Consider the following 46,734-nt stretch of genomic DNA (forward strand, 5'->3'; position numbering starts at 1 on the left):
AGAGTTTAACAATATTTTGTTTGACCAGAGCAAATAACATTAATAAATGGTTAATTGGAGGCATAAAATTATATGAAATCGGTTGTAACAAATTAAATATATTGATATGTTTACGTTTATTAGAAAATGAAAAATCTCATTCCATTAAATATATGAATAAAATTAAACAGCCCATTGTTCTATTCCTATTTATTTCGTTTCCAATTATGGGCATGGCTCAAAAAATCGCCACTCTGGAAATAGAACTGCCTGCTGTGTCTACTTTTGCTTATCCGGTGTCCATTCCCCTGGATCCTATTACACACCTGTCTGATTCTATGTTGACGCTGATGGAGGTAGCAGGTGAAGACCGTCGGGAGGTCCCCTTTCAGATTGATCACATGCAGGGTAGGACCCTTTACTGGTTGGTGAAGCCCATGAAGAGTGGAGAGAGGAAAAGGTCTTTTGAGATCCATAAGAAACAAAATACCCTGGATAGTGGCAGCTTGAGCATAGACCAAACCGATAAAGCCTTGATCATTAAAAAGAGAGGAAAGGATTTGTGGCAATACAACCATGCCATCGCCTACCCTCCCGAAGGCGCTGATCCGGCTTATGCCCGCAGTGGTTTTGTTCATCCCATGTGGTCCCCCAGCGGAAAGTCACTGACCAGGATCCAACCACCGGACCATTACCACCATTATGGCCTTTGGAATCCCTGGACAAGAGCTGAATTTAAGGGGGAGACCATTGATTTCTGGAACCTAAAGGAAAAACAAGGAACGGTGCGGTTTGCCAATTTCGTGAGCAGGACAGAGGGAGCGGTTTTTGCCGGCTACAAGGTCTTGCATGAACACCTGGTGTTACAAAACAGGAATGAACCGGAGATAGCCATGAGAGAGGTTCAGGGAACCAGAATTTTCGCCCTGGATGAAGAGGAGGATTACTACCTGGCAGATATTAGTATCATGCTTAATCCTGCCACTGATCACCCCGTTATTTTGAAGGAATACCGGTATGGAAGCCTTGGATGGAGGGCTACGGAAAAATGGGACAGAACCAATAGTGAAGTGATTACTTCCGAAGGTTTGGATAGAAAATCTGCCGATGGCAGCCTGGCAAGGTGGTGCATCGTACAGGGAGAAATCGATGAGGATTATGCTGCAGTGGTGATGATGTCTTACCCGGCCAATTATAACCATCCCGAACCCTTACGGATATGGCCGGAAGATATTTATGATCGGGGAGACATGTATGCTAATTTTGCACCAACGAAAAATATGGATTGGGATCTTCATCCCGGAAAAACGTATTTGCTGACTTACAGGTTTTTGGTTTCTTCCAAAAAAATAAGCCCGGAAGAAGCAGAAGCTGCCTGGCAGCAATTTGCACATGAGCCCAAAATCACCATTCATAAAGAGTAGAAAAGTCTGGGGTTTCCAGGATATGATTTGGTCAAAAAGTCTGGTCAAATTTAAATCAAAAGTTAAAAAAAGCAATCAATAAACAGGATAACCAAAACGTGTGTTTCCATGAAAAAAGAAAAACAATCCAATCTTTCCAGAAGAAATTTTATGAAGTCCAGTACCAAAGGAGCATTGGCAGCTTCCCTGGCCGTTACAGGATTTCCAACTATTGTACCGGCATCCGTTTTCGGAAAAAATGCGCCCAGTAATAAGATCAATATAGGTCAGGTAGGTTTTGGCCGGATAGCGATGACTCATGATTTGCCTGAGACCATGAAAAATGACATTGCCAGGGTAATCGCTGTGGCTGACGTTGACCGGGATCGTGCGGCACAGGGCAAAAACTGGATAGAAAAATATTATGCAGACAAAACCGGAAACAACAATTACGTTGATGTAAAAGTCTTTGAAGATTACAAAGAAATGATCAACCACAAAGATGTGGATGCGGTCATTATAAGTACTCCTGATCACTGGCATGCGCAGCCTGCCATGGAGGCTGCCCTGGCGGGAAAAGACATTTACCTCCAAAAGCCCACTTCGCTAACCATTGAGGAAGGCAGAATGATGAGCGATACCATCCACAGAACCGGTGCCATTTTCCAGATAGGTAGCCAGCAGCGCTCCATGAATCCATGGCCACAATTTAAAAGAGCTTGTGAACTGGTAAGAAACGGCAGGATAGGTAAAATAGAGCGAATTTTAGTTGGATTACCCGGAGACCCGGCAGGCGGAAACCCGGTTGAAATGCCGGTTCCGGCTAACTTGAATTATGACATGTGGCTGGGATCTACACCATGGGTACCTTATACTTTAGACAGGGTGCATTCACAGTCTGATATCCGATCCAGGCCAGGATGGCTCAGGTGCGAACAGTTTGGTGCCGGAATGATCACCGGATGGGGAGCCCATCATCTGGACATCGCCCATTGGGGTATGGGTAAGGAGTATTCAGGTCCTGTAGAGCTTGAGGCTACAGCTTCTTTCCCTAGCGAAGGGCTTTGGACTGTACACGGAGATTTTAAAGTGACGGCCAAATACGACAATGATGTGATCATGGAAGTCAGTGGGGACTATCCCAATGGGGTAAGGTTTGAAGGTACCGAGGGCTGGATCTTCGTCGCCCGGGGCAACGTCGGGGTAACGGATAGTGATCCGGTACCCGGAGGGAAAGCCAGCGAGGCATTTAAAGCCAGCGATCAGAAAATACTTACTTCAGAAATTGGACCGGAAGAGATACACCTTTATGCAAGTGAAGAACAGCACAAAAACTGGTTGGATTGTATTGTTTCCAGAGAACAAACCATTGCACCTGTGGAGGTGGCCCATCGTTCTTGTAGTGCCTGTCTGCTGTCCCATATCGCCATGAAGCTGCCCAGGAAATTGTATTGGGACCCTGTCCGGGAAAAATTCAAAAATGACGATGAGGCAAACGCCATGCTTTCCCGTCCCAACAGGCATCCTTATGGTACCCAATACGTACTTTAAACATTAAATTCTAACAAAGATAAAAAACAAGTATGTCTTTGATTCAAAGCTGGCGCTGGTTTGGGCCGAATGATCCTGTTTCATTGCAGGATATTCGCCAGGCCGGCGCCTCTGATGTGGTATCTGCCCTGCATCATATTCCACACGGGGAAGTCTGGCCTCTGGATGAAATTCTGGAAAGAAAAAAAATAATTGAAGCAGCCGGACTGGTTTGGTCCGTAGTAGAATCCGTTCCGGTGCATGAATCCATAAAAACCAGGGCAAAGGATTGTGAGCAATACCTGGAAAATTACCGGAAAACATTAAATCACCTGGCACAGGCAGGATTACGACTGGTTTGTTACAATTTTATGCCGGTTTTGGATTGGACAAGAACCGACCTTGCCAGAGAACTGCCTTCAGGAGCCAAAGCCTTGTCTTTCGAATGGGCAGAACTGGCTGCTTTTGACCTGTTTGTCTTAAAAAGAAATGGATCCGAGGCAGAATATCCCACTTCCATTCTGGAAAAAGCGCAGCAAAGTTGGATCGCCATGTCCCCTGAAAGAAAGCAGGAACTGTCCGACATTATCCTTATGGGAGTGCCTACAGAGAAAAGCATGACCTTAGAAGGGCTTACCGCCAGTATTTCCTTATACCAGTCCATTGGAAAAGCGGGCTTGCGTGAAAACCTACTTTACTTTTTACGAAGTATACATAGTACCTGTGAAAATGGCGGTATTACGATGACCCTTCACCCCGATGACCCACCCTATTCCATTTTAGGCTTGCCCCGTATTGCTTCCGGATTGGAAGATCTGAAATTTATTACCGAATCCATCAAGGATTCGTTCAATGGAATTTGTCTTTGCACAGGATCACTCGGCGCGGGAAAAGAAAATGATTTGCCCGCAATTACTGCAGCCATGGCCGACCGCATTCATTTCGTTCATTTGAGGAATGTGAAAAAGGATCCCCTGGGCAATTTCCATGAATCAGACCACCTGGATGGAGATGTGGACATGTATCGGGTCATGAAAATTTTGGTAAGCACAAACCGAAAGAGAGATAAACCTATTCCATTTCGACCCGATCATGGACATCAAATGCTGGATGATTTGCAAAAACAAACAATTCCGGGTTATTCGGGTATTGGCAGGCTGAAAGGTTTGGCCGAATTGAGGGGGCTGGAATTGGCTTTGGAAAAGTACCTTTAAATAAGCTACATTGCCGACGGTGCCATCTGAAATGATTTACAAATTAATATTTTACACTTTTCTTCTTGTGCTAAGTACTGGCGCATTGTTGGCACAAAGTATCAAAATGCCAGATAAAGGATTTTGCGCCCATAGGGGAGCGATGGTCACCCATCCTGAAAATACCATTCCTGCTTTTCTGGAAGCCCTACGAGTGGGTGCCCATATGATTGAACTGGACGTTCAGTTTAGCAGGGATTCTGCAATGGTGCTCATGCACGATGTCACTGTAGACCGAACCACCAATGGAACCGGAGCAGTAGCTGAGTTGACCTTTTCCGAACTTAGAAATCTGGATGCTGGGAGTTGGAAAGATAGTCGATTTGCCGGTACCCAAATCCCAATACTAGAGGAAGTGCTGGATGTCATGCCCAGGAATATCTGGCTGAACATTCACCTAAGAGGGGGAAAATCCCTGGGAAGTAGGGTTGCCCGCCTGCTTGAAGAAAAGGGCAGGACTCATCAGGCATTCCTTGCCGTGCAGGAACAATCCCGCCTTGGTGCCCGAAAGGCATCAGGGTCGGTATTGATCTGTAATATGGAAAGGTTAAGCGGAGGTGAGGATTATGTAGCGGCCACGATAAATATGGGAGCAAATTTCATTCAGCTCAGGGGAGATGTTCGGAATGAGTTCAAAGATTATACAAGGGATTTACATGAAAAGGGAATCAAAGTGAATTATTTTGGTTCCGATGATGTGGAAGTATTCAAGACACTTTTTGATTGGGGTATAGATTTTCCCCTGGTAAATGACATTGCTGCGGCAATGGAGCAAGCTGAAAAGTTTGGAATAAAGAGAGTTAAACCTATCTATTGATTGAAAACGATATTAGTATGTCTTAAAAATCTGAATTTTTCCCATAAAGATCAGAGAGTTTAGTAAATGAATGGACAAATCTACTAGATGCTATTACGGCAATAGGAGATTTTCCCGGACTCCAGAAATGAAAAAGTCGGATGAGTTTTCCTCAGATAATCTGCTGTTTTGATCCAATTTTAATACCAGCAATCCCGTTAATGGGTTTAATTCTTATTTTTGCGGTCAACCATTTTCATCAACCATGATCCGATCCCTTTTGTCTTTACAGCTGTTTGTCGTTTGTTTTATTTTTTCATGGACCTGGCAGCCCCTCAAAGCGCAGGATACCTTATCGTCAGACAGTATCCAGGCAATGATCGATGCACCTACACAGTTTACCCAGGTGCCTTATTTCACATTTGGGAAAGGACTCGGGCTTATTTCACCAGACAGTGTTTTTTCCTTAAATATTCGGTTTAGGATTCAAAACAGGGCGGTTTTTAATTTTAATGAAGGGGACCCAACGAATATTGAAGGAAAAGTGCGGCGACTCAGGCTTCGTTTTGATGGCTTTGTTTACCACCCCAGGGTAACCTATGTCATTCAGCTATCCTTCACGCCGGAAGACATGGACTGGGAAAGAACCCAATTTCCAAATATCCTCAGGGATGCCATGATTTTTTACAAAGTAAATAGAAACCTCACTCTGGGACTAGGACAGACCAAGCTACCGGGAAACCGGCAGCGTGTAAATAGCTCTGGAGATTTACAATTTGTGGACCGTAGCATCGTCAACGCTACGCTCAATGTGGACAGGGATTTCGGAATCCAGGCAAAATATGCCCGGCAATTGAAAAATAATTTTCATTATGTGCTCTTGGGTGCGATCAGTACCGGGAAGGGAAGGAATTTTTTCCAGGAAGTTTCGGAGTTATCTTATACGGGAAGAATTGAACTATTGCCCTTTGGCCTTTTCGAAGCCTTTGGGGATTACTTTGAGGGTGATTTGATGCGTGAGAAAACGCCTAAATTATCCATTGGAATGACCTTGAATCAAAATTACAATACCCTAAGAACAGGCGGTCAAATCGGCGTTTTATTGTATCAGCCTACTGATATGGCTACCTACATGAGCGATTGGTTGTTTAAATACAGGGGTTTTGCATTTGCCAGTGAATTTTTGTACCGAACTTCTGAAAACCCGCTGACCTTCAATGAAGAAAATGATGTAAGGTATGTTTACAATGGACTTGGTCAAAATTTTCAGGCCAGTTATCTCTTACCCAATGACCTGGAGTTTGCCGGAAGGTATACCCGTCTGAATCCCGGAGAGAAAATCAGAGTTTATGAGCCCGATTTACAGCACATTACAGTTGGACTTACAAGGTACCTTCGGGGTCACAGATTAAAGCTACAAAGCGACCTTACTTATGAATTATTAGGGGCTTATGGCGAAAGGCCAAACCTTTCAAGGAATAATTTTATTTGGCGGTTTCAGGTGGAATTGGGGATTTGATTTTCTGGTCTGCCCCTGGTTTGCACCAAATATCAGGGTTTTGTATTTGGGTTGGCAATTGGGATCTGGTACCAAAAAGCTGATCCTTGTGGTAGCCATGTTTTTTTGGTTTAGCCTAAATTGGTTGAGAGGGTAATTTATGGTCTGTGTCATTTTATGATTCGAAAAATACTTCTTGGTGGAAGAACTTTAATTCAGGCTAGAAGTAGATTATTGTTGAAATACAATAAGGTGAATACAAAATCAAAAAGGCTCTTTTACCCTCAACCCGAAAAACGCAATGAAGAATTACAGGTCAGGCAAATAGGCTGATTTGTCTAAGAGGGAATCCACTGTTTCGGTGAATACTCCGGTAAGATCAGTGGAAAGTCAATGATTTAAAATCTTTTAAAAGAAATCTCAGCCGATTTATAAATAGCCGATTTCACTTATTTGCGATGTGATTATATTATTATTTTGATTATAATATCAAAAACCCTATTTTAGTCAGGTTTATCACGTGATTTCTTCCTCTTAAATTGGTTATTTTTTTAGTTTAGGTGCATGCCGGATTCAGAAGCCTATCTTCTAGAAGCTAGCTACATGGTAAATAAAAAAATCGAATTTCTGAGGCCACACGAGACAAGGAGCAATGGTTAGCTGATCAAAACAGAAGGAGCAAAACTGCCTATAATTTTGGATTGGCGGAAATACGGTGGGTTGGAATGTGAAATTTACCATTATCAATCTATAGAAGACAATTTACCAGAGTATATACTATTAAAATTAACTGCCTATGTGATAAGCTCAAATGTTAACCTAATTCATAAACAACCGAAACTGGCACAACAGTCTATGACCAGAATCGGTGGAAAAACCACCTCGTTTTACAATTAAACATTTAAAATTATGGAAAATAATTTACTGAGGCTAATTGTGCTTTACTCCAGACAAACCCTTAAGTGCATTTTTGTACAAATGCTTTTCATTCAAGTGATTGTAGCGAATCCTGGATCCAGCCAGAGCATGGAAGATTACCAGGTAAATGTGGAGACGAAGGACCCGAAATTAGTAATGGTCCTGGCAGAACCGGAGCGGCAGAGGGATATACCCTTGGCCTTTAACCAGGAAGTGACCAATGACAACATCCGCATCATGTTTGCGATGAGGCCCGAATTAAACACGGATCTGAAGCGAAACGCAAAGCAGGGGGATTATGGTGTTAAGCAAGAAAATGATCAGCGTTTTGTAGCGAAAAGTGGAGTTGGGATGGTTTCAGTTGAGACAGTCCCGCCAGGTCTGGATACCTCAGAATCGCTATATGTAGAAATATCCGGGACAGTAACCGATCAAAACGGTGATCCCATTCCGGGTGCAACGATCTCCATATTGGGCACTTCTGTGGGAACCGTTACTGACCTGGATGGAAATTACAGGTTAAATGTCCCTGATGGAGCTACCGTAGTGTTTTCTTTCATTGGTTACGAATCGCAGCGCATTGAAATTGGTGATCAAAGTATACTAAATGTAATTTTGATGCCCGATGTTACTTCGCTTGAGGAAATTGTGGTGGTTGGTTACGGCACCCAGGAGAAAAAGGACATCACCGGGTCGGTTGCCTCCGTGAAAAGTGATGATTTCAACAAAGGCATTATGAACTCCCCAGGTCAGCTGTTGCAGGGCAAAGTGGCCGGTGTCAACGTCACTTCCTCCAGCGGTGCTCCTGGTAGTGGACAGCGGATCGTCATCCGCGGACAGGGTAGTATCCGGCAGGGTACCGGTCCCTTGTTTGTGGTTGACGGTTTTCCTCTGGGACTTGCGGGTACGGGCGGTGCAGACAGTCCTTTGAATTTTTTAAATCCTGAAGATATCGAGTCGATTGACGTATTGAAAGACGCTTCCGCAACTGCCATATACGGTGCCCGTGGCGCCAATGGTGTCGTCATTATCACCACCAAGAAAGGCTCGGCAGGTGTCTCTAAAGTTTCCGTGAATAGCAATTTCGGTGTATCCAACATGGCAAGAGAGATACCCGTATTTTCTGCAGACGAGTTTCGTCAACAGGTCAATGCAGTGGAAGGTATATTGGAAGATCGGGGTGGCGATACCTACTGGCAGGATGAACTAACGCGGACTGCGTTTACCAATGACCATAACATGGTTTTTCAGGGAGGAAGCCAGAATTTCAATTATCGGGCATCGCTGGGGTATCTTGACCAGCAGGGTATTGTTCTCAATACGGGGTTCAAAAGATACAGTGGAAGGATCGGCGCCACACAAAAATTATGGGACGGTCGGTTAAGTATCGATTTCAACCTTGGATCAAGCATTGAAAAAGGTGAAAATGCGCCCCAAGGTCGCCTGGTTTCCGAAATGCTGGAATTCAATCCCACCTATCCGGCTCGCGACGCCAACGGCGATCCGGTTAGATATCCCGACCTGATGAATCCGCTGTATACCGCTGAATTGTATACGAGCTTCAGAGAAACGAGGCGCACGCTTTTAAGTATTTCACCTTCCCTCGAAATAATGGAAGGCCTGGTATACAAAGTAAATTTGGGATATGATACCAGATCAAGCGCTTCTGATAACCAAAACATGCCCAACATGGACCCGTTCGAAGAAGGGCGTTTGGAGCAGGGTTTCTCAGACGGTGAAAACACACTGATCGAAAATTATTTGACGTACAATTTCGGCATTGGAACCGACCATGGGTTTACCGTACTGGCCGGACATTCCTACCAGAGGATCTACAGCAGGTCGAGATTCTGGAGCGTAGATCTTTTCAGTGACAATGGTATAGAACCCCGCTATAATCCCGGTCTCGGACAGCGGTTGAACCTGGTGGACAATCCGCCTGGTGGATCGGCCAATATCAATGAGCTGCAGTCGTTTTTCGGAAGAGCCAATTACGATTTCCGGGAGAAATACATGGTAACGGGAACAATTCGTGCAGATGGATCCTCTAAATTCGGAGCGAACAATAAGTACGGTATATTTCCTTCATTTGCAGCCGGTTGGCGATTGTCCGAGGAGGCGTTTTTGCAGTCGTCACCGTTCAGCGAGTTGAAACTCCGTGTAGGTTGGGGTCAGACTGGTAATCAGGAAATTCCCAATAAGATCACGAAGGCATCGTACACTACACGGATATCCAACCAGGACAGCTACCCTCTGGGTGGGCAGGAGCCGCCCTACACAGCCGGAACGGCCTTTGTTCGACTGGCAAATCCCGACCTGCAGTGGGAGGTTTCAACGCAAACGAATGTGGGCGTTGATTTTGAGTTGTTCGAAGGTGCACTCTCGGGAACAGTAGATTATTTCAACAAAGTTTCCAATAACATCCTCCTGGAAGTGAAGCCACCAGACCCAATTCAACCCGCCACTGACTACTGGACCAATGTCGAGGATATGCGGATAATCAACAAGGGCCTGGAGATTGCATTGAATTATCAAAAACGCACTGAGGGTGGATTAACTTACAGCATTGGGGGTAATGCTACGTTCATCAATAATGAGGTGCAGGACTCGCCCTTCACGATTGTCACAACAGGAAGTGCGGAAGGATCGGGACTTACCGGTGCCACAATTAACGGTTTGATCAATGGTCATCCGATCGGTACGTTTTACATGCAAAGGTTCATTGGTATAGGCTCGGATGGCTTATCGATATTTGAAGATTCTGAAGACGGCGGACGAATGGTTGTAGGCAGCGCCTTGCCGGATATGACGTACAATTTCTTCTTGAATTTCAATTACAAAAATTTTGACCTCGGCATGAATTTCAACGGCGTATCGGGCAATATGATCTACAACAACACGGCGATGAACAAATTCTACAAGGCAAAATTGGCTAACTCTCTGAATACGACCGATAAAGCCGTGGAGTTTCCCGAAGAGAGCACCATCAATTCTTCCTCTGTTTCTACACGGTATCTGGAAAATGGTTCCTTCTTTCGCCTGAACAATATGACCTTGGGTTACAACTTCAATACGGATGCCCTCGGTATTGCAAATTGGGTTAAAGATTTGCGCTTGTCTTTGACTGGACAGAATCTATTCCTCATCACAGAATATACTGGTTTTGATCCGGAAGTGAACCAGGATCGCTCGGTGGACGGGATTCAGTCGGCCGGGATCGACCTGAACGGTTATCCACGAGCCAGGACCTTTGTGATGTCGCTCAACGTATCTTTTTAATTAACCAAAAGTGAATAGTACCATGAAAAATACTATAAAACTAATCGGATTTACAATTGCGGTGTTAATTGGCAGTTGTACGGACCTTCAGGAGCAGATCCTGGATGAATCTCTAAGTGGTGGCGGGCAGGAAAGTGATCTCGTACGCGGAGTTGTAGCACCGGCATACGGTATGTTGCCGGAGTTCTACAGGCATACAAGGTATTTTGCCGTGCAGGAAATAACCACCGATGAGGCGATTTTGCCCTATCGTGGTGGTAGGGACTGGGGCGATAACGGAATCTACCTCGAATTGCACCAGCATACCTGGGGTCCTGTACATAGCAATATCCAGCAATGCTGGGATTACCTCACCGTGATGATCTCCAGGACGGTCACGGCAATCAACATACTGACACCTCTGGCCGAGTCAGACTCGGAAGCCCGGGTTTTCCTGGCCGAGGTTAGAGGCCTCAGGGCTTTTTACAACATGATCGTTCTCGATCTTTGGGGTATCACCTTCAGGAAAGACGATGCAGGTGCATTGTCTGAAATTCTCCGTGGAAATGATGCGGTGGAATATATCCGGACTGAATTTGAAGCGGTTGTACCAGACCTGAGAACAGATGTTGGCCCCGGAAGGCTCACCAAGGGTGGTGTGTATGGCTTATTGGCTCGTCTGCACCTGAATGCTGCGGTTTGGCGCGATCCGTATGCAGACAGCTTTAACTTCACCGAAGCTGATATGATTAAGGTTATTGATTACACTAACATGGTCATTAACGATGGTCAATACAGCCTGTCCCCGGAGTTCTTCGCCAATTTTAATAATGACAATCATAACAATCCGGAGCTGGTATTTGCAGTCGATCAGCGACCCGACCTGAACGGGCACAACCGGATGTCCTATTTCTCCATGTCGGACAATTTTTACGGTAATCCGCTGTTCCCGAGAGGCAATGGTACAGACGGGCCAGGCATCACGCCAGATTGGTACCAGTCCTGGGAGCAGGCCTACGGCGACACGGATCCTGCCGAGGCTGATGCCCGGTTCTATTGGGAAAGAATGGTCATCCCGGCAGATTCTGCCATCGCCGCGGAGGATTTTGAAGTGAATCGCGGTATTTATCGTGGATTACAATATGGATTGCAAAATACGGGAAGAAGATTGCCATTCATCCAGACAACTGATGGCCGGTACAAGATAGGACCTTTGCGCGACTGGCGACGCGCGGAAGAAAATGCTTTTGTGGATTTTACCGAGGAGATCAACTTCACAGCGGAGGGCAGTGACTACAACACCGGTTTCAGGGTTGAAAAATATCAGTGGAGCAAGTCCTCAGATGACGGCAGGAACAAAGGAGAAGCTGACCTGGTGATCCTGCGCCTGGCCGATTGCTACCTGATGCGCGCCGAAGCCAAACTGCGTATGGGCGATACGGGTGGAGCCCTGTCAGATGTCAACCTGGTGCGGGCTTCCAGAACCGCGAGGCCTGCAGTTACGCCGCCACCTCTCGGGTCGATGGACCTGGATCTCCTCTTCCGGGAGCGTGGCTTTGAATTTTATTGGGAGCATCAGCGGCGTACGGATATGATCCGTTTCGGTAAGTATGAAGATTCCTGGACCGAGAAAACGGACAGCGACGTACAGAAGCGGATATTCCCGATTCCGCAGTCTGCAATCGACGGTGCTTCAGCAGCTGAAGGATACCTGGTGCAGAACCCAGGCTACTGACAAGAGGACAGCACCCCTTGGGACTGGCTAGAAACGAGAAGGCAGACGGTAATCCGTCTGCCTTGTTGTTTGCATCGGATGCCCTCTTGCTGACCAGCATCTGTCCTGACAGGTTTGATCAATACATGAAAAGCCTGGGGATTAGGATAATTCGGTAAGCCGAAGTTATTCTGGGGTTTGCTTTTTGAAACAGCGATGAGTGGCATGGCAATAACCACAGCCTATCTCGAAGAAGTGCTAAAACTAAAGGTGAACCGGCAGAAAACTCATCAGACAAGTCCGGACGAAAGGGTCCCCTATTTGAGATTAAAGATTAGCAATATAGAAGTAATGGTCGAAGAGAAGTGCACCCTCAAGTTCAATTATCCAGACAGTAGCCTTGCCTCTCGTAATCAGGCAAAGGAGTTGATCCCCTTTTTGACGAAGCTAAACCTAATGCTGAGAGGCTACGCCATCTTTTCAATACTTAAAGCTTATGTTTAAGGAAGATTTTAACTCAGTTTTTTTCAAACCGGAAAAACGCCTAAATTAGGAAACTTAACTTGTAAATGACCAAGCCCAAAATAAACGATAATGAACTTTGTGCTGCCTTGTTCCGAAGGGACTTGAAAGCTTTCGATACCATTTATGAAATGTATTGGAAAAGGCTTTATTGCTATGCGTTTAAAATTTTTGAAGATCAGCTGGTTTGCGAGGATTTAGTTCAGGAAGTTTTTGTAGATCTGTGGGAAAGGGCGACCCATAAAAGGATTCAAAATTTGGAGTCTTATCTGTTCCGAGCGGTGAAATTTCAGGTTTTGAAGACAATTCGGGATTTGAAAAAGACTACAGATCTGGATGTTGTTTTCGCACATTTGCCGGAAAAGTTAATGGCCGATCATATGCTGGAATTTGATGACCTGGATAAAATTTTAAAAGAAAGTGTACATGGTCTTCCTGAAAAATGTAAAGAAGTTTTTCAGTTAAGCCGTGATTCGGAGTTATCTAACCCGGAAATTGCCCGTCAATTGAACATTTCCGTAAGGACCGTAGAAGCTCATTTGTACAAAGCATTAAAAACTATTAAAAAAAATCTTGCCGAAATTTATTTTTGTTTCCTGGGTATTATTGAGGTATGTATTTAGTTTTTGTTTTTTTATTTATATAAAAAACAAATAAAAAGATTGTGTTAATGTTTTCTGCAGATTGATTGATCAATTATTTTATAGAATATAGAATTTTTTTTGTGACCTGACTAAGTGGAAAAGGTATACATCGGTACTATCTTAAAGATAAACCTATCATGACTAAAGAAGAATTTCTCAAGCTTTTGCGAAAAAAGGAATCCGGCGGTATTTCTGAGTACGAAAATGTGTTATTACTGCAGGTACTGGACAAACTTCAGGAAAGGAAATTGTCTTGGGAATTGGCTGGTCGGGAGGAAGAGGAAGTCCGGAAACGTATTAGAAGCCGCATTGGACAGAGAATTGATGTAAAGAATACCAAAAAAACCTTTTATCCTTCACTTCGAATCGCAGCATCGCTCATTTTGAGTATATCCTTTGGCTTTTTGTTATACACGATTTATCAGCCAGACAGGCAGGTCCTCTGGGAGGAAAGAACTACCAATGAACGGCAAAAAGCCTCCATAACACTACCGGATGGCAGCAGGGCATATTTAAATACCAATACCACCCTGAGATTCCCCAAAAGATTTATCAATGGAAAAAGGGAAGTCGAGCTTCTGGGTGAGGCTTTTTTTCAGGTGGTAAAACAAAATGGAGCATCCTTTGAAGTGAATAGCGAGGGTATAAAAACGGTGGTGTTGGGAACGGCATTTAATGTCAGGGCACACCAAGATTCAGCGGTAAAGGTGGCGGTGCAAAGTGGAAAGGTAGCTGTTTTTCATCAGGATTCGAACATGATGGAGCCTGGGGTGGAGCTACTCCCCAGGCAAATGGCCACAGCCAATCCTGATGTTGGAAACTTTATTGTGGAAGAAATGGATTCAGATTCCTTTCTGGATTGGAAAGCAAAATCCATATCCTTTGATATGGAACCCTTTGATGAAGTGATACAGCGGCTTGCTTCTATATACAATTACAAGGTCGAGTTGGTAGGAAAGGGAATGGATCAATGCCAGATTAAGGCCACCTATGCCAATGGGAACTTGTTTGCCGTATTGTACGGACTGAAAAATCTGGCGGAATTTGAAGTGGAAAATACCGGTGAAAGGGCACTGAAAATAACCTATAAAAAATGTAAAATTTAAAAATTAAAATAGCTTATGTAAAAATTCAAATTACAACCTTTAACCAAAATAAATCCGGAACTGCTGCAACAGTCCCGGACCAGAATTGGTGGTGAAACCACCTTGTTTAACAATAAACGTTTAAAATTATGAAAAATAATTTACTAAGGCTAATTGTGCTTTACTCCAAACAAACCTTAAAGTACTTTTTGCTACAATTACTTGTGATTCAGGTAATTATGGCGGCGCCAGGTTCCAGCCAGAGCATGGAGGACTACCATGTCCAATTACAAAGCAAAAACCAGAAATTAGTCAACGTGTTGGCAGATCTGGAGCGGCAGACCGATTTTGTGTTTGCCTACAACCAGGAAGTAGCTAAAGACAAAACCCGGATCTCGCTGAATTTATCCACGGATCTCAAATCCATGCTCAAGAAGATTACCGAGCAGGTGAATTATGATTTCAAACGGGTAAACGAACAGATTTATGTGGTAAAGAGTGAGTTGGCTAATCCTTCAAAAGCGGAGAATTCTACAATTGAAAATGAGAATAACTGGCTATTTATTGAAATCACCGGCACCGTTACCGATGAAAATGGGGAGCCCATTCCCGGGGCAACTGTTTCAATTCCTGGCACCTCCGTAGGCACTGTTACAGATATAGATGGGAATTTTAAGATTCAGGCAGAAGAAGGTGTTAGTCTAGTATTTTCGTTTATAGGATACCTTAGCCAAAGGATAGTTGTCGGTAATCAAGCAGTAATCAATATTACCCTGGAAGAAGACATTTCCAATTTGGAGGAAGTAATTGTGGTTGGTTATGGTGTTCAGAAAAAGTCCGATCTAACCGGATCGGTGGTAAGGGCAGATATAGAAGCTTTTCGTGAATCCCCAAACGTGTCCATCATGCAATCCCTTCAGGGGTCGGTGGCAGGCTTGAATGTTGGACAGGTAAACCAGGCAGGAGAGGAGCCGAATATTCAAATACGGGGCCGTACCTCTCTATCAGGGGAACAAAATCCTTTGATAGTTATTGATGGTGTCATTTATAGAGGAAACATCAATGATTTGAATCCCAATGACATCAAATCGATTGATGTTTTAAAGGATGCCAGTGCCTCAGCCATTTATGGTTCTCAAGCCTCCAATGGGGTGATCATTCTGACCACTAAGAAGGGGACAGACCTGGGAAAACCAATGATTACCTATTCAAATAGCTTTACCCTTCAAAAACCTATCAAGGAATTTCGGACTGGAACAGCAGCCGATTTTTTGACTAAAACGGAAAAATCTGACTTGTACAATAGTAGGTTGGAGGCTTCCGGATACCTTGAGTCCAATCCAAATTGGGAACCCTCCACCAATTTTAAAACCAGCGATGAAATCCTAGCCTATAACCAGGGAAGGTCGGACAATTGGTACGAAATGATGACCAATGACAATCCATTTATCCAAAACCATAATTTATCACTGGCCAATTCAACAGAACGGTCTAATTTTTTTGTTTCTTTAGGCCATACTGATCAGTCTGGTCATCTGGTGAATGAAGGATTCAAAAGAATTAATGCCCGGGTTAATTTGGAAACAAATGTCACCAATTGGTTAACCTTTGGCCTGCAATCCTCCTTTTCGAAAAGTGACTATATGGGCTTAACCCCCAGTTTGGGTCACCGTTATTTGTCTCCATTTGCCACTGCCAGGGATGAAAATGGGGAATACATTCAAATTACTGGAGGAAATACCATCAACCCATTGGTCCAATTGGAATCCGATTTTGTAGATAAAAGATTAAGTTTTTTTGGTAATTTTTATACTCAGATCGATTTTCCATTCTTGGAAGGATTGAGTTATAAGGCCAACTACCTGAATAATTACATGACAGATCACAACTATTATTTCAGAGATTATGCCAGTAATTTTCAGGGAGGGGGTGAAAAAATGCATCAATTTAATTACAATTGGTCAAGTGATCATATCCTATCATATAAACAAAATTTCAATGACTTCCACGAGGTATTCCTTACATTGCTTTACGGGGTAGAGAGCAGGGAATCAGAGTATACTGCTGCCAGTTCTTTTATCTTTGCCAATCCCGCACTGGGATACAATAATCTTCAATCGGGTAGTGCTGATCAGCAAAGAGCCAGGTCAGGCGGTTGGGACGAAACCAGCCTCTATCAAATGGCCAGGTTATTCTATGGGTTTGACCATCGTTATTTATTTACAGGAACAATCAGAAGGGATGGATTTTCAGGGTTTGGAACCACCAATAAGTTTGGTTTATTTCCTTCACTTTCTTTCGCCTGGGCAGCTAGTGAAGAAACGTTTATTGCCAATAATTTTGACTGGCTAAACAATTTGAAAATAAGGGTCTCTTATGGTTCCAATGGAAACCGAACTGTGGGCAGGTACCAAACATTGGCAACAGTATCTGGGGGTTTTAATTATATAACTGCTGACGGAACACCAGTTTATACGCAAGCCATAAACAAACTGGCTAGCCCAAATCTAAAATGGGAAACCACTACAGGGATTAACCTCGGATTGGATTTCGCCATTCTGGGAAACATAATATCAGGGTCCATTGATTATTACAACAATGAAACAACAGACTTGCTTTACCAAGTGGACATTCCAGGCATAAGTCGATTTGAAACCTTTCCTGACAATCTTGGAAGGATTCATAATCAAGGTATAGATGTCCAAATCACCACATCCAATATAAGGAAAAAAGAGCTATCATGGGAAAGTACTTTTGTGTTTTCCAGTAACAGAAACGAACTGCGGGAATTATTGGGTTTTGATCTGGATGGAGATGGTATAGAGGATGATTTGGTTTCAGAAGGATTATTTATAGGTTATCCATTGGATGCTATTTTTGATTATTCCATTGGTGGTATATGGCAGGTCAATGATGATGTCCCTGTTTTCTCTGATTTGGGAGCTTACAGGGTAGTTGATATTAATGGAGATGGAAGCATTGATCCCAACGACAGAAGTATCATCGGTTATACAGAACCTTCTTTCAGGTTTAGCATCAATAATAATATCAGTTATAAGAATTGGACTTTCAGGTTTTTTATCAATTCCATTCAGGGTGGAAGTGACAGGTATTTAGGACAAGACAACATCAATAGTTGGCAAATTACCAATCAGGAAAATCATTTTAATAACGATTTTCCACTGGGTCTGGATTATTGGTCACCTGAAAACCCAAATGCAACATACGAACGGCCTAATATCAATGTTTCCAGTGGTATTGCGGGTACACGGTATATCCCCAGGAGTTTTGTTAGACTTCAGGATGTTTCATTGGCATACAACTTTCCGCGGGAATTAATAGACAAGGCCAATATACAGAATTTGAAGGTTTTTGTTAGTGGTAAAAATCTGATTACCTGGACCAATTGGCCGGGTTGGGATCCTGAGACCGGTCAAAATATCAGTCGCACCGGAAGACCCGTCCTCAAAGGGTATTCTCTGGGCCTAAATTTAGTATTTTAAGGAGCTTAGGACTTTAAACTGACGTAAAATGAAAACGAATATAAATTATTACCTGATTATTTTACTATTAACAGTTGGCGTTAGCTGTGATGAAGATAGTTTTCTGGAAGAAATTCCGAAGGATTTTCTCTCACCGGAAATAGCTTATGTTACTCAAAATGATTTTGATGCAGCAGTTTTGAACTTGTATGCACAAACGAGAAATGAGTTTTTCACAAGTGATAGTGAAAATAATTTCCCTTCGCTTGCTTGGGATGGAACTGATATGGTATATGCCCATAAAAATTTTGGTGTCAGGCCGGATTGGGGAGGGTCTTTACTTCTTCCAACTAATACCGATTTGGTGTATGGTTCAATGTGGAAACCGGCATACCAGATTATTTATGATGTTAATGTAATTATTGGCCGGTCAGAAGCACCGCAAAGTCAACTGACCGAAGAGCAGAAGTCAAAAGTTCAGGCGGAAGCTGCTTTTTTTAGGGGTTATATGTACAAAATGCTGGCCAATTTATATGGTGATGTGCCTATTGTGCTGGAGGAAGTTACTTCTCCCAGAAGAGATTTTGTACGGTCAAGCAGGGAAGAAGTTTATCAGCAAAGTGCTGCCGATTTATTGCTGGCTGCAGAGGAACTACCCAATATTGATGAAGCAGAAGATTCGAGAATTAATAAATTGGCAGCCTATCATCTACTTTCCGAGGTTTATATTTCATTAGGCAGGTGGCAGGAGGCAGTAGATGCAGCTTCAAGGGTAATTGATCATCCAGGTACTGCATTGATGACCGAAAGATTTGGTTCCATGGTCGATCATCCCCAGTTTGGCGGAGATGTATACTGGGATTTGTTCAGACAGGGTAATCAGAACCGATCTTCCGGAAACACAGAGGCCATTTGGGTTTTACAATTTGAGTTTAATGTTCCAGGCGGAAATGATGGATTCCAATTGGAAAGGACAGTGGTTCCGCGTCTATGGCAAGCCAAAATTTACAATGACGACGGTTCGGTGCACCCACTGATTCCATATCCCAATACTAATTATTATGGCCGGGGATCAGGATTTATGAGTCCCTCAAGGTATCTATACGATAATGTCTGGCGTAAAAGCGGATATGATCAGGATATCAGGAATTCCGAATTTAACATTGTCCGCGATTTTATAGTCAATAATCCCAGTTCAGACCATAACGGAAAGTGGGTGTTCAAAGACAATGTTCCCATAGCCCTGGAAACTGTCAATGATACAACCAGAAACTTTTTTCCTGTATTTGCCAAAGCATCTGTTGTTGGTCAGCACCCCACGGAGCTTTATCATAACGACCAAACCGTTCCTGGATCCCTTACCAATGCTGCCCAGAGAACATTCAGAGATAGGTATGTGATACGTTTGGCAGAAACCTATTTGTTAAGAGCAGAGGCTTATTTGGGAATGAATAATCAGCAGTTAGCGGCACAGGATATCAATACAGTCAGAAGAAGGGCTTCGGCCCCTGAAGTGAATCCAGCAGATTTGGACTTGGACTATTTATTAGATGAGCGGCTAAGGGAATTGCATTTTGAATCGCTGAGATTACTCACACTTACCAGGCTGGGTAAATTGGTAGAAAGAGCCAAAAACTATAATCCTTGGGTGGGTGAACTCTATCAGGATCACAACAATTTATGGCCAATACCATTCAATGAAATAGAAAAAAATATTGAATCAGACTTGGGGCAAAACCCAGGTTATTAGGGTAAATTAAAAACCTTTCCAATTACTTTAGGGATAAAAATTCCTTGGTATTGAGATAAATTAGAAGGTATTACATTACTATTTGAATAAAAAATGAATGCCGGGATAATTTCCCGGCTTCATTTTTAATATTTGAAACTTGTATCTTTTGAAGGATTATTTGCGCCACAAAATATTGAAAGTTAACAAATGAAAAAAAACAACAGAAGATCCTTTTTTGGAAAGGTAGTAGCCATGTTTTTTACCTTTTTCATGGGGAAAACTAAACCATTGGAGGCTAAGGAATTTCATTCCTATCAGTCAAAAGGAACTTCATCCTTTATCCCTAAAATTTATTTCACCAATGGGTTAAAGGTCACAGAAGTTTCCCAAAATGAAGCCATCATTTGGACCCGATTATGCGCCCAGGCAAAGCCCAATCCAATCATCCATCCGAAAGAAAAGCACAAAAGTCAGAATAACGAATACCCCATTGATTTTAATGAACAAATGCCAGTCAAGGAAATGGATGGTGGTGTGACCGGTTCACCCGGATGGGTACGGGCAATTGTGGAAAACCAGAGAGACAAGCAGGTGTCGGAATGGCAACAGGCAAGTGGCGAAAGGGATTTTACAGTCAGTTTTCCCTTTACAGGTTTGGAACCCGATACCGAATATAAGGTGCGATTGGAAGGTAAAGCAGAAAAAGGTAAAGTCACGGCCCACCAATCCGGAACCTTTAAGACTGCAGGTGATGTTGTACGGCCTTCGGAACTTTTGCTCACCACCTCCACCTGCCAGTACTTCTGGAACTATGATGACAAAGACCGGGGCTTTAAAACCTATGATGCCATGCGTCAATTAAAACCTGATTTTTTTATTCATACCGGCGATTATGTGTACTACGACCGTATCGGTCCCATGGTGGATAACCTGGAAAAGGCCCGGCACAAATGGCATGCCATGGATGGTTGGCCTTCTTTAAAGGAATTTTATCAGCATGTACCCATTTATCTGCTAAAGGATGATCATGACTTATTAAAAGATGATGTGTTTCCGGATTCCACTCCTTTAGGGGAGTTTACTTTGGAGCAGGGGCTTCAAGTATGGGGGGAAAATGTACCATTAAAGGATAAACCGTACCGAACCTTCAGGTGGGGTAAGGATTTACAGGTTTGGTTGGTGGAAGGCAGAGAGTTCCGTACCCCTAAGAATAACCCATCCGGAAGCCCCAGGACCATTTGGGGTGAAGCCCAGAAACAATGGTTTATGGATACCATGAAAACTTCTGATGCGACCTTTAAAATCTTGTTTTCCCCTACGCCGGTTGTAGGGCCCGATAGAGAGAAAAAAATGGACAATCATGCCAATGCGCTATTCCAGGAAGAAGGAAATTGGTTGAGACAATTTTTATCTGATTTTAGTGGCGTTTTTGTGGTCAACGGAGACAGGCATTGGCAGTATTTTTCAATAGATCCGGAGACCGGATTAAGGGAATTTGGTGCTGGGCCGGTATCTGATGCACAGTCAGGGGGATGGTCCCAGGAGGACAAACGACCCGAACACCAATTTTTGAGAGTAAAGGGAGGATTTTTAAGCATTAAAGTTTTTCGTCAAAATGATATTCTAAAAATTGAATTCAGACATTATGATGTAAATGGTAATGAAATGCATCAGGAAGAATTTGAAGCATAGGGATTAAAACATTTGAACCTGATCAGGATCCTGGTTAAAAGAAACCAGAAAAAACAGCATCAGAAATTTCTTTGAATCAGGGAAAAAACCCCAAGCCAGGAGAATGGCCAGATTCGAATTTACGTCATTTGTTACATTTTAACTTTACCAAGCGTAATGAATACCAGACATTTAAAAATCCAAAAGACCTTGATCAGAAAAACCATTTTAACAATAGATCTGTGCTTCACTTGGTTCCTGTTATTGCTCTTGTCCTTTCCATCTCAGGCACAGAATTTTGGAGAACAAGGACATCCCATGAATAAAAGTACGGATAGCAGGGAAATATTGAAATATTGGGAAACTACTCCCGATGCAGATCAAGCACTGTATGAATCGGCCTATCAAATTTTGTCGTCCAACAAATATGGTTCCTATGCCGATTTACTGGCATCCAATTCATTTAAAAACCTGGTGCAACAGCAGGGGCGCAAAATCCTGGCAGGCCCCATGCTGGGCCAGATTAAAGCCGATAAGGCAGCTGTATGGGTTAGAACTTTAGAACCTTCGAAGGTTGAAGTAGAAATAAAGCATGGAGAGGAAAGATTCATCTTTGGCCCCGTATATGCCACTTTTGAAACGGATTTATCTGCCGTAATAAAAGTTGATGGTTTGAAGCCTTCTTCCAGGTACCCCTACAAAATTATTGTCAATGGTGAAGTTATTCCTTCGGATGTTGAACAGGTGATCACAACCCTTCCAGAATTGGACAATAGTGAAGAAGTAAAAATTGCTTTTGGCTCCTGTCCCCATCGTTGGGGTTTGGGCAATCACAAGCTATTGGAACAAATCAGAGATAGGGGAAACCATGCCATGTTATTGTTGGGAGATATTGCGGTACAGGACCGAAATGATCACCTGGGCTTGCATCGGGCCGATTACATGCTGCGGGATTTTTTGCCTGCCTGGAAAGATTTTGCCTCAAAAATGCCGGTTTATGCTTCCTGGGATGACCATGATTATTTCGACAATGATAAGGCCGGAATACCTGAAGGATATTCCGAAAAAGACCGCGATGGCGTTAGAAAAGTATTCCAAGAATCCTGGGTGAATCCATCTTATGGTGATAAATCTTTAAATCAAGGAATTTTCACCCGGGATAGGATAGGACCATTTGATATTATCATGACGGACAACCGATTTTTCAGGACCGGAGAAAAGGGGTCCTTTTTGGGAAAAAGCCAGATGGATTGGTTAAAGGAACAGTTATTGGACTGTAAAGGACCTTTTATCATCCTATCCTGTGGTACCATGTGGAGCGATTATGTGTCCAATGGCAAAGATTCCTGGGGAGTTAATGATCCCAATGGAAGAGAGGAGATTTTTAAGTTTATTGAAGATAAGGGTATCAGTGGGGTCCTGCTTATTTCGGGAGATAGGCACGGAGCCCGCGGGTTTACTATTCCCAGAAAATCCGATTTCGGATTTTTTGAATTTGAGGCGGCAAGTTTGGGAGCAAGAGTTGGTCCGCCAGCTAAAGATCCCAGCTGGAATACCCAGCTGTATGGAATTGATGGAGAGTTTGCCTTTGGGGAATTTACTTTTCTTCCTTCCAGTGAAGATCCTGCTGTTGTTTTTCGCCTGGTAGGGGAAGATGGTGACCATATATTTGAAAGAACCATCAAAAAAAGTGAATTGACACCATGATCAGTTTATTGATATTTAAATGAAAATGCTTAAATAATTTGCTTTTTAAGTTAAAATAGAGAACTTCAAGCGAATAAACCCAAACATCATAGCATGCAAATTGTTCCTAAGTTAAATACACTACCTCAGGAAACCAGTCCTGAAGAGCTTTGGCTCGGGCTGAAATCCGGAGATAAGCATGCTTTTGAACAACTATATAGAAAGTATGTCAAGGTGCTTTTTCAACTAGGCACCTCTATAACAGGGGATGCAGAATTCGTGGAGGATTGCATTCAAGAGCTTTTTATTGACCTGTGGAAGTATAAGAATAGTATCAAACCTACAGACAATGTAAGGTTGTATTTGTTCAGGTCGCTCTCTAATCGAATAAACAAAGAGAAAAAGAAGGCGTTTAAGGGGAACGAAAAGCAGAGACAAGCTGCAGCAAACTTTCCCAGTCGGCTTGAGAGCGTAGAAGTAAAAATTGTAAATGCGCAACGGGAAGAAGCCGTACAAAAGAAGTTAGCTAGCATCTTGAAAAAACTTCCCATTCGGCAAAATGAAGTTATTCAGTATTTGTTTTTTGAGAATCTTTCTTATGAGGAGACTTCCAAATTGATGGGTATCAACCTTCGGTCGGTTTACACATTAGCTTGGAAAGCACTCTCCACACTTAGAAAGTCCATTATATCAGTAGGGGCTTACCTGATCACCTTACCTCTTTGGTGAATTAGACGTTGGAATTATTTTTTCCTCATAGGTTAATCCCTGATGGCCATAAAAAATTTAATGAATCTAATATTCAACAGCTTTAATCTGTTTCTGGTTTGTTCTGTTTAGATCGGTTTACATCCCGATAACCCCTAGTTCAGGAAATATCAAAAATAGATGGTGTTAGAAGTTTCCTTTCAGATGAATTGTTGTTTATCTCATCGTTAAAAAATAAATTTTTATTCTTTTCGGAGGATAACTTCCGGTGTTTCCGGGCTTAAGATAAGTGAAAGGTTTCTTTTATGAGTAAGACCGAATACACAGTTGAAGATTTTATGCTGGACCCAGAGTTTAAAAAATGGGTCCTGGCACCCGACGAGGAAACCAGAGCCTACTGGGAAGTTTTTTTGGAAAAACACCCGGAAAAATATGAAAACATGAAGTTGGCCCGGAGGGCGCTGATAAATTTATCGAGAAACCTTGGTGAAATTAGTGAATCACGCATAGAGGGCATATGGGCCGAAATAGATACGTTCATTAATGAACCAGAAGAAGAGCAGGCGGAAAGAAGGACCGTCTCTATAAGTTCGGAAAGTACCCTTAGGCGATTTGCAGACAGACAAACACGAACAGGTTATAAGGCCAGCCATCAGTTTTATCGGGTGGCCGGTATACTTGTTTTCGCATTTTCACTTGGGATTTTATGCAATTTCCTACTTGAATATCCTGAAGAAGAATTTGTGGAAGTCCCACTGGTTTATGAAGAGCATTCAGTCCCTCCCGGTGTAAAGTCAACGCTTAGGCTACAGGATGGCTCCAGGGTGATTCTCAATTCGGGAAGTACGTTGCGGTACGTTAAGAATTTTGAAGCGGACAAGCGGGAGCTGTTTTTAATTGGCGAGGCTTTTTTTGAGGTGGCCAAAGATAGCTTGAGACCCTTTGTCGTAAAGACAGGACCGGTTTCTACCAAAGCCTTAGGCACTTCCTTTAATATCACTGCGTATAACGATGAGCCACTTGATGTGGCCTTGCTCACTGGAAAGGTGAACGTGGCGTTGGGTTTTGAGAAATCTCAGGAAATTATCCTAAAGCCGGGCGAGGGATTGAATGTTAGCATAGGTGAGCAGGCCCATAGTAAGCACCAGATAGAGGAGGAGAAGGTATTGGCATGGACCAGAAAGACCATTCTTTTTGAACAGACGCCCATATGGGAAGCCATTAGGGTGTTGGAAAACTGGTACGGAGTTCAAATAGAGGTACTTAATCGTCCCGAAAGAGGCGTACTCCTATCAGGGAAATTTGTAGATCAGACGCTTGAAGGCGTACTGGAAGGGTTGAGTTATTCCGCCCGGTTTAGATTTAAGTTGGATGAGGACCGGGTCACTTTAAAATTTGATATGTCATCTTAAAGTTCAAACTGCCTATGTAAAAAGTCTTTTCCAAATAAAAAGAGCCACGGATGTTGCTGCATCCGTGGCATGTTACCCGATTACAGAGACGGCAATCCCTGAGTCGGCAAATGTTTGCTTAACCAATTGGCATCGCCTAAACAAACCAATCAAAGATATGAAAAAATCCATACTTAAGCATGTAACACACATGACCAAGTTATTCTCCATTGCGTTTCTCTTCCAGTGCCTTACCATGAGTTTTCTCATGGCATGGAATGGAAATGCCCAAGTCAAAAATATTGAAGAAGTAACAGTGTCCCTCTTCCTGGAAGATGCGAAAATTGAGCATATTTTTCTGGAACTTGAAAATAACACTGGATACAATTTTGTGTTTACCAACAAAGAGCTTAGAGATATTCCTAACGTAGGGGTTAGGTCGAACAACAGCTCGCTTTATGATGTGTTGTTGAGCCTTGCAAATCAAACCAACCTTACTTTTAAGCAGGTAGACTATAATATTCATGTAAAGAAAACAAAAAAAATTGCCGTTGTGTCAAAAGAAGTGTACGCAGCTGACATTACTGTTTCAGGTACAGTTACAGATAATAATGGTGAGCCACTTCCGGGGGCTAGTATTACTGTCAGGGGAACCAGCACAGGGACCGTAACAGACCTTGACGGTAATTTTTCAATTGATGTTGCGGAAGGGTCCATATTGGTATTTTCGTACATCGGATATACCTCCCAATCCGTCGAGATTACCACACAAAGCACGATTAATATTTCTCTGGCAGAGGACCAGTCCTCCCTGGATGAAGTTGTGGTATTGGGATATGGCTCTGTTCAGAAAACTGATTTAACAGGTTCTGTTTCGAAAGTAGAGGCCAAGGACCTTGCTAATTTACCAGCTCCAAGAGTAGATCAATTGCTCCAGGGAAGAGCTGCTGGGGTAAATGTAACTTCTGTGAGTGGAAGTCCGGGTGCCCAGGCCTCGATACGCATCCGTGGAGGAAATTCGGTGCAAGGTGACAACGAACCCCTTTATGTAATAGATGGCTTTATAGCGGGTACCAATTTCAATTTGAATAACATTAATGTCAACGACATCGAATCCATAGATATATTAAAAGACGGGTCGGCTATTTCGTTATACGGAACACGAGGTGCCAACGGCGTCATTTTGATAACTACCAAAACTGGTAAAGGCGTTGCTGGTGGTAAACCGACAGTATCATTGAACGCCTATACCGGATTCCAGAACCTAGCACGAAAAATTGACTTCTTAGATGGCCCTGAGCGTGCCGCATACGGATTTGAGTATGCTGAATTCAGTGGAGAAGCCAACCCATTTGTAGACGAAAGCTTGATTGGTAACACCGATTGGCAAGAACAGATCACCAGAACAGCTCCGATTAACAATTTGGATTTATCGGTACGGGGCAATTCAGAAAGGGTAAATTATTTTGTTTCTGGAAATTACATGAATCAGCGGGGGATAATTAGAGAGTCTGGAATTGAAAGATACAGTTTTAGAGCAAATCTGGATTTCAAGCTGACAGATAACCTGACATTGGGAACAAGGATCAATACATCTTTCGTAAAAAATGACAACGATTTGGTGAGTCTCTGGGAGGCCAGGCGAGCATTGACTACTTTTCCGGTTTTCAAAGAAGACGGAACACTGTGGGATGAAGATTACGTACAAGGGGGGCCCTTCGATAATCCGGAAGCTTTGCTTAGGATGCAAAGCAACCAAACCATGGTCAATAATTTACTCGGAAATTTTTACATCGAATACAAGCCTATTGAATCAATTACCATTCGGTCTACCATCGGTCCGCAATTAAACTGGCGAAAACAAAATGTCTTTGAATCTGGCAGTGTACCATCAAGGGCTGCTGCTCAGAGGGGCGGTTTCGGTAGGATCACGAATAGTTTCAATAATCAGATCCTACAGGAGAATACAATTACTTTCGACAAGCAGTTGTCTGCAAACCATAGGATTAATGTTTTGGGTGGATTTACCTGGCAAACTTCTGCAACAGAGGGATTTACTGCCCAAACGGATGGTTTGCCCAATGACGGTGTTTCCTTTGATGTATTACAATTAGGAAATCCTGAAACCTTCAGGATCACTTCAAATTACAACGATCCCTTCCAGATTGTGTCCTGGATCGGACGAACAAATTATACAATTTCTGACAAATATCTTTTTACCTTGGCGGGGAGAGTGGATGGTTCATCCAGATTTTCGGGAGCAAATAATCAATATGCTTTTTTCCCATCTGGGGCCTTTGCATGGAGATTAGGAGATGAAGAATTTATCCGGAATCTCAATGTCTTTGACGAATTAAAATTGCGGACAAGCTTTGGAAGATCTGGAAGTCAAGCTATTGACTCCTACAGCACATTAGCTGTGTTAAACCCTGGAACAGTAATATTTAATGGAAACCAGGGTATTGGCGTAAGACGAGACAGGCCCGCCAACCCGGATCTGAGGTGGGAGACAACCTCCCAATTCGATATTGGCCTCGAAGCAGGTTTCTTTGATAATCGATTGAGTCTGGAAATTGATTATTATTACAAAAAAACCGTTGACCTACTTTTAAATAGAGAGATTCCCCGTCAAACCGGTTTTAGCCAACGGCTTGAAAATATTGGTTCCTTACAAAACCAGGGAATTGAATTGATGATCAGGTCTGTAAATATTGATAGGAATGACTTCAGGTGGTCTACAGATTTCACAATTTCCGGAAACAGAAGCCGTGTTCTTGATCTGGGGGGAGTAAATGAGATCAACATTCATTTCCTTGATCAAGGCGGTCAGGCCGCAAAATTAATTGTCGGTGAGCCTGTCGGTGTTTTTACCGGCCTGGAATATCTGGGAACATGGCAAAGTCAGGAGGAACTAGACCAGTTTAGGTATAGTGGGTTAAGAGCTGTGGTTGGCGGCCCCAGATTTAAGGATACCAACGGAGACGGCTTTATCAGTTTCAATGATGACTTTGAAATTATTGGAAATCCGGAGCCGTTGTTCTTTGGTGGAATCAATAATAGTATACAGTGGAAGAATTTCTCCCTGGATATTTTTCTTCAAGGTACATTCGGAAATGATGTCTACAATGAGTTTGCGCAAAGAGGCTTTTTTGGAAGAAGTGACCAAAATATCTACGGAATGGCAAGAGACCGATGGACTGTAGATGATCCCCACCCCTACATTCCAAGGGCAGGTGGAACAGTCAGTATTTCTGATATCCCTTCAAACAGTGAGTTGGTGGAAAGTGGGTCTCATTTGAGGCTGAGGAATGTTATGCTTAACTATACTGTGCCATTGAAAAATAATAAATTCATAAAAAATCTAAATGTTTATGCGAGTGGTGCAAATATCTTTCTGATTTCTAATTTCAGAGGTTACGATCCGGAAGCAAGCAGAATTGGTCCGCAATCTGGCAATACCTATGGAAGCGTGGTAAGGGGTATTATTCGGGCCGAATATCCAAATGCCAGAACCCTAACTTTCGGATTGAATGCAAACTTCTAAAACCTTATTGATCATGAAAATATTAAATTATAAAAATTTTTGCTTGTTAATTTTGTCAGTTCTTTCTCTCGGCTGTGAAAGTTTCCTGGAGGAGGAAGTTCGTGGTATTATCGACCCAAGCACGTTTTACCAATCAGATGAAGAGGCAGTATTAGCAGTCAACGGAATCTATCTGAATTTGAGGCAAAATGGATTTTATGGCAATTGGCAAGGTATCCATACCTTCACTCAATTGGGAGCAGATGTATTGGAGTCCAGCCGTCAATTTGGAGGTAATGAACCTATGCAGAATTATACCCTGACCCAAAGTAACTATTCGAATGCCCGGCAATTATGGCAGTTGATTTACAGGATGATTGGCGATGCCAATTCGGTAATTACTAATATTGAGAACAGCCCAAATATTAGTGCTGCTGTCAAGAATCAATCCATAGGCGAAGCTTTATACCTAAGAAGTTATGGGTACTATCATCTCAGTAATTTATGGGGTGATATACCCTATTATGATGAAGAAATACCCATTGCAGATGCCGCCAACCTAAGTAGAACTCCTGTCAATGAAATCAGAAGTAATCTCATCAGCGATTTGACGAGAATTGAAACGGGAAATTTGCTTCCGGAGACCTATGGAGAAAGCGATTTGGGGCGACCTACGGTATGGGCGGCCAAAACTTTGCTTGCCAAGATTTACCTGTGGCAAGAGGATTGGACAAATGCAAGGGAAGAGTGTTTGAGCATTATCAATAATTCCCCTCATCAATTACTAGCCAATTACGGAGATGTTTTTGATGTGAATAATCCTTTCAATGAGGAAATTATATGGGCCATTGATTTTCAAAAAGATGTGCCTGGAAATGCACAGGACCGTACGGATGGGTTTAATCCCCGATTAAGGGATGAGCCCAAAAATCCCGCAGATAGAGGCCCGCTTTCCGAGGCTTTGGCAGCTAGGAATGAGGAATTCAACGGATACGGTCTAACGGTCCCCATATTAAGTTTTATCAACGAATTTCCTGAAAATGATCTAAGAAGGCCACACAATATTCTAAGTGAGTATCTCGGGTTTGAGTTGACGTTCCAATACCTGACGAAATTCACCAATTTTGATTTTGTAAATTCTCCGAGAGGTAACCATGGTGAAGCTACATTGGTGTTCAGATTGGCGGATGTTTACCTTATGCTTGCAGAAGCGGAAAATGAATTGAATGGTCCTGATAATGCCTATCAGTATATTAATGCGGTTAGGGAAAGGGCCTATGATCCGGCACAACCGTATAGCGGTTTAACCCAGCAAGAATTAAGGAGTGCTATCCGTACGGAACGAAAGTGGGAGCTGGCAGGTGAAGGGCATCGTCGGTATGACTTGATCCGATGGGGTATTCTTTTAGAGACAGTAAGAAATTCAGTTTACCGAACCTATGATCCTGGTAGCAATATTCAGCCTCACCATGTCAAACTTCCCATTCCAGAGGAGGAGATCATCTTAAATCCGGCCCTCCTGGATTCTGATCCCACTAATAATGGTTATGGGAATTAGGAATATCATAACGCCTACCTGTTTACTAGGTTGCTGTCTTATATTGCTGGTATCACCAATATTGAGTGCTGGTGTAAATCCACAAAAACCCAATATCATCCTGATCAACGTAGATGATCTGGGTTGGAAAGACCTGGGGTATATGGGCAGTGCATACTACGAAACCCCTAATATTGACAGATTGGCAGGGCAGGGCATGGTTTTTTACCAGGCCTATGCCGCTGCTGCCAATTGTGCTCCCAGCCGGGCCTGCATGATGAGTGGCAGGAACACGCCCAGCCATGGTGTATATACCGTAGACAATTCGGAACGGGGAAATTCAAAAACGCGTAAAATCATACCTACACCAAACCGCGATTTTCTTCCCGACTCCCTGTATACCCTGGCCGCAATGCTTAAGGATAATGGCTATACAAATGGTACTTTCGGAAAATGGCACATCAACGAAGATCCCCTGCAGCATGGCTTTCACGTAAATGTGGGAGGAAGCCATCGGGGCAACCCGGGGAGCGGTGGGTATTTCAGTCCCTATAAGATTGACTTTATAGATAACGGACCAGACGGAGAATACCTGACCGACAGATTGACCGAAGAAGCCATTCACTTTGTAAAAGCAAATAAGGAAAAAACCTTTTTTCTGTACCTGCCTTTCTACTCCGTGCACACACCCATTATGGGTAAACCGGAGTTGATTGAAACGTTTGCCGGGAAGCCGGGAACCGAAGGGCAGGACCGGGCAGATTACGCAGCCATGGTGGCCTCGGTAGACCAGAATGTAGGTAAGTTGATGGCCGTTTTGGATGAGCTAAATCTGGCAGACAATACCCTGGTAATTTTTACCTCGGATAATGGAGGCATAAGGGATATTTCCTATCAAACTCCCCTGAGAGCAGGTAAAGGATCCTATTACGAGGGGGGAATCCGTGTCCCTTTGGTGATGCGCTGGCCAGGCACCATTCAGGCCGGAAGTAAAACGGATGTTCCGGTGACGAACATGGACTTTTTTCCTACCATAAAAAGTATCATCAGCGAAGAAGGTCCGCCGGACACAGTGCTGGAAGGCATGAACCTGACACCCCTTTTCCGCAATCAAGCCATGGAGGAGCGAGCCCTTTATTGGCATTTTCCCATATACTTGCAAGCCTATAATCCAAAAGAAGATGGGGGCAGGGATCCTTTGTTCAGGACGCGGCCGGGATCTGTCATCAGGAAAGGTAAATGGAAGCTCCATCATTATTTCGAAGATGGGGATTACGAACTCTATAATCTGGAGGAAGATCCCGGAGAAAAACACAACATGGCCCAAAGTCAGGTGGAAATCAGAAACCAAATGATTGATTTGCTCGAGTCCTGGAGGCTGGAAGTCAATGCACCTGTTCCTGATCAGGCAAATCCACTTTATGATAAAGCATTTGAAATGAATCTCATAAAACAAAAACTGAATGAAAAGTAAACTGATAGTACTTTCCCTCCTGGTATTGGGTAGCCTGATTCTGCCTAACCGCATTTTCGGGTCAAGCCAGGCAGATAAAAAACCAAATATCATCTTTATCCTTACCGATGATTTGGGATATGGCGATCTGGGTGTATTGTACCAGAACCAACGCAAAGTTGAAGGGAAGCCCTTTCATAGCACACCAAACCTGGATAAGGTGGCCGCCGAGGGGATGATTTTGACCCGCCATTATGTGCCTGCACCGGTATGTGCACCATCCAGGGCAACATTATTGCTTGGCTTGCATCAGGGCCATGCCGAGGTCCGGAACAATCAATTTGACAAAGCCCTCCCAGCCAACCATAACCTGGCCACCGTTCTTAAAGAAGCAGGATATGCCACAGCATTGATAGGCAAATATGGACTGCAGGGATTAGAAGGAGATAGTCCTGCCACCTGGGAAGCATACCCTACCAAAAGAGGGTTTGATTATTTTTTTGGTTATGTGCGGCACAGAGATGGCCATAATCACTATCCCGCCCATGATGTGGCCAATAGGGGGCCTATGGAATTATACGATGGTAATGAAGAGATTTCAGCCCATTTAAAGGGGTGCTATACCACCGACCTTTTTACAGCAAGGGCAAAAAAATACATACAAGACCATAAAAAAAGTGATCCCGAACAACCGTTTTTTATGTACCTGGCCTACGATACTCCACATGCGGGCCTGGAAATCCCCGGTATGCCTTATCCCTCAGGGGGAGGTATAGATGGCGGAGTGCAATTAATAGGCGAAAAAGGAAATTACATCAATACAGCGCGGGGTGAGGTGAATAGTTTTATACATCCAGACTACCGAAACGATGACTGGCCAGAGGTACAGCGGCGCTTTGCCAGTATGGTTCGCCGGATTGACAATGCTGTAGGTGACCTTGTTCACTTGTTGCAGGATTTGGAAATTGATGAGGAAACCCTGATCGTGTTTACTTCCGATAATGGTCCTCATCATGAATCTTACGGTTACGGAGATTATGATCCTGTTTTTTTTGAAAGTTTTGGAAACCTGGATGGCACCAAAAGAGATACCTGGGAAGGTGGTATCCGTGTACCGACCTTGGTTAGGTGGCCCGGTAAAATTCCGAAAGGGAATAGAAATGATTCCCCTTCCGGATTTCACGACTGGTTGCCAACATTTGCGGAAATCAGTGGATTACCTGCGCCGGCAAATACAGATGGAAGGTCACTTTGGCCCATCCTTTCCGGAAATGCGAGCGAGCATAATGGAAAGGTGTATATTGAGTACCAGGTAAACAATAATACGAAAAGCTACGAATCATTCCTTGAATCCAAAAGGGGGAAAAAGCGGGGCGAAATGCAGGTGCTGTATCTGGATGGGTATAAAGGCATCAGGTACAATATTTTATCGCATCAGGACGATTTCAGTATTTTTGATACCAAAAACGATCCGGGAGAAACCCGGGACCTTGCAGGAACAAATGGGGAATTTGTAAAGCTCCAAAAAGAAATGAAAAACACCGTTTTGCGCTGGAGAAGGTACAATGCTTCTGCTGAAAGGCCTTATGACGGGGAGCCGATACCTGCCATGGTACCTGAAAGGAAGCTGACAGCAGGGATTAAGCTGTCCAAATTCAAAATTGATTCCCCTTGGGTGCCTTTTATTCACAAGGGATTGGACGCATCGAAAGAGACGATGGTATTATCCGGGGTTGAAGCCATTCATGGAGAAATAGAAAACAACGTCATGGTTTATGAGGGTTTTTTAAAAGTGGAGAATAGCGGAGAATATGAATTTAGTTACCAAACCAACCAGGGGTTGGTGATGCATATCCATGAAGCACTACTAATAGACGATGATCACCCCAATTTGGCCAAAGGGAAAGGTATGACCAAAGTAATTCTGGAAAAAGGATTTCATCCGGTTAAATTGGTTACAAAAATTGTTGATTATAGCAAAAAGCCGGAGCTGGAACTTAAATGGTCGGGAACAGGTATTCAAAATGAATATTTACCTGTTTTTTATCATAATTAAAAGACAAAATGCATTATATTTAGCGTATACTGAAAAGTCAATTTAATTCAAAAACCACCTATTCATGAAGTTAATTCTCTTAAATAAAAACTGTAAGCGCATAACAGTTTCATTTTTTTTCTTTTTTATCTCAGTCTGTGTTGCTTTCGGACAATCAGAAAAGCCCAATATCATTTACATCTTGTCTGATGACCAATCCTGGACCGATTACGGGTTTATGGGACACCCTCACATAGAGACACCCCGCATCGATGAACTTGCAGCCGAGGGGCTCACCTTCACCCGTGGGTATGTGACTGCCCCCCTTTGCAGCCCTTCTTTGGCTTCTATTATTACCGGACTGTATCCCCATCAACATGGAATTACCGGAAATGATCCGGAATTTACATTCGAAAAACCACGCTACCAAACCGATTGGCAAACGGCACGCTCGAGGCTTTACAAAGACTACCTGGATGAATTTCAAAAGCATCCCACCGTCCCTCAGCTGTTACAAAAACTGGGTTATGTTTCCTTCCAGTCTGGAAAATGGTGGGGTGGACACTGGAAGGAAGGAGGATTTACCGATGGTATGACACATGGCGACCCCAAAAGGGGAGGCAGACACGGTGATGAGGGTTTGAAGATAGGAAGAGAAGGGATGAAACCCATATTCGATTTTATGGATCAGGCCATTGCGGATAAAGACCCCTTTTTTATCTGGTATGCCCCATTTTTGCCGCATTCCCCTCATACGCCACCGGATTCTCTTTTGCAAAAATACCTTCCCAAAGCCCCAACCCAGGCAGTGGCCGCCTATTGGGCCATGTGCGAATGGCTGGACATAACCGTGGGACAACTTTTGGATAAGGTGGAAGAGGAAGGTTTGACCGACAATACGCTGGTGGTCTTCGTTACCGACAACGGCTGGATTCAGGATCCTGAGCGTCCCAATCGGTATGCCCCCGGATCCAAGCAAGATCCCCAGGATATGGGTATTCGTACACCCATTATTTACAAATGGCCCGGAAAAATCACCCCCCGCATGGATACCCAAAACCTGACAAGCAGCATCGATATGGCAGTGACCACCCTGGAGGCGGTTGGCCTGGACCCGCTTCCAAACATGCAGGGCATCAATGTGTTGGATAAAAAGGCCTTGTCCAAAAGAAAACAGATTTACAGTATGGACTTCTCTCATGATATGGTGGCAGTGGATAAACCGGAGCAAACCCTGGAAAGCCGAATGGTGATCAGTGGTTCCTGGAAGCTGATAGATCCGGGTGCCGCAAATGGCGACAATCAGGAAGTTCTTCTCTATGATATTTTGAAAGACCCTATGGAAACGAAGAACCTGGCCGCTTCCCATCCAAAGGTGGTTAAAAAGCTGTTGGCAAGCCTGGATAAATGGTGGCCCGGTGGTTCAGGTACCAATTAGAAAGGGTAAACATTAGCCAGATAAATCAAAAAGGCAGGAGGTTTTTCCTGCCTTTTTGATTAGCTGGCATTGGCATAAAGCAATTTTTTTTTCAGCCGAAATGATCATTAGCATATTTTTCAGGTAGATTAGGCGGGAAATAAAGCCGCAACTACAAGAACCCAAATATATGGCATAAAACAGCCGCTCATTTTTAAGCAAATGAGGACGGTTTACAGGTGGTTTGATCCCGAAACCATGATTATTTTATTCATTGTCCATGGAGATTTTGTATCAAACTCAGGAACCTACTTCAAGAAAATTGCTTTTTGGATGGATTTTTGTTCCTGATTATACCTGTTCACCAAAAGATAAAATTATGAAAAGGCTATTTGGCATTTTTACATACACCATGACCTTACTGTTTTTCTTGTTGGTTCAATTTCGGTATTTAATGGCCCAGGTAGGAGAAGCGTCAGGGGACGAATACCCTTTAAACCCTTCTCCTTTTAGGTTCATCGTTTATATTATTCTTTCATTTATCGTCATAGCTGTGGTTTTTAAATTACTCTACAAACCAAAGAATAAAAGCAATCACTGATAAGTCAGTAGCCAAGCCTAAGTGCCTGGCTTATGCAGGAAGGACTAATCCTGGCCGGCAGTTGAAATCAGAGGTTTAAACCCCCGGGTTGTAGATAAATACTTACCCTTCCCTTCCTGAAAAACTAAATCTTTCCCACCTATTAACGAAATACCCCATTAATAGAATAAAAATTTAATTGTATACAATTTTTCGTATTTTTAAGGTAGTATTTATTGAAAAAAACAATTTTCTATATAATATTACCTAAACCAACATGATTAGATTTGTATATTTATTTGTAATACTTTTATTTTCAGTTCAATCTGTTTTAGCTCAGACTACCATTAGAGGAAAGGTGCAGGACAAGGATAGCAAGGAAACCCTACCCGGAGCTTATGTCTTTATAAAAAATGTGGCAGGAGATACACTTAGCAATACCTTTTCGGATGACAGGGGCCGTTTTGAGTTTGGAAGGCCTTCAGAAAATACCATTCAGATCAGTATCAGTTTTGTGGGATATGAGGATCTTCAAAAAACCATTGAGATTGGATCGAGAAGTAATCTGGGTACATTTGAGTTGGTAGAGGAAGGAAGTCTGCTGGATACCTATGAAATTGAAGGTCAGGCCATATCTGGAGAGATGAAGGGAGATACGGTTTCCATGAATGCTTCCTCTTTTAAAACCAGATCGCAGGCAAGTGCAGGAGAACTTATTCGGAAAATGCCTGGAGTGATCATGCAGGGCGGGACGGTAGAAGTTCAGGGCGAGACTGTTGGGAGAGTATTGGTCGATGGAGAACCCTTTTTTGGTGATGATCCAGCCATGGCTTTACAAAACTTACCTGTGGAAATCATAGATCGGATTGAATTTTTGGATCAACTGAGTGACCAGGCCCAAATGACCGGTTTTGATGATGGAGAGACCATCAAAACCATCAATATCATCACAAAAAAAGAAAAAAGAGGTGGGAAATTTGGACGCATGTTTGCTGGATATGGAACGGATGACAATTACCTTGTCGGTGGAAGCGTAAATTTTTTCAGTGAAGCCCAACGTATAACCGCCCTTGGCTTAAGCAACAACATCAACCAGCAGAATTTTTCTGCAGATGATCTTTCCGGAGCCTTTGGCGGAAGTGACAACCGACGTGGAGGTAGGGGAAGAGGAGGTAACCCGCTTACCACCAGAGAAAGACCTGGCATTACACATACCAATGCCATTGGGCTGAATTTTACAGATAAGTTTGATGAGGGGAGAGCTAAAATAACCGGAAGTTACTTTTTTAATGAGAGCCAGAATTTCCTGAATCGAAATTCCTCCCGGGAATACATCCTTCCCAGCGACAGTCTGCAACTTTATGATGAAATCAGAAATAGTGAAAACAATAGCCAAAATCACCGCCTGGACCTTAGGTTAGATTATGACATATCTGAGAAGCATGCCATCATCTGGCGTCCACGGGTCCGATATGAAAAGGAAAGTACCTATAGTTTGCTTTCAGCGCAAAATTTATTTAACCCTACCACTCCTATAAATGAGACCGAAAACACCACTTCAGGGAACAATGAGTCGTTCCAATTTTCTAGTGATTTTACCTACCGGTACAAGTTTGACAAAGAAGGCCGTACGCTTTCTGCGCAAATAGAAACCCGAACAAATAATTCCAATCAGGATTCCAGATTGGTATCCATTAACCGGGACTTTCAAACCGGCAACCGGGATAGTTTAATTCAGAATTCGCTGGGCCAATCCAATTCGCTGAACTATGAACTTGAACTTGAGTATACAGAGCCCATAGGCGACCATTCCCAATTAAGGCTGGAATATGAAGTAGGAAATGATATAGGTAACACCTTACAGGAAGTATCACAAAGGGAAATGGAAGCTACTCGATTTGTGTTGGACTCCACCCTGACAAATGAGTTTGAGAACACCTACATGCAGCATGAAGCTGGCTTGGGATACAGCTATAACAAAGATAAGATCCGGATATATTCTTCTTTGGATTATCAGGTATCCGTTCTGGATAGCGATCGGCTCTTTCCAGGATTTGAAAATACAAAGCGTACCTTCGGAAATATAGTGCCGCGGATGGTATTTGTATACGATCCCAATGAAAATACCAATATCCGTATCTACTATCGTGGGGACACCGATGCCCCATCGGTAAGGCAACTCCAGGACGTAATTGACAATAGTAACCCTATCCAAATTTCAACAGGTAACCCAAATCTGGATCAGGAATATGAACACAGGATGTCTACCCGAATCCGGAAGATCAACCCGGAAACCAATAAGTCCTTTTTCATGTATTTGGGAGGTAGCATGACCAGTGATTACCTGGGTAATGCCACTTATATCGCCAGCCGGGACACCTTGATTCAGGGTGATGTATTGCTGAGGCAGGGCGGACAATTGAACAGACCCGAAAATCTGGACAATTACTGGGATTTAAGAAGCTATTTTTCTTTTGGCTTTCCCTTGAATTTTATGCAGAGTAACTTGAATTTGAGCGCCAGGGCAGGGATCAGCAACCGGCCAGGTCTAATCAATGACCAAACCAATTACAACAGAAACGTATATGTAGGACCGGGAATTGGTATCAGCAGTAATTTGGGGGAACATTTGGATTTCAATTTGTCCACAAGGGGAAATTACAATATCGTACGCAGTAGTTTACAGGAAAATCTGGATAACAATTATTACACACAAAGTACTCGCCTGGATTTGTATTGGAATTTTGCAGGGGGCTTCTTTGTCAGTACCAATGTGAACAATCAATGGTACCAGGGCCTGGGTGAGGATTTTGACCAGTCCGTTTGGTTAATGAATGCTGATCTGGGATACAGATTTCCACCAACCGAGAAATTTGAGTTGAAAATGACCGTATTTGATTTATTGAATCAAAATACAAATATAGACCGGAATGTGACCGATGTCTATATTGAAGATGAGCGAACCCAGGTGGTGCAACAGTTTTTTATGCTTACATTGACATATAATCTCAGGAGCTTTGGAGGAACAGGATCAAGGCCCGGGGGAATGGGAAACTAAGTGAGGGCTTAATTACATGTTCTTTCACCTGATCTTTATTAATAAAATACATCTGGCCAAATTTGCTTTCACAACTCTGGCTAAATTCGGACCTGCGGGTTTGGGCAGTAACAAACAATAATTATTTTCAAATTTAAACCCTATAAACGATGAACATTACACTTGCACAAGCTGAAAAAGTTATAGCGGCAGCCAAAAAGGAAGCGGCTGCTATTGAGACCAAAATGGATATCTGTGTAGTAGATACAGGTGCCAACCTCACTGCATTTGCACGTATGGACGGAGCCTGGTTAGGATCGGTTGATATCAGTATCAAAAAGGCAAAAACAGCGGTTTTCTTTACTATGGATACGGATCAGCTCAGTCCATTGGTTCAGCCCGGAGCTCCTTTATACAATATAGAACACTCCAATCAAGGCTTGATTACCTTTCCTGGAGGTGTAGTTTTGAGAAATGCTGAGGGTACTATCGTAGGAGCTATTGGCGTTTCAGGAAGTTCTGTAGAAGATGACCACCAAGTGGCAAAGGCAGGAGCCGGAGCACTTTAACGTCAAGATACAACCGAAAACTTAAATAAATTATTATTGTCTTCAGTAGACTGCCATAAAAAGGTCCTGCTGAAGGCATTTTTTTTTGCCGGGTATTGTGGAATTTCTGGCAAGAATGCTGGAATGAGATTCCGGTAGGCTGATAAAATGACTCCAAATTAATTTCTCCCTACAAACCGGAATCATCTTTTTACGATTTACTTAAAAAATCAGTTCTTTCTCTTTTGCAGGCCTTTTGCGTTGCGCTGAAATAAATATACTTAAAGCAATTCACAGTATTTGGGAATTCAAGGTTCATTTATAAATTTAGTTATTTTTTAAAAAAAATTATATTTTTTCTAAAGGTTATAAGATTAAAAAAAGAATTCCTATATTAATCCACAGAAAAATCACCCAAAAAAATGCAGTCTACCAAGAGTAAAAATGGCTTCATTTTGATTTGATTGATATGCCAAATTTATCCCCTAACAAGGTGTTATAGCCTGATCAATAAGTTATTATATCTATTTGTCAAATTAAATTTAACAACAAACCCATGAAAAAAATTACTCCATTTAACTATGTTATGGTTGTCATCCTGGGGTTCTTCATGTTTACAACATTGCTTACGCATGCCAATCCCGAGAGGGCGGTTCAACCAGAAGAATCACAATTATTCATCACTATCACCGGGACGGTGGTGGATACAGATGGCTTGCCGGTCCCGGGCGCAACGGTGGTTATAGAAGGGTCTACTACTGGTACAGTGACGGACATTGAGGGCAGGTTTTCCATTGAGGCCGATGAGGGAGACGTTCTTCAGATCTCATTTATTGGCTATCAATCCCAGCGGATAACCATTGCCAATCAATCCAATCTGGATATTGTCCTACAGGAGGACCAATCCGATTTGGAGGAAGTGGTGGTAGTCGGTTACGGTACCCAGCGAAAAAGTGACCTCACAGGTGCGATTTCCTCGGTGACCAGTAAAGACCTGCAGGAAACTCCCGCTGGTAATTTTCTGGAACAATCCCAGGGAAGGCTGGCAGGAGTGGATATCGTCCGTGCCAACGGCTCCCCCGGGGCCCCGGTACAGATCCGAATCAGGGGCAATCGATCCATAAATGCCTCCAATGATCCCTTATATGTCATTGATGGTATTCCCACCAGTGCCAACATCAGTGATTTCAATCCCAATGATATTGAATCCATGGAAGTATTGAAAGATGCCAGTGCGGTGGCCATTTATGGTTCACGGGGAGCCAACGGTGTCGTTTTGATCACCACCAAAAGGGGCAAAACAGGAAAAGCGGTCATCAGCTATGATGGCTATTATGGGGTCAAGCAACCCATTCAGGATCTCAACCTGATGGATGGCCGGGAATTTGCTGCATATTCACGTATTGCCAGGGGATATGACGGGGATGATTCCAGTTTTGATAGTAATTTTCTGGCCCCATTGGAGATCGAAAACCTGCAGGCAGGAAGATTTACCAACTGGCTGGATTTGGCGATCCAGTCCGGAAGTCAGCAGGACCACCAGGTGTCTGTGAGTGGTGGCACGGATAAGATCAATTATTATGTTTCCGGATCTTTTTTCAATGAAGATGGCTACATTCCGGGAACCAATTTTGAGCGGACTGCCGTAAGGGTCAACCTGGAGTCACAATTAACGGACAAACTTCGGTTAGGGCTGAGTGGTACGGTAAGTATCAGTGAAAGAAACCAGATGTCCAACGCTCCCTACAACAATTCTTTGGGCTATTCTCCCCTGGTGGGGCCAACGGACGAAGAAGGTAATTTTCTGGCCTTTCCCAACCCTCGGGAAGGATTGCTGGCCAACCCATTGCTCAATTACCAGCCTTATCAATATGTGGATGAAACCCGCAGGCACCGGATATTCGCCAATATTTTCGCCGAATACCAGTTCAATGACCATTTGAAACTACGGGTAAATTACGGACCTGACTTTAACCTTGCAAGAAGAGGAAGGTATACCGGCTTACTGGAGGGGAATATTAATCAGGGATCCGTAGAAAACGCCATGGACTTTGCCTATACGCAGGAAAACATTCTCTCCTATGACCGAACGTTTGGGAAGCACGCTTTGAATTTGGTAGGGCTATTTTCCATCCAGGCCAGCCGGTTTGAAGAATCATCTCTTTCAGGACAGGATATTCCCATTGAAAAATCCCTGTTTTACGATTTGGGCAGCTCATCTACCATCACCGGAATTGGTAGTTCCCTGGGAGACTGGGGATTGATGTCCTATATGGGCCGGGCCAATTACCGTTTTGATGATAAGTTTTTGTTTACCCTTACAGGTCGTGCAGACGGCTCTTCCCGTTTGGCTGAAGGAAATAAATGGGCATTTTTCCCTGCATTCTCCGCTGGGTATATACTTACAGAAGAGGAATTTTTGCGAGGAGGTAGTGTTTCTTTTCTCAAGCTTCGTGCTGGCTATGGAGAGGTGGGCAATACAGCCATTGATCCATTTCAGACTTTGGGTGGATTGGAGCGAACTACTTATATCTTTGGATCAAATTCAGGATTTGGATATGGTAACAACCTGATTCCGAATCCTGATTTGAGATGGGAAATATCAAAAACAGTGAATGTAGGTCTTGATTATGGCTTTCTTGATGACCGGATCAATGGTTCATTAGAATATTATGTAACCAATACCAGCGACCTGCTGCTAAACCGCCTGCTGCCCATTACTTCTGGCTACAATTCGGTATTGCAAAATATTGGAAGTACCCGAAACTCTGGTTGGGAATTGTCAACCAATGCCAATGTGCTCAACCGTCCTAGTGGCTTCAGGTGGGATATCAATATGAACGTATTTTCTAACAGAGAGCAAATTATTGAGTTGTTTGATGGCCAGAGTGATGATGTGGGCAACCAATGGTTTATTGGAGAGCCTGTCAATGTTTTCTACAGCTTTGAGCAAGGTGGTATCTGGCAATCCGATGAAGCAGACCTGGCAGCTGATTTTGGGCAGGAGCCGGGCGACATACGGATCAATGACGTAAATGGCAGAGATGCAGACGGGGAACTGACTAAAGAGCCTGATGGCAACATCAATGCGGATGACCGAAAGGTATTGGGTTCTACGGTACCCAGTTGGTCAGGAGGCCTGACAAACAGGATATCTTTTAAAGGCTTCGATCTTTCTATACTGGTACATGCCAGAATGGGTCAAATGCTGAGGAGTGATTACCACAATCTGGGCGGCAACAACTGGCAGGGAAGGTACAATTCCATTAACCTGGATTACTGGACCCCCAACAATCCAACCAATGCCATTCCATTGCCCAATGCAGGAGATGCGCCCTTGTATTCGGATGCAGTGCGTTACTTTGACGGTTCCTATATTAAGATCCGGAATATTGCACTGGGATATAATTTTAACCCGGATTGGATCAGTAAATTGGGTTTGAGCTCCGCCAGGATTTACTCAACGGTTAACAATGCGTTTATTTTTTCACCTTATTCAACGGTGGATCCTGAAACATCCAATGGCATCGTTGGAGGCGGAAGTCCGCTCACCACGGCTACGTACATTTTTGGTTTGAATCTGAAATTTTAAATTGTCGACACCATGAAAAATATATTTAGAATATTTGGGATAGCGTTTTTACTTGGGCTTAGCGCTTGTGAGGAGATTTTGGTAGAGGATCCGGTTAGTTTGGCTACAGCTGAGGGTTATTATCTTACTCCCGGTGGAATTGAAGATGGGCTAAAAGCCTCCTATACAACCTTAAGGAGTTTTTACGGTCAGCAGAACGGCTTTTTCCTGACGGTAACCGGTACGGATATCTTCACCAATGGATTTGGTGGTATCGCCAATAACCCGCATATCAATAATTACTCCCCAAATTTCCTGGGCACCAGTGGCACGGTTACCAATATATGGAACAACCTTTATGTAGGAGTAAATCAATGTAACACTGTGGTAAACAGGGTTGAGGATGTCAGTGGCATTTCCAGTCAGAGAAAAGCAGAAATTGAAGCAGAAGCACGTTTTTTAAGGGGATTGTATTATTTCCACCTGGTACAGCAGTGGGGAGATGTACATTTTTCTCTTGAGGAAACCTCAGGGGTGCAGACGGAGGCAAATCGTACTCCCGAAAATACCATTTATGAAACTGGTATTCTTCCGGACCTTGAATTTGCAGTGGCCAACTTACCCGAAAGTGCATCCGAACCAGGTAGGGCCTATAAGGCTGCGGCAGAGGGATTGCTGGCAAGGGTGCAATTGACCCGGGGTAATTGGGCAGAAGCAGAACGGCTGGCGGCCAATGTGATCAATAATTACAATTTTGAATTGGTGACCCCTTATATTGACTTGTGGGATATCAATAATGAAGACAATAGTGAGTTTATCTGGACTGTTCAATTTACTGATGACCCCTTGCTCAATGGACCAGGGAATTCCGGACATTTGTATTTTATTTTCGATTATACCTTTAATCCTGCCATGGTCAGGGATACGGAAAATGGACGGCCTTTTCAACGGTTTCTACCCACCAATTACTTGTTTAGCCTGTACGACAGGGAAATGGATGCACGCTGGAATGGTTCTTTCAAGACCGTTTGGTACGCCAATATCCCCGGAGAGATCAATGGCCAACAGGTAAATCCCGGTGATACAGCCATCCATATCGTTATGGAACCGGTACCCGATGAGGTCAAACAGGCCGCCCCCTATTGGATCATTGACTATAAGGGCAATTGGATAGGAAATGTCAGTGCCTATCAGGAAATCGGAACCAATCAACGCAGAAACTACCCTTCGTTGTTGAAATTTCTGGACCCCTTGCGGCCCAGCATCAATGAAACTGCCGGAAGAAGAGATTTTCCCGTGATGAGGCTGGCAGAAATGTACCTAATTGCCTGTGAAGCTGCCTGGAGGCAGAATGACAACGCTGCAGCAGCCGAATACATCAATGTATTGCGTACCCGAGCAGCACTGCCTGGGATGGAAGAGGAAATGCAGGTGGATCCGGGTGACATTGATCTGGATTTTATCCTGGAAGAAAGGGCCAGGGAATTGATAGGAGAAAAGCACAGATGGTATGACCTGAAGCGAACCGGAACCCTGCTGGAAAGGGTAAGGCAACACAATCTGGATGCAGCTCCCAATATTCAGGAAATGCACCTTGTCAGGCCCATTCCCCAGACACAAATTGACCGTGTAAGCAATCCGGGAGAATTTCCGCAAAATCCCGGTTATTGATAATCAATTAAAAATGGAGGACCCCGGCACAGTATCCGGGGCCTCTTCATTTTAGATTGTATGAGATGTCAATATTGAAGCAAGGGCTAATTATAAAATATCTTTACAACCAATCATCTCCACAAATTTCAATGAAAAGAAATCCAACATGTCTATTTTTTGGTTTTCTGGTCCTGTCATTGAGCTGTCGACCACAAAGTGAAATCCAGGAAGATAACAGACCTAATATTGTCATTATCGTGGCAGATGATTTGGGTTATTCGGATATTGGATGCTATGGTTCAGAAATAGCTACACCTAACCTGGATGGGTTGGCAAAAGAAGGTTTGATGTTTCAGCGCTTTTACAATGCCGCCAGGTGTTGTCCTACCAGAGCTTCTCTGCTGACAGGACTTTATCCCCATGAAGCGGGCATGGGAGGGATGGTAAGTTCGGTGTCCAGCGATCCTGACCCCGGGCCCTATCAGGGTTTTCTGAATGATGAATCCGTCACGATCGCAGAACTGCTTAAGGAGGCAGGATATGCCACCTACATGTCCGGAAAATGGCACGTTGGTGAAAAAAAGGAACATTGGCCCAGGACACGGGGATTTGAGAGGTATTTTGGTCTGATCAGTGGAGGAAGCAGCTACTTTGAGCTGGATAAGGATTCGGCAAGACTTAGGCAAATGGCCCTGGATGATGATCCCTGGGAGCCTCCTAAAGATGACTTTTACATGACGGATGCCTTTTCAGACCAAGCGGTACAATATGTCCGGGAGCATGGAGAACGCAAACCTGGAAAGCCATTCTTACTTTATCTTGCCTATACAGCTCCCCATTGGCCATTACACGCTTTACCGGAAGATATTCAAAGGTACGAAGGCCGGTATGCCATCGGCTGGGATGCTTTACGGAAGGAGCGATACGAAAGACAGCTTCGGCTGGGGGTATTAGACCCTAATTTCCGTCTCACGCCAAGAGAAGAGGGGGTATCTTCCTGGGAAGCAGCGGCAGATAAAGCCGACTGGGCAAAACGAATGACAGTTCATGCAGCCATGGTAGACAGAATGGATCAGGGAATCGGTAAGTTGGTCCGGGAGTTGAAAGCGAATGGACTGTACGACAACACGCTAATCGTTTTCCTATCCGATAATGGGGCTTCCCCTGAAAGTATTGTCGGTAGGAACATGCATGACCCCAATTCCGAAATAGGTTACCCCGGTTCTTATGTTGCCTTTAAGAAACCCTGGGCCATAGCTTCCAATACTCCTTTCAGAAGGTACAAGAGATGGCTGGAAGAAGGAGGAATGGCCACCCCGATGATTGCTCATTGGCCCAATGGAATCTCGCAAAAAGGAATCACCAAAGAAACGGGCCATGTGGTGGATATCATGGCCACCTGTCTGGAATTAGGCAATACAGCGTATCCGGAACGCTATCAGGGAAACCAACTAAAACCGCTGAGAGGAAAAAGTCTTGTGCCTGTTTTTAAAGGGGAGGGAATGGAGCAAAACCGGGAATTGTATTGGGAACATTTTGGCCACCAGGCCATGCGGAAAGGGAAGTGGAAAATCATTTCCAAATCACCGGAATTTGACTGGGAATTATTTGATCTGGATGAAGACCCAACTGAACTCAACGAAATTGGTGAACAAAACCCACAAATCCTTGAGGAAATGGTCAAGGATTATGCTTATTGGGCGGAAGAGGTTGGTGTCAGGTATTAATATTCAAAGCCGACCATTGAATAATGGATGAGACTTTAATTTTTCATGATCAATAAATAAAATCATCACATTAGAAATAATAACCCAAATGACCTGGTCCATTTAGGAGATGTTTTCCTAAACCTCAGTTAATATTACCTTTACCTCTACAGATACCTTATGACTTGCAAGGTGGATTAAATTCAAAATGTATGAATTAAAAGATTGACAATCAAAACGAAAATCTTATTGATATATAAAAAGAGCGTAGGGCTGACAAAAAACCGGGGGGTGCGGGAGGATTGCGGGGGGAAGGATTTTTTTGTCTTGATCTTTTGGTACTTTTGGATCAAGTGAACGGCATTTATAAAAAATGACACGAATTAAGGAAACATGCGTTTAAT

Annotated in this window: 27 protein-coding genes; all 27 read left to right on the forward strand. The window is 43.4% G+C overall.

The features are described from left to right. The first annotated feature begins 152 nt into the window (after positions 1-152). Positions 153-1,403 (forward strand): PmoA family protein, encoded by a 1,251-nt coding sequence (locus tag HUJ21_RS15995; RefSeq protein ID WP_291371536.1) that lies wholly within the window; start codon positions 153-155, stop codon positions 1,401-1,403. Positions 1,404-1,511: 108 nt separating this feature from the next. Further along, complete coding sequence (locus tag HUJ21_RS16000; protein WP_291371538.1) at positions 1,512-2,933, forward strand: Gfo/Idh/MocA family oxidoreductase; 1,422 nt, start codon at positions 1,512-1,514, stop codon at positions 2,931-2,933. Positions 2,934-2,965: 32 nt separating this feature from the next. Continuing rightward, positions 2,966-4,126 carry a mannonate dehydratase gene (uxuA, locus tag HUJ21_RS16005; protein WP_291371540.1) on the forward strand — a complete coding sequence of 387 codons (1,161 nt, stop codon included), beginning with the start codon at positions 2,966-2,968 and terminating at the stop codon, positions 4,124-4,126. A gap of 106 nt (positions 4,127-4,232) precedes the next feature. Further along, entirely contained in the window at positions 4,233-4,982 is a 750-nt protein-coding gene (locus HUJ21_RS16010; RefSeq protein ID WP_291371542.1) for a glycerophosphodiester phosphodiesterase family protein, read from the forward strand. Positions 4,983-5,226: 244 nt separating this feature from the next. Further along, positions 5,227-6,480: a porin gene (locus HUJ21_RS16015; RefSeq protein ID WP_291371544.1), complete on the forward strand. Its 1,254-nt coding sequence runs from the start codon at positions 5,227-5,229 to the stop codon at positions 6,478-6,480. 888 nt (positions 6,481-7,368) lie between these two features. Continuing rightward, positions 7,369-10,656, forward strand: coding sequence for a TonB-dependent receptor (locus HUJ21_RS16020; RefSeq protein WP_291371546.1), 3,288 nt, complete (start codon positions 7,369-7,371; stop codon positions 10,654-10,656). 22 nt (positions 10,657-10,678) lie between these two features. Beyond that, positions 10,679-12,370: a RagB/SusD family nutrient uptake outer membrane protein gene (locus HUJ21_RS16025; protein ID WP_291371548.1), complete on the forward strand. Its 1,692-nt coding sequence runs from the start codon at positions 10,679-10,681 to the stop codon at positions 12,368-12,370. A gap of 204 nt (positions 12,371-12,574) precedes the next feature. Then, positions 12,575-12,853 carry a hypothetical protein gene (locus HUJ21_RS16030; RefSeq protein WP_291371550.1) on the forward strand — a complete coding sequence of 93 codons (279 nt, stop codon included), beginning with the start codon at positions 12,575-12,577 and terminating at the stop codon, positions 12,851-12,853. Between the two features lie 65 nt (positions 12,854-12,918). Beyond that, on the forward strand, positions 12,919-13,494 hold the full coding sequence (locus HUJ21_RS16035) for an RNA polymerase sigma-70 factor (protein WP_291371552.1): 576 nt from the start codon (positions 12,919-12,921) through the stop codon (positions 13,492-13,494). 158 nt (positions 13,495-13,652) lie between these two features. After that, positions 13,653-14,621: a FecR family protein gene (locus HUJ21_RS16040; RefSeq protein WP_291371554.1), complete on the forward strand. Its 969-nt coding sequence runs from the start codon at positions 13,653-13,655 to the stop codon at positions 14,619-14,621. A gap of 128 nt (positions 14,622-14,749) precedes the next feature. Then, positions 14,750-18,103, forward strand: a complete 3,354-nt coding sequence (locus HUJ21_RS16045) for a TonB-dependent receptor (RefSeq protein WP_291371556.1) — start codon at positions 14,750-14,752, stop codon at positions 18,101-18,103. Between the two features lie 28 nt (positions 18,104-18,131). Then, positions 18,132-19,832: a RagB/SusD family nutrient uptake outer membrane protein gene (locus HUJ21_RS16050; protein ID WP_291371558.1), complete on the forward strand. Its 1,701-nt coding sequence runs from the start codon at positions 18,132-18,134 to the stop codon at positions 19,830-19,832. Positions 19,833-20,021: 189 nt separating this feature from the next. After that, on the forward strand, positions 20,022-21,506 hold the full coding sequence (locus HUJ21_RS16055; protein WP_291371560.1) for an alkaline phosphatase D family protein: 1,485 nt from the start codon (positions 20,022-20,024) through the stop codon (positions 21,504-21,506). A gap of 156 nt (positions 21,507-21,662) precedes the next feature. Then, positions 21,663-23,192 carry an alkaline phosphatase D family protein gene (locus HUJ21_RS16060; protein WP_291371562.1) on the forward strand — a complete coding sequence of 510 codons (1,530 nt, stop codon included), beginning with the start codon at positions 21,663-21,665 and terminating at the stop codon, positions 23,190-23,192. A gap of 93 nt (positions 23,193-23,285) precedes the next feature. Next, positions 23,286-23,900 carry a sigma-70 family RNA polymerase sigma factor gene (locus HUJ21_RS16065; protein ID WP_291371564.1) on the forward strand — a complete coding sequence of 205 codons (615 nt, stop codon included), beginning with the start codon at positions 23,286-23,288 and terminating at the stop codon, positions 23,898-23,900. Between the two features lie 284 nt (positions 23,901-24,184). Next, complete coding sequence (locus HUJ21_RS16070) at positions 24,185-25,291, forward strand: FecR domain-containing protein (protein ID WP_291371566.1); 1,107 nt, start codon at positions 24,185-24,187, stop codon at positions 25,289-25,291. A gap of 157 nt (positions 25,292-25,448) precedes the next feature. Beyond that, positions 25,449-28,814, forward strand: coding sequence for a SusC/RagA family TonB-linked outer membrane protein (locus HUJ21_RS16075; protein WP_291371568.1), 3,366 nt, complete (start codon positions 25,449-25,451; stop codon positions 28,812-28,814). A 13-nt stretch (positions 28,815-28,827) separates the two neighbouring features. Further along, complete coding sequence (locus tag HUJ21_RS16080; RefSeq protein ID WP_291371570.1) at positions 28,828-30,351, forward strand: RagB/SusD family nutrient uptake outer membrane protein; 1,524 nt, start codon at positions 28,828-28,830, stop codon at positions 30,349-30,351. Between the two features lie 61 nt (positions 30,352-30,412). Then, positions 30,413-31,804, forward strand: coding sequence for a sulfatase (locus tag HUJ21_RS16085; protein ID WP_291371572.1), 1,392 nt, complete (start codon positions 30,413-30,415; stop codon positions 31,802-31,804). Beyond that, on the forward strand, positions 31,794-33,839 hold the full coding sequence (locus tag HUJ21_RS16090; RefSeq protein ID WP_291371574.1) for a sulfatase-like hydrolase/transferase: 2,046 nt from the start codon (positions 31,794-31,796) through the stop codon (positions 33,837-33,839). The genes HUJ21_RS16085 and HUJ21_RS16090 overlap by 11 nt, the downstream gene beginning before the upstream one ends. 64 nt (positions 33,840-33,903) lie before the next feature. Further along, complete coding sequence (locus HUJ21_RS16095) at positions 33,904-35,256, forward strand: sulfatase (protein ID WP_291371576.1); 1,353 nt, start codon at positions 33,904-33,906, stop codon at positions 35,254-35,256. Between the two features lie 358 nt (positions 35,257-35,614). Then, on the forward strand, positions 35,615-35,836 hold the full coding sequence (locus HUJ21_RS16100) for a hypothetical protein (protein WP_291371578.1): 222 nt from the start codon (positions 35,615-35,617) through the stop codon (positions 35,834-35,836). A gap of 256 nt (positions 35,837-36,092) precedes the next feature. After that, the gene (locus HUJ21_RS16105; RefSeq protein ID WP_291371580.1) at positions 36,093-38,873 is read left to right on the forward strand and encodes an outer membrane beta-barrel protein; all 2,781 of its coding nucleotides are present in this window, start codon (positions 36,093-36,095) and stop codon (positions 38,871-38,873) included. Positions 38,874-39,022: 149 nt separating this feature from the next. Then, positions 39,023-39,421, forward strand: a complete 399-nt coding sequence (locus tag HUJ21_RS16110; RefSeq protein ID WP_166146719.1) for a heme-binding protein — start codon at positions 39,023-39,025, stop codon at positions 39,419-39,421. A gap of 535 nt (positions 39,422-39,956) precedes the next feature. Next, positions 39,957-42,992 carry a TonB-dependent receptor gene (locus HUJ21_RS16115; protein WP_291371583.1) on the forward strand — a complete coding sequence of 1,012 codons (3,036 nt, stop codon included), beginning with the start codon at positions 39,957-39,959 and terminating at the stop codon, positions 42,990-42,992. A gap of 12 nt (positions 42,993-43,004) precedes the next feature. Continuing rightward, the gene (locus HUJ21_RS16120) at positions 43,005-44,642 is read left to right on the forward strand and encodes a RagB/SusD family nutrient uptake outer membrane protein (RefSeq protein WP_291371585.1); all 1,638 of its coding nucleotides are present in this window, start codon (positions 43,005-43,007) and stop codon (positions 44,640-44,642) included. Between the two features lie 131 nt (positions 44,643-44,773). Further along, positions 44,774-46,351, forward strand: a complete 1,578-nt coding sequence (locus HUJ21_RS16125; RefSeq protein WP_291371587.1) for an arylsulfatase — start codon at positions 44,774-44,776, stop codon at positions 46,349-46,351. Positions 46,352-46,734: the final 383 nt, after the last annotated feature.

This window comes from Cyclobacterium sp., from assembly GCF_014762705.1.
In the GTDB taxonomy this organism is placed as follows: domain Bacteria; phylum Bacteroidota; class Bacteroidia; order Cytophagales; family Cyclobacteriaceae; genus Cyclobacterium.

Coding starts and splice junctions, on each gene's coding strand:
- HUJ21_RS16060 (WP_291371562.1), top strand. CDS start 21,663: ATGAATACCAGACATTTAAAAATCCAAAAGACCTTGATCAGAAAAACC.
- HUJ21_RS16015 (WP_291371544.1), top strand. CDS start 5,227: ATGATCCGATCCCTTTTGTCTTTACAGCTGTTTGTCGTTTGTTTTATT.
- HUJ21_RS16050 (WP_291371558.1), top strand. CDS start 18,132: ATGAAAACGAATATAAATTATTACCTGATTATTTTACTATTAACAGTT.
- HUJ21_RS16035 (WP_291371552.1), top strand. CDS start 12,919: ATGACCAAGCCCAAAATAAACGATAATGAACTTTGTGCTGCCTTGTTC.
- HUJ21_RS16070 (WP_291371566.1), top strand. CDS start 24,185: ATGAGTAAGACCGAATACACAGTTGAAGATTTTATGCTGGACCCAGAG.
- HUJ21_RS16040 (WP_291371554.1), top strand. CDS start 13,653: ATGACTAAAGAAGAATTTCTCAAGCTTTTGCGAAAAAAGGAATCCGGC.
- HUJ21_RS16090 (WP_291371574.1), top strand. CDS start 31,794: ATGAAAAGTAAACTGATAGTACTTTCCCTCCTGGTATTGGGTAGCCTG.
- HUJ21_RS16105 (WP_291371580.1), top strand. CDS start 36,093: ATGATTAGATTTGTATATTTATTTGTAATACTTTTATTTTCAGTTCAA.
- HUJ21_RS16080 (WP_291371570.1), top strand. CDS start 28,828: ATGAAAATATTAAATTATAAAAATTTTTGCTTGTTAATTTTGTCAGTT.
- HUJ21_RS15995 (WP_291371536.1), top strand. CDS start 153: ATGAATAAAATTAAACAGCCCATTGTTCTATTCCTATTTATTTCGTTT.
- HUJ21_RS16045 (WP_291371556.1), top strand. CDS start 14,750: ATGAAAAATAATTTACTAAGGCTAATTGTGCTTTACTCCAAACAAACC.
- HUJ21_RS16065 (WP_291371564.1), top strand. CDS start 23,286: ATGCAAATTGTTCCTAAGTTAAATACACTACCTCAGGAAACCAGTCCT.
- HUJ21_RS16020 (WP_291371546.1), top strand. CDS start 7,369: ATGGAAAATAATTTACTGAGGCTAATTGTGCTTTACTCCAGACAAACC.
- HUJ21_RS16100 (WP_291371578.1), top strand. CDS start 35,615: ATGAAAAGGCTATTTGGCATTTTTACATACACCATGACCTTACTGTTT.
- HUJ21_RS16120 (WP_291371585.1), top strand. CDS start 43,005: ATGAAAAATATATTTAGAATATTTGGGATAGCGTTTTTACTTGGGCTT.
- HUJ21_RS16025 (WP_291371548.1), top strand. CDS start 10,679: ATGAAAAATACTATAAAACTAATCGGATTTACAATTGCGGTGTTAATT.
- HUJ21_RS16030 (WP_291371550.1), top strand. CDS start 12,575: ATGGCAATAACCACAGCCTATCTCGAAGAAGTGCTAAAACTAAAGGTG.
- HUJ21_RS16055 (WP_291371560.1), top strand. CDS start 20,022: ATGAAAAAAAACAACAGAAGATCCTTTTTTGGAAAGGTAGTAGCCATG.
- HUJ21_RS16115 (WP_291371583.1), top strand. CDS start 39,957: ATGAAAAAAATTACTCCATTTAACTATGTTATGGTTGTCATCCTGGGG.
- uxuA (WP_291371540.1), top strand. CDS start 2,966: ATGTCTTTGATTCAAAGCTGGCGCTGGTTTGGGCCGAATGATCCTGTT.
- HUJ21_RS16095 (WP_291371576.1), top strand. CDS start 33,904: ATGAAGTTAATTCTCTTAAATAAAAACTGTAAGCGCATAACAGTTTCA.
- HUJ21_RS16075 (WP_291371568.1), top strand. CDS start 25,449: ATGAAAAAATCCATACTTAAGCATGTAACACACATGACCAAGTTATTC.
- HUJ21_RS16010 (WP_291371542.1), top strand. CDS start 4,233: ATGCCAGATAAAGGATTTTGCGCCCATAGGGGAGCGATGGTCACCCAT.
- HUJ21_RS16110 (WP_166146719.1), top strand. CDS start 39,023: ATGAACATTACACTTGCACAAGCTGAAAAAGTTATAGCGGCAGCCAAA.
- HUJ21_RS16000 (WP_291371538.1), top strand. CDS start 1,512: ATGAAAAAAGAAAAACAATCCAATCTTTCCAGAAGAAATTTTATGAAG.
- HUJ21_RS16125 (WP_291371587.1), top strand. CDS start 44,774: ATGAAAAGAAATCCAACATGTCTATTTTTTGGTTTTCTGGTCCTGTCA.